Raw genomic sequence first — 57671 nt, 5'->3', positions numbered from 1 at the left:
TCGAGGACGCTCGGGTCGTCACCGCCGTAGAGGACGAGGTCGGAGATCTGGAGCCGGTTCGTGGGCACGAGACCGCCCGCGCGGCCCGCGACCTCCAGGACCATCGCCTGGGAGTGACCGGTGCCGAAGGCGTGGATCACACCGTCGGCGCGGATGCAGTCGGCGATCAGCTCGGCGGCGCGGCGCACGTCCTCGCGGGCGGACTCGGTGACGTGACGGAGGACGTCCAGGCTCTGTTCGGCGAAGCCCTGGGCGCTGACTGACTCGACGGACACGCGACACTCCCCACTGATGGATTGAACCACCATACAATCACCCATCAGTGAATCAATAAACCACAACGCGGTCCTGGTATTCAATCAGTGGTCCTAAGGGTGGCTGATACCTTCTTTCCATGCCTCCGACCGACGTCACCACCCTGATCCGCACCGAGCTGCCCCGGCTGGCCGGTTCCCTGCGGAAGGTCGGCGAGCTGATCCTGGAGGATCCGGCCGCCGTCACCCACTGCTCGGCCGCCGAGCTGGGCCGCCGCACCGGGACCTCGCAGGCCACGGTGACCCGGTTCTGCCGCGCCATCGGACTCGACTCCTATCAGCATCTGCTGATCGAACTGGCCCAGGAGCGCGGCCGCGGCGAGGTCTCCGACTGGGGTTCGGCCGAGATCGGCCCCGACATCTCGCCGGACGACAGCCTGGAGCGGGTCGTCCAGGTGGTGGGCAGCGCGGATCTGCGCGCGATCCAGCAGACCATCGAGCGCATCGACCTCGACGCCCTGGAGCGCGCCGCCCAGGCCCTGGCCAAGGCCCGCCGCATCGACGTGTACGGCGTCGGCGGCAGCGGCGCGGTCGCCCAGGAGACCGAGACCCGGCTGTTCCGCATCGGCTGCCAGGTCCGCGGCTGGACCGAGGTGCACGGCGCGGCCACCTCCGCGGCCCTGCTCACCCCCGCCGACGTGGTCATCGGCATCTCCCACTCCGGTGCCACCCGCGAGACCCTCGAGCCCTTCGAGATGGCCAAGGAGCGGGGCGCGACCACCATCGCCATTACCACCGACCCACGCTCCCCGCTGGCCAAGGCCGCCGACATCCGGCTCATCTCGTCGACCTCGGAGACCAGCTTCCGCACCGGCAGCATCGGCGGCCGGCACTCCGTCCTGATGATCGTCGACTGCCTCTACGTCCGCGTCGGCCAGGTGGCCTACCAGCGGGCCAGCGCCTCCCTCGCGCTCACCGAGCACATCAGCCCACAGCATGCGGTGAAGGCTCGCCGTACGCGTTGACCGTGGCCGATCTTGCATGGATGAACCACCGAGATAACTCAAAGATGGTTGTTTGAATCATCCTCTCAGTGCCAGGATGGGGCTCCCCCGAGTCATCTCGTAGGAGCCCCATGCGTGTCACCGCTGTTGAGTCGACCGAGTTGTTCGTCGGTACACCCGAGCGGCCGCTCCAGGTGGTGGCCGCCGGCATCGAGCACCTCCCGGGCCGCTCGGTCCACGTCACCGTCGAGGGACGCGGCGTCGGAGAGACGGTCGTCACCGTCGGCGAGAACGGCACCGTGCGCGCCGAGATACCCGTGACCGGCGACGGCGGGCCGATCACGGTCACCGCGACCGACGGCGACGAGAGCGCGCACGGCACCGGAGAGTTCACGGTCGCCGAGCCCGGCTGGACCATGTTCATGGTCAGCCACTTCCACTACGACCCCGTCTGGTGGAACACCCAGGGCGCCTACACCGAGACCTGGGACGTCGCCGACGACCCGGCCACCACCGGCCTGCCGGCCCGCACCTTCGACTCGCGCGGCCAGTCCGGGATGAGCCTGGTCCGCGCCCACAGCGACCTGGCCCGGCGCGACCCGGCGTACACCTTCGTGCTGGCCGAGGTCGACTACCTCAAGCCGTACTGGGACTCCTTCCCGGAGGAGCGCGGCTTCCTGCGCGAGCTGATCCGCACCGGCCGCGTCGAGATCATGGGCGGCACCTACAACGAGCCGAACACCAATCTCACCGGCGCCGAGGCGACCGTACGCAATGCGCTGTACGGCGACGGATACCAGCGCGCGATCCTCGGGGCGTCCCCGGAGACGGCCTGGCAGCTGGACGCGTTCGGGCACGACCCGCAGTTCCCGGGGCTGATGGCCGACGCCGGGGTGACGTCCAGCTCCTGGGCGCGCGGTCCCTTCCACCAGTGGGGCCCCACCCTGTCCGTCTTCGGCGAGGAGCCGCGGGACCCGACGCGGATGCAGTTCCCGGCGGAGTTCGACTGGATCGCACCCTCGGGGCGCGGGCTCCTCACCGCGTACATGGTCAACCACTACGGCGCCGGGTGGCGGATCGACAACGCGCCGACGCTGCCCGAGGCGGAGGTGGAGGCGTTCAAGCTCTTCCAGGGGCTCAAGAAGGTCGCCCTCACCCGCAACGTGCTGCTCCCCGTCGGCGGGGACTACGCGCCGCCGTGCCGCTGGGTGATGGACATCCACCGGGACTGGAACGCCCGTTACGTCTGGCCCCGGTTCATCAGCGCCGTCCCCCGGGACTTCTTCGCCGCCGTGCGCGCGGAGCTGGACGCCGAGGGCCGCAGGGCCTCGCCGCAGACCCGGGACATGAACCCGATCTACACCGGCAAGGACGTCTCCTACATCGACACCAAGCAGGCCCAGCGTCACGGCGAGACGCTCCTCGCCGACGCGGAGGCCTGGGCCACCCTCGCCTCCCTCGTCACCGGGCACGCCTATCCGGACGCGGCCCTCGACAAGGCCTGGCGGCACCTCGTCTACGGCGCCCACCACGACGCCATCACCGGCTCCGAGTCGGACCAGGTGTACATCGATCTCCTCACCGGCTGGCGGGAGTTGGCCGACCTCGCCGAGACCGTGCACGCCGATGCCACCAAGGCGCTGGCCGACCAGGTCGAGCCGGGCACCGGCCCGGACCTGGTGGTCTTCAACCCGGCGACCTGGGAACGCCAGGACGTGCTGACCGTCGACGACCCGGGTCTGGTGCCCGTCGGCGACGACTTCCAGCCGCTGCCGGCCGTGCGCGAGCAGGACGGCACCCTGCGGGTCGTCGTCCCGCAGGTGCCCGGCATGGGCCTCAAGACCCTGCCCCTGGCGGCCGGTTCCCTCCCCGGGTGGACCTCCGGCGAGGGGACGACGATCCGCAACGAGTTCTACGAGGTGACGGTCGACGCGGTGCGCGGCGGTGCCGTGAGCAGCCTGCGGGCGGTGGCCGAGGGTGGCAGGGAGCTCCTGCCCGCCGGGGAGATCGGCAACGAGCTCGTCGTCCAGGAGGAGTTCCCGAGGCACCCGCGCTTCGGCGAGGGCCCCTGGCACCTCACCCCGACCGGCACGACCGCCGCGCGCGGCCGTGACGTGACCGCCGACGTCGAGGTCGATCACTCCCCGGCCGGATCCCGGATCACCGTCCGCGCCGACCTCGGCGTCTTCAAGTACACCCAGCGGCTGACCCTCTGGGCGGGCGTCGACCGGCTCGACGTCTCCACGACGATCGACGGCTACGACGGCGCCGACCGCCTGATCCGGGTCCGCTGGCCCTCCGACGTGCGGGGCGGGCTGCCGGTGCACGAGGTCGCCGACGCGGTGGTCGGGCGCGGCTTCGGTTTCGTGGAGGTGGACAGCGAGCAGTTCCCATGGACGCTGGACAACCCGGCCAACACCTGGTTCGCCCTGGGATCCACGGCCCGGGTGCTCCTGCACGACGACTCCGGTGCGCCACTGGGCAGCCGGGCCATCGGTGTCGCGGAGCTGGTGTACGCCGACTGGGACGAGGCCGGTGAGCTGGGCACCCCGCTCGCGGCGGCCCTCGTCCGGGCGGGCGTCACCGCCACCTCGACCATCGCGGGCGGCCCCCGCTACGGAGACCTGGAGGTGGACTCCAACCTCCCCGACATCCGGATCACCGTCGGCGGCCCGGAGCGCAACTCCCTGGTCGCCGAGGCGCTCGCCATGGACCCGGCCGCCGACCGTGAGCTGCGCCGCCAGGTCGCCGAGCGGGGTGTGGCGGCCGTGTGGGTCGCACCGCGCGCCTCGCTGCGCGAGGAGTGGGTGCCGGGCGCCGACCTGCGCGACGTGGAACGCCTGCCGCTGCTGGTGATCGCGGGCGCGGACCCTTCGGGTGACGCCAAGGCGGTCGACGCGCTGATCGCCGACCTGGAGGACTTCACCGTCACGGCCACGGCGCCGGGCGGTGGCGAGGCCCTGCCACCGGGCGACGCATGGGACGGGCGCGGCTTCGCCGTCCTGAACCGCGGCACGCCGGGCTGTGTGGTCACCTCCTCCGGAGACCTCTACATGTCCCTGATGCGCTCCTGCACCGGCTGGCCGTCCGGCATCTGGGTCGACCCGCCCCGCCGCACGACCCCCGACGGGTCGGGATTCCAGCTCCAGCGCTGGTCGCACACCTTCGAGTACGCGGTCGTGGCGGGCGAGGGTGACTGGCGGGACCTCCGACTCCCCGCCCGCGGCCATGAGTTCAACCATCCGCTCACGGCCCGGGTGCGCGGTGCGGGCACGTCCCCGCTCCTGCCCAGGAAGACCTCCCTGCTGACGGTCGAGCCCGCCCGCGAGGTGCTCCTCGACGCCCTCAAGCCGCTGGGCTCCCCGCTGGCCCGGGGCGGCACGACACCGGCGGACCCGGGGCGCGGGGTCGTCGTCCGCGTGCACGAGGTGAACGGACGGCCGGTGCGGGCCCGGGTGCGCGGGCCGGTCGCCTGGACGGAGGGCGCCCGGGCGGACGTACTGGAAAGGCCCGGGGAGTCGCTGATCCCGGACGGCGAGGGAGCTCTGGAGGCGGAGCTGACCGGCTTCGAGGTGGCCACCGTCCTGGCCACGCCCCCACAGGCTCCCGAGCCGAAGGCCGACCCCGGTGTCGCCGCCCACGAGCCCGCCCAGCCCGTCCACACCCGCTACTGGCTGCACAACTCCGGGCCCGCCCCACGCGGCAACATGCCCGTCTCCGTCTACCTCTCCCCCACGGCTCTGACCGCCTCCGGCCCCGTCTCGGCGACGGTCCGGATCAGCTCGGAGCTCACCGACACCTCGACGAACGGCACGGTGGTCTTCGAGGCGCCGCCCGGCTGGTCCGCGGAGCCCGCCGAACTGCCGTACGCGCTCGGCCCCGGCGGCTTCTCGCTGGCCGAGGTGACGGTGACGCCGCCACCGGACGCCGAGCCCGGCCGCCACTGGCTGTCGGCCCGGTTGTCGTACGGCGGTCAGATCTACGAGGACGTCGTCGGCCTCGACGTGCCCGGCGGTCCGCCCGCCGGGCAGGGGCTGGTGTGCGAGCTGAACGCCGACCGGGTCACCCTGCGCAGGGGTGAGCGGGCTCAGGTTCCGGTGAGCCTGCACAACACCACACGGGGCCCGGTCGGCGGCCAGCTGTGGGCGGTGTCGTCGTGGGGCACGTGGCGGGGCGTGGGCCCCGGACTGCGGGGCTTCACGGTGCCGGGCGGGGAACAGATGGAGTGCGCGATCGAGCTGGACGGCTCGTCGATCCCACCGGGTTCGTACTGGCTGCTGGCGAAGGCGGCATGGAACGGCCACGTGGCCTACACCAAGGCGATCGCCCTGGAGGTGACCCCGTGACCCAGGAACACGCGGCACTGATAGACGGTGAGCCACTACCGACAGAACGGGTGAACGCCTTCCTTGCAGCGCCCCAAAGGGGCGCGGGGCTGTATCAATCTGCGGCTCCGCCGCGGGGCGCGACCAGCCACAACGGCCCCGCACCCGCCCGACGACAGACAGAGGCACCCTCTGTCGCGAGACAACGCCGCCGCTGGGCCACCCAAGTAGTCGTCACCGATGAACTCGCCCGCCGAGCCTGCGCCGACCGGGGCCTGAAAGTACCGGAAGAGGTGTCACCCGTCTCCGTCCTGGCCGTCGCCGAGACAGACGTCGCCGACCTCGGCAGCATCGTCGCCGCAGCGCTCGCCCACTCCCCCGCCGCCCGCACCCTCCTCACCGCCCTGGAAGCCGAACAGACGGTCCCGGAGACCGCCGTACGGGACTACTACGCCCGCAACCACGACCGCTTCCTGACCGCGGAGGCGTTGAGGCGAGGCGTCACCCCCTTCGACGGGGTCGCCCCGGAGGACCTCCTGCCGTACGACGAGGTCCGCGAAGGCATCACACGCGAGCTCCGCAAGGCAGCAGGCCGCAAGGCCTTCTTCGGCTGGCTGGACCAGGCACGTGCCGGTGTGACCTACGCCCATGGGCATGAACACCCCGGCGACCCCTCGCACCCGGACCACGAACACCGGCACTGATCTCGCACGGAACCTAAACGCAACACGGGAAACCATTGACCTCCGATGAATTCTGGTCCACCTTTTCATCAATCGGAGTCGGAGTTGGTTCATTGAACCAGCCGTGGAGGGGCATCACATGCGCGCAAAGAGACTGACCCGCACCCTGACCTGTTTCGCCGTTCTGTCGCTGACAGCCGCCGGCTGCGGCCTGTCCGGCGGGGGTTCCGACAGCGGTGACGCCACCGCCGGCGGCTGCAAGGTCGACAAGGGCAACGTCGGGTCGGGCAAGCTCACCGGCGAGGTCAAGGGCGACATCACCTTCCAGACCACCAACCTGAAGAAGGACTTCGGGGACTTCTTCAACGGAGTGATCAAGGACTTCGAGACGGCCCACCCCGGCACCAAGGTCAAGTGGATCGACGACCCGGGCGACTCGACGTTCGGCCAGCGCACGGTCGCCGACGCCCAGGCCTGCACCCTCCCGGACGTCCTCAACGTCGACTCCCCCACCGCGACCTCCCTCACCAAGGCCGGCTATCTGCTGAACGTGGGCGTCAAGGACCCCGACGCCGCCAAGCCCTTCGTCCCGGCCTTCTGGAAGTCCAGCCTCATGAAGGACCCCTCCGGCGCGTCGGTCCACACGGTCCTGCCCTGGTACACCGGCGGCATCGTCCTGACGTACAACACCGATCTGCTGAAGCAGGCCGGTATCGACCCGGCGAAGCCGCCGACGACCCTGTTCGGGCTGTTCGCGGACTACGAGAAGGTCGCCAAGGCGGGCGACGGCAAGTTCTACGCGACGATGGCCAACCCGGTGTGGCGGATCCCGTCCGACTGGGACCAGATGAACATCAAGACGCTCTCCGCCGACGGCAAGTCCGCCGTCTTCGCCGACGACCCGCGCACGGTCCAGTGGGTCGAGTGGATGACCAAGCTGTACAAGGAGGGCGCGATGCCGAAGGACTCGCTGTCCTCCAGCAACGACCCGTCCACGCTCTACAGCCAGGGCAAGGTCGCCTACGGCTCGACCAACCCGAGCTTCGTGCGCTTCGTGCAGCAGAACAGCCCCTCGGTCTACGACAAGACCGCGGTCGGCCAGCAGCCCTTCGACGCGCTCGGCCACACCACCGGCGCCCCGCAGTACATCGCGACCGCGGCGACCAGCAAGAACGCCCCCACGGCGCTGGCGTTCTCCGAGTTCCTCACCAACGCCGAGAACCAGACGGCCTGGTGCAAGGACCCGAAGGTGGTGATCTTCCCGACGACCTCGGCCTCACTGGACGACCCGTTCTTCCAGAAGGTCACCGGTGACGACCCGTTCGCGCAGGCCCGCAAGCTGGTCGCCGAGCAGCTGAAGACGGCCACCGCCTACCAGACCAACATCTCCTCGGCCATGCAGAACGCCATCGTCGCCCAGGTGCAGCTGGCCATGCAGGGCAAGAAGAGCGCGGCGGACGCGGTGAAGGACGCCCAGGCGAAGGCCAACGAGATGCTGAAGCAGAGCAGCTGATGGCGGCGACGCACACCACGAACCCGGTGTCCGTGCCCGGTGCGGAGGCGAAGGCCGCCGCGCCGGGCCCGGCCCCGTCCCGTGCCCGGCGGCTCGCCAGAGCCGTACTGCCGGGGCCCGCCCCGGGCGCCAACGGGGCGGCCATGTACCGACGTTGGTGGCTGCCCTGGCTGTGGACCGCGCCCGCGATCGCCTGCGCGGTGATCTTCGGGGTGTTCCCGTTCCTCAACACCATGCTGCTGTCGTTCACCAACGCCAAGCCGCTGGGCGGCGCGTACAGGTTCGTCGGGCTCGACAACTACACGCGGATGCTGGACGACTCGGACTTCTGGCTGGCGACCCGCAACAGCATCCTGTACGCGCTGATCGTCGTACCGCTGATGGTGCTGCTGCCGCTGCTGCTCGCCGTACTGGTGGAGAAGAACCTGCCGGGCATCGGCTTCTTCCGGTCGGCGTTCTACACACCGGTGCTGGCCTCCAGCGTGGTCGTCGGTCTGAGCTGGCAGTGGCTGCTGGCCGACGACGGACTGGTCAACACCTGGCTGCAGAAGGCCCACTTGATCAGGTCGGCGATCCCGTTCCTGTCGGACTCGTGGCTGATCCTGCTGTCCGCGATGGGCCTGACCCTGTGGAAGGGCCTCGGCTGGTACATGGTCTTCTACCTGGCCGCTCTTGGGAACGTCCCCAAGGAGCTCCACGAGGCCGCCGCCATGGACGGCGCCGGAGCGGCCCGCCGCTTCTGGCACATCACCGTGCCCGGCGTACGGCAGGCCATGATGCTCGTCGGCACCCTCACCGGCATCGGATCGCTCAGGGTCTTCACCGAGATCTACATGCTCGGCAGCGCCACCGGCGGTCCCGGCGGCGCCGACCGCACCCTGCCCTTCTACATCCGGGACGTCGGCCTGGACCCGATCACCGGCAACGCGGGGTACGGCTCGGCCGTCAGCGTGGCCCTGTTCCTGCTGACGCTGGGGCTGACCCTGCTGGCGCAGCGCCTGACGAAGGAGGACGAGGCATGACGACCGCTGTCGCACCCAAGCGCCGCCGCCTGATGCCGCGTTGGCGGGACTACGGCCGCCCCCGCGAACTCGTCGTCCGCTATCTGCTGCTCCTCCTGGTCCTCGGCCTCACCGTCGGCCCGCTGCTCTGGCAGCTCCTCGCCTCCCTGAAGAGCACCGGCGAGGACGTCTTCGGCGCGAACGCCACCCTGCTGCCCCACCACCCGACCCTGCGGGCCTACCGGACCATCTTCGACCAGGTGCCGGTGGGCACGTACATCAGGAACAGCCTGATCGTGGTCGCCCTGTCGGTCACCAGCCAGCTGGTCTTCTCCACCACCGCCGGCTACATGCTCTCCAAGCCCGGCTGGAAGGGCCGCAAGGCGGTCTGGGTGGTCCTGATCGCCTCGATGATGTTCCCCTTCGAGTCGATCATGGTGTCGCTGTTCCTGAGCATCCGGGACATGGGCCTGGTCGACCACCTGGCCGGCGTGTGGCTGCCCGGGTTCGTCGGCGCCATCAACGTCCTCCTCATGCGCGGCGCGTTCCTCGCGGTCCCGCGCGAGATCGAGGACTCGGCCATGCTCGACGGCGCGAACGAGTGGCAGCGCTTCAGGCACCTGTATCTGCCGTCCGCGTGGGGCGCGATCCTGGTGGTCGTCATCAACACCTTCATCAGCGCCTGGGACGACTTCCTGTGGCCGCTGATCGTGCTGCGCTCCGAGAGCAACATGACGCTGACGCTGGGACTTTCCCGCCTGCAGAACTCGTCGTTCGGCTACGACCAGCGGATGGTCATGGCCGGCTCGGTGATCTCCGTGATCCCGGTGCTGGTGCTGTTCGTGATCACCCAGCGGTGGTTCTACAAGGGTGTCTCGTCAGGGGCCGTCAAGCTGTGACCCCGCGCGCCGAGCGCCTCCCCGGCTGAGGCGGCGACCCTGATCTCGACCGTCCTGGAAGGGGCGAGCTGCTCGGGGTCCAGGGTCAGCGAGACCGTACGGCACTCACCCGGAGCCAGGCCGACACCCTCGAACGCGCACAGTTCGAGGGTGCGCGGCCAGGTGGGGGTGAGCAGGCGGCGCAGATAGACCTGGACCACCGAACGCCCGTACCGCTGACCGGTGTTGGTGACATCGACCTCGACCGTGAGGCCCGTGAGCCGTGGCGTGCCGTACGCGAAACTCGTGTACGACAGTCCGTGCCCGAAGGAGTACCGCGGCTCGGCGCTCTCGTCCACGTATCCGCCGTACTCGGTGTCCTTGTGGTTGTAATGGACGGGGAGTTGGGCCGCCGAGCGCGGGACGGAGACCGGCAGTCGGCCCGTCGGCTCCGTGAGTCCGAGCAGGACCCCGGCGATCGCCTCGCCGCCCCACGGGCCCGGATACCAGGCGGTGAGCAGCGCGTCGGCGGTGTCGGGGACGAGGTGCGGGCGGCCCTGGATCAGGACGACCGCCGTGGGCGTGCCGGTCGCGACGACGGCGTCCAGGAGCGCGTACTGGGCCCGGCCGAGCCGCAGTCCGGCCAGGTCGACGCCCTCGCCGCAGGTCATCTCGGACACGGCCTTGCGTGCGGCCCCGTTGGCGTCGAACACGGTCTCGGGGGTACGGGCGCTGCTGCCGCCCAGCACCAGGACGGCCAGGTCGGACGCGGCGGCCTGGGCGGTGGCCTCGGGGATCCCGGAGAGGCCGTCGCCGGTGAGGGCGCAGCCGGGGGCGTGGCGGATCTCCAGGCCGGGCGGGGCGAGGCGGCGCAGGGCGTCGAGGACGCTGCTGCCGGTGCCGGGGCGCTGCGGGGCGGTGTAGTCGCCCAACTGGTGTGCGGTGGTGGCGGCTTGAGGCCCGAGAACGGCGATCCGTGAGACGTGCGCGCCGATGGGCAGCACGCCGTCGTTGCGCAGGAGGGTCACAGCCGCCCGGGCGGCCTCCCTGCTGATCGCCTCACCGTCGGCGGGCGGTCGGGCCGTCGCGTCCTGCCCTTCGAAGAGGCCCAGCCGGAACTTGAGCCGCAGCACGCGGGCGACGGCGGTGTCGAGGGTCTTCTCGCTCACCAGACCACGCTCGACCGCCTCCTCCAGATGGGTGAAGCCCTCGTCCCAAAGGCTCAGATCCACACCGGAGTCGAGGGCGAGAGCACCCGCGGAGACCTTGTCCCCCGTGATCCGCGCCAGCCGGTCGACGGCCAGGCCGTCGGCCATGACGAGCCCGTCGAAGCCCCAGTCCTCGCGCAACAGCCCGGTGAGCAGGGCGCGGTTGCCGGAGCAGGGCATCCCGTCCACCTCGTTGTACGCGGCCATGACGGCGGCGGCGCCCGCGCGGACACCGGCCCGGGCGGCGGGGAGGTGGATCTCGTGGAGCTCGCGCAGTCCGAGCTCCGACTCTGCGGAGTTGCGGCCACCGACGGTGGCACCCTGGCCGGCGAAGTGCTTGAGGACGACGGGAGCCTTGCCGGCGGCGAAGACGTCGTCGTCCGGGGCACCCTGCATGCCCCGGACCAGCGCCTCCGTCAGCCGGGCGGCCAGGTACGGGTCCTCGCCGAAGCACTCCTCCGTACGGCCCCAGCGCGGATCGCGGACGATGTCCAGCGCCGAGACGAGGGCCACGTGGCCGCCGCGGGCACGGAGCTCGGCGGCGGCGTGCGCGGCGGCGCGCTCGTAGAGGCCGGGGTCCCAGGTGGCGCCGATCGCCAGGTTGACCGGGAGGACCGTGCCGTCGAGGGCCATGAGGCCGTGCGGGACCTCCTCGACGAAGAGTGCGGGGATGCCGAGCCGGCTCCGGCCCACGACATGCCGCTGGACCAGCTCGGCGAGGGCGGCTCCGTCCGCCGCGCCCGGTCCGCTCCCGTGGTCCACGCCGGACCAGGCGTCGGCGCGCTGGAGGCCGTACAGGGCACCGAGTCCCTCGAAACGGTCGGTCTCGGCGTACAGGGCCTCGGTGAGTTCGAAGCCGCCGTCGGAAGTCCGGCGGTAGGCGTCCCAGCCGTACATGCGCTGGTTGACCTGGCCGACCTTCTCGCGCAGGGTCATCCGGGACAGGAGATCGCGGACGCGGGCGTCGATGGGTGCGGTGGGGTCGCGGTAGAGGACATCGCTCATGACGGATGCGCCAGCCGTGCGAGGGCGACCGCGCCGGGACAGCCGTCGGCCACCCAGTCGAGGCTCAGGCCGTGGATATGGAGCCGTTCGGCCAGCGGGGTCGTGAGCGGACCCTGGGGACCGAGCAGGCCGCCTGTGGCGACGATCCGTTCGCCGGGGCGCGGTTCCAGCGCCCGTACGGTCTCCAGCAGGTGGTCCGCCGCCTCCCTCAGGATCGTCTCCGCCACGGTGTCCTTCTCGGCGGCCGCGTCGGCGACCAGCGGGGCGAAGCGGGCCAGCCGGATCGGCGGATCGGCCATGACGGCGGGCAGCAGATGGCGGCGGAAGTCCTCACGCCGGGCGGGTGACCAGCCGGGGATGCCGGTGGGGTGGGCGCCGGTACCGCTCGGCAGGGCGGTGCCGCCATGGTCGTACGAAGGGATTGAGCCCTTCGGGAGGACGTCGACCGGCAGACCGAGGGTGCGGCCGACCCAGCCGGCGAGGACGGTCGGACGCCCGCGGCCGTCGGCCATGCGCAGGGCCGCACGGACCGCGCTGCGGCCGATCCAGAAGCCGCTGCCCTCGTCGCCGAGGAGCCAGCCGTCACCGTCCACCGTGGTCGTGGCGTGACGGTCGGTGATGCGCATGGCGACCGCGCCCGTGCCCGCGACCAGGGCGAGCCCGTCGGAGGGGGTGCCGGGGGCGGCGGCGAAGGCGGCCTCGATGTCGCTGCAGACGCCCACCCGGCGGGCCGGGATGCCGAGGCGGCCCAGGGCCTCGGTGAGGGCCTTCCGGGCCCGGGAGGTGCCGGGGTCCTCCTCCGAGGCCGCCGTGGCGCCCGCGAAACCGCCGGTCACGGCCACCACCCGGGCGCGCGCACCCTCGGGCACCACCCGGGCCAGCGCCTCGGCGAGGTGGTCGGTGAGCTGCGGGACCGGCACGGTCATGGCGTTGCCCGGGCCGGCGGTGCTCTCGGCCAGCACGCGACCGTCCTCGGCGGCGGCGAGGACCGCGCGGGTGCGGGTGCCCCCGGCGTCGAGGCCGACGACCAATTCTTGGTTCAAATCATTACCCATCGACGACTATGGTGATTGATACATTCGCGCAGGACAAGGGCCCGGCCCGAGGAGGATCCCATTCCCACGCTCCGCTTCGGCGTCAACTACACGCCCCGCCACGGCTGGTTCCACGCCTGGCACGACTTCGATCCGGGCCGCGCCCGCGACGACCTGGCCCAGATAGCCGGGCTCGGCCTCGACCACGTCCGGGTCTTCCACCTCTGGCCGCTCCTCCAGCCCAACCGCACGCTGATCCGCACCGCCGCCGTGGACCAGCTGGCGCGGCTGGTCGACCTGGCGGCCGAGGCGGGCCTCGACGTCCTGGTGGACGGCGTACAGGGCCATCTGTCGAGCTTCGACTTCTACCCGGAGTGGACCCGCAGCTGGCACCACCGCAACGTCTTCACCGACCCGGAGGCGATCGACGCCCAGGCGGACCTGCTCCGCACCCTCGGCCGCGCCCTCACCGGCCGTCCGAACCTCATCGGCCTCCAGCTGGGCAACGAGCTCAACAACCTCATCGAGCACAACCCGGCGACGGTGGCCGAGGTCGACCACTACCTGGACACCCTGCTGGCCGCCGCCCGGGACGGCCTGGGCTCCCAGGGCCTGGTCACCCACTCCGCGTACGACGCGGCCTGGTACGGCGACGACCACCCGTTCACCCCGGAGGCCTCGGCCCGCAAGGGCGACCTCACCACGGTCCACCCCTGGGTCTTCTCCGGCGGCTGCGCGAGCCTCTACGGCCCCCGCTCCCCCCAGGTCCTGCATCTCGCCGAATACGGCACGGAACTGGCCAAGGCCTACGCCGCGGACCCGGCCCGCCCGGTCTGGGTCCAGGAAACCGGCGCCCCCGAACCCCACATCCCGGCCGCCGACGCCCCGCACTTCGCCCGCGAGACGATCCTGAACGCATCGGGTTGCGAGAACCTGTGGGGCGTGACGTGGTGGTGCTCCCACGACGTGGACCGCTCACTGGCGGACTTCCCGGAGTTGGAGTACACGCTGGGGTTGTTCGACGCGGAGGGGCGGCCCAAGCCGATCGCTGAGGCGCTGGCGACGACGATCGCCGAACTGCGGGCCGGATCACTGCCGGCTGAGCCACGCGAGACGGCCCTGGTCCTGGCCTGCACGCCGTCCACGCGATCGGCGTCGGGGCCGGGCGGGGCGTACTTCGAGGAGTGGATGAACCTGCGCCAGGAGGGTGTGCGCCCGGCGGTGATACGAGCCGACCGGGCGGAGGACGAGGCGTACCTCGCGGCAAGGGGAATCAAGGAGATCATCAACGCGCCCCTTTAGGGGCGCGGGGAACTGCGCGACCAGCCCCCACCGGCCCGCAGACACGTCACCGCGCCCCCACCAGAGCCTCTGCCACCGCCCGCAGATTGACCCTCCCCCGCCCGTAAGAACACAACGCACCCCCCTCCGACAGCCCCGTGGCAACCCGCACCACCCCCGGCCGCCGGGCCTCGATCACCTCCCGCATGCGGGCCTGCCAGGGATGCAGGCCCGCATCGCACGTGGCCACGACCAGGGGCGCACCCCCGGCCCTGGCCAGGATGTCCTCGACCGCACCTTCCAGATCGGCGGGCTCCCCGTTGACCGCCGTCCCCGTGGCCGTCGGATCAACAGCGAGCACCGCGGTCAGCAAATCCTCCCCACCCCAGTTCAACGCCGGATGCGGCACCGGAAACAGGTCCACGACATGCGCCCCGGACACGGGCCCCGGCGAAACCTGCCCCCGCAGGGCCCGCCGTGCCGCCTCGAGCCCCGCTCCCGCATCCCATACGGCCACCTCGCTCGCCGGTGTCGCATACCGTTCCACCAGCCGCTCCACCCGCCCCGCGGCCTCCCGAACCCGTTCCTCGCCCAGCACCCCGTCCCGCAGCGCCTCGAGCAGGGCGTCCCGGCACTCCAGCGTCACTCCCAGATCCGCCACGGCGACGATGACCTGGTCCGCTCCGGCGGCGAGGGCGATCCGCGCCCCCGCGGCCTCCCCGTACAGGTCCGCGATCGACTTCATCTCCAGCGCGTCGCTGACCAGCACCCCGTCGAAGTCGAGCTCGTGCCGCAGCAGATCCCCGAGGATGCGCCGACTGAGCGTGGCCGGCCGGTTGGGGTCCAGCGCCGGAAAGACGACATGCGCGCTCATCAGCATCGGCACGCCCGCGGCGATCGCGGCCCGGAAGGGGCCGAGGTCGAGTTCGTCGTACGGCCGCGGGTCGACGGCGAGTTCGTGGTGGCTGTCGGTGAGGGTGCCGCCGTGCCCGGGGAAGTGCTTGGCGCAGGAGGCGATGCCCCGCGCCTCGGTGGCTGCGATCCAGGCGCTCAGGTGCCGGGAGACCAGCTCGGGCTCGGTACCGAAGGCGCGGGTGCGCACGATCGGGTTGCCGGCCTGTCGCTGGATGTCGGCGACGGGGGCGTAGGAGGCGGTGATGCCCAGCGTGGCCAGATGTCCGGCAAGGGCGTCGGCGCAGCGGGCGGTGAGGTCCGGGTCGTCGACGACGCCGAGGGCGTAGGAGCCGGGGACCTCCGGGGCGCCCGCGCTGACCAGGTGGCCGATGCCGCCGCCCTCGTTGTCGATGGCGACCAGCAGGTCCGGCCTCAGCGCCCGCAGCGTGTCGGTGAGCCGGCGCACCTGTTCCGCGTCGCGCACGTTGCGGGTGAACAGGATGACTCCGCCGAGACCGCGGTCGATGAGCCGCTTCAGGGTGTCGGGGACGGCCGTGGTGCCCTCGAACCCGGCGACGAGACAGCGGTGTGCGGCCTCGTCGAGGTCGACGGGCAGGGCGGTGCGGGCAGGCTGGCGCTCGGTGTGGGTCACCCCCGGAATCCTCTGGCTCGTCCAGCCGAAAGTCAACACACCAATGGTTCGGTCATTCATCGCCCCGCGGGGCGGCCGTTCCTCGAGCCGTGTCCCAGCCCAGCCCGTCCGCGGAGGCGACGAGGTGGCCCGGGCCCGTCGGACCGGTGCCGTCCAGGGGGCCGCCGTAGAGCGCCTGCTCCTGGAGATCGTTGCCGGTCCGGAAGGTCTCGCCGACGACCCGCGTGGACAGCAGCGGGTTCACCCGGTCGTCAGTGGTCGCCAACCGGCCCACCGCGCCCTCCAGTTCGGCCGCCGCGGCACTCCAGTGGTCCCCGAGCCGGTCCGGGCCCAGCACCGCCGAGTCACCCGAGACCAGTCCGCCCGCCAGCTCGGCGAAGGCGGCCACCTCGGTGCTGTCGACCTTCGTGACCTTCTTCGCGGACCAGAAGTAGGACGCGTCGTTGCGCTCCATGTCGTAGAAGGCGATGAGGAACTCGTAGAACACCCCGTACTCACGCCGGTATCGCGCCTCGAACTCGGCGAAGCCGCGCTCCTCGGGCACACTGCCGTCGAGTGCCGAGTTGACCGCGCGGGCCGCCAGCAGGGCACCGTAGGTGGCCAGATGGACGCCGGACGACAGCACCGGGTCCACGAAGCAGGCGGCGTCACCGACGAGCGCCATGCCGGGCGTCCAGAAGGACGTCTTCCAGTACGACCAGTCCTTGCGCACCCGCACCTGGTCGTACGGCGGCTCGGTCGCGGCCGGCACTCCGTCGAGCAGTTCGGCGACCTCCGGGCAGGCCCGGATCATGTCCTGCCAGGCAGAGCGCGGATCCCGCTGGACGGCGGCGGTGTGCTCGGGCGAGATCACGGCGCCGACGCTGGTCAGGTCGTCGCGCAGCGGGATGTACCAGAGCCAGCCGGCGTCGAACGCGGCACAGAAGATGTTGCCCCTGTTCGGCTCGGGGAGCCGGCGTCCGCCCGCGAAGTACCCGAACACGGCGAGGTTGCGGAAGAAGTCCGAGTACACCCGCCTCCCGCCCACCCCGGAGTGCACCCGGCTGGTGTTGCCGGACGCGTCGATCACGTAACGGCCGTACGCGGTACGGGCGTTGCCGTCACCGTCGGTGTACTCGACCCCGCGCACCCGCTCGTCGTCGGCGACGACCCGGCGCACCGTGCTGCCCTCCCGCACCTCGGCGCCGACGCGGGCGGCGTTGCGCAGCAGGATCTCGTCGAACCGGGAGCGCTCCACCTGGAAGGCGGTCGCCGTGGGTTCGGGCAGCCGGGGCGTCATGGAGAAGGAGAACTGCCACGGCTTCGGGTCGCGCCCCCAGCGCAGGGTGCCGCCGCGCTTGAGGGTGAACCCGGCCTCGGCGACCTCCTCGGCGACACCGAGGATGCCGCACAGACCGTGCACGGTCGCCGGCAGCAGCGACTCGCCGATCTGGTACCTCGGGAAGGTCTCCCGCTCCAGCAGCAGCACCCGGTGCCCGCGCATCGCCACGGCGGCCGCGGCGGTCGAGCCGGCCGGCCCGCCACCGACGACGATCAGGTCGTACTCGGGGTCCATCGGGAACTCCACTTCTCGGTCTCGGGGTTACGCGGGTCGTGGGCCTACGCGGGCATCCAGGCGCGGATCGCCGCGGCCGTGGAGTCGGCGTCCTGGTGGACGACGGAATAGTGGTCGCCGGGGACGTCCGCGGTGTCGTGGGGCAGCGGCCAGTGCGGCAGCCAGTCCCCCTCGGGGTCGATCCTCCGCATCTCGGCGGTCGGGCGGCCGCGCAGCAGCAGCGTCGGCACGGGGGACGGCTCGGGGTGCCATCCCTCGAGAACGCGCGCATAGCCGCCGCCCGCGATCAGCAACGAGTCGTCGAACTCCGCGACGACGTCGGCCGGCAGGGCGGCACCGGCGGCCATCAGGGCGAGTGCGCGCGCGTCACCGCGCTGGAGCACGCCCGCGTGGGAGTCGATCAGGACGACACCGGCCGGCGGCTCTCCGGCGGTCGCCAGCCGGCGTGCCACCTCGTGCGCGATCACACCCCCTGCGCAGTAGCCGACCAGGACCACGGGGCCGCCCCGGGCGATCTCCCGCACCGCGTCGGCGTGCACTCGCGCCAGCGTCTCCATCGAGTCCGGCACCGCCCGGCCGGCCCCGAATCCGGGGTGCTCCAGCAGGTACACGTCCCGCTCGCCGGCGAACTGCCGGGCCAGTCCGGCAGGGACGCGCTGGAAGGGTGCGAGGTAGTCGGGGATGTAGGCGAGCGCGGCGGCACTTCCTCCGGTGCCGCTTCGGGCGAGCCGGACGGGCCCGACGGCATGCCGGGCGCGGTCGGCCGCGGTGAAGGACGGCAGGGCGTACGAGGCGACGTACCGCAGGGTCATCGCCTCCAGCGGGCCCTGCTCGCCCAGGACGCGGTGGTAGAGGGTGCTGAACCGGTAGGCGGACGGTGGTACTTGAGCCGTCGTCTCCGTCACCGGGGTGCCCTCCGGCTCCTTCGGCTCCTTTGGTTCCGGCAACGCACCCGCCTGCCCCAACGCGTCGAGGAGGTGCGCCGACAGCCCCTCCAGCGTCGGATGCTCGAGGACGACCGTCGATGCCAGCCGCACCCGCGTGAACGCGCTGAGCCGGTTGCGGAACTGAAGGGCCGTCAGCGAGTCGAAGCCGAGCTGTCCGAACTCCCGGTCGGCGGGGAACGCGTCCGCGTCCGGGAAACCGAGCACCGCGGCCAGTTCGGCGCGGAGCAGACCCGCCAGCACACGGGCGCGGTCGGCCTCGGGAGTCGCCGCGAGCCTCTTGCGCCAGGCACCGGGAGCCTGGTCGGTCGCCGGTGCCGCGGCGACCGGTGCCGGACGCGGCGGAAGCAGGTCGGCGAGCACCGGCGGCAGGGTCGAGCCGCTCGCCGTGGCGCGGGCGAACGGGACGGGCACCAGCACCGGTTCCGCCGTGCGCAGCGCGGAGTCCAGCAGTTCGACGCCCGTCTGCTCGGTGACCGCGGGCACCTCGCCCTCGGCCGGAAGGTTCGGCGCGACCCGGCCCGCCATGCCCTCGCCGTGCGCGGTGGTCCAAGGGCCCCACGCGAGGGACTGCGCGGGCAGCCCGCGGGCGGTCCGGTACTCGGCCAGCGCGTCGAGGAAGCCGTTGGCGGCCGCGTAGTTGGACTGTCCCGGCCGGCCCAGCACACCGGCGGCCGAGGAGTACAGCACGAACGCGGACAGTCCCAGGTCCTCGGTCGCCTCGTGCAGATGCCAGGCGGCGTCCGCCTTGGGCGCCAGCACCTCGGCCACCCGCTCCGGCGTCATGCCGTCCACCACGCCGTCGGCCACCACTCCGGCCAGATGGAACACGCCGGTCAGGGGTGGACTGCAGGACCCGACCAGTGCGTCGACGACCGCCCGGTCGCTCACGTCACAGGCCACCACCCTTACGGCCGCGGGCAGTTCGGCCGCCCAGTCGGGAGTACGGCCACTGCGGCTCGCCACCAGCAGGTGCCGTGCCCCGTGTTCGGCCACGAGGTACCGGGCGAGGCTCGCGGCGAGCGCACCCGTGCCGCCGGTGATCAGCACGGTGCCGTCGGGGTCGAGGGCGGGTGGCGGGGCGCTCGCAGGGCCTGCGGTGACCAGCCTGGGCACCAGGACCGTGCCGTCGTGCAGGGCGAGTTGGGGTTCGCCGGTGCGCAGGGCCGCGTCCAGTGCCGCGGGCGTGGCGGTGCCGCCGCGGAGGTCGACCTGCACGATCCGGCCGGGGTGCTCGGACTGGGCGCTGCGCAGGAACCCGGTCACCGCGGCCTGCGCCGGATCCGGGTCGTCCCCGGTGGCGTGGTGGGTGAGTACCAGCAGACGGCCCGGCCGGGGGCCGGCGACCCAGTCGCGTACGCGGGCGAGGACGGCCGTGACGAGGTCACGGGCCCGGCCCGGCATGTCCTCGCAGGACCCGGCCGACGGGTGTGCCGCATCGAGCAGTTCGTACGCGGTGTCGGCGTGTCCGGCTTCCGTGGCGGGCCGCCAGGCCACCTTGTACAGCTCGGTGGGCCGGACTTTCACCACCCGGGTGACCAGGGACTCGACGGTGGCCAGGGGCCGCCCGTCCATGCCGGTCAGCGTCACCCGTACCTCGTCGGGTCCGAGCCGCTCCAGACGCGCCCTCGCGGCGGTGGCGCCGGTCGCGTGCACGCTCACTCCGGTACAGGCGAGCGGAACCCGCGCCTCGCCCGGGCCCGCGGCCAGCAGCGCGGCGTGCAGGGCCGCGTCGAACAGCGCGGGATGCAGGGTGTACGAGCCGGCCTCCGCCGCCTCCTGCGGCTGAAGTGCCAGCTCCGCGAACGTCTCGGCGCCGCGCCGCCAGAGCCTGGTGACCGCGCGGAAGGCCCGGCCGTAGTGGTGGCCGTACGCGGCGGGCCGCGCATAGTCGACGGCGAGCTCCTCGGCGCCGGCGGGCGGCCAGGGCGTGTCCTGAGCGGCGGCGGGTGGTGTGCCTGCCACGGCGACCGACGCCTCGGCATGGCGGGTCCACGTCGTGCCCGTGCGTGCCCACACGGTGACCGGGCGGTTCCCCTCCTGATCCGGGGTGTCCGCGACCACCTGGATCGGCACCTGCTCCGACACGGGCAGCACCAGCGGCTCGTGGAGGACCAGCTCGGACAGCCGTGGCGAGCCCTCCGCCGTGCCTGCCCCGGCCGCCCGGAACGCCAGCTCGGCGAAGACCGTCGCGGGCACCAGCACCCGGTCGCCGATCACATGGTCCGCGAGCCAGGGCTGCCGCGTGGTGGACAGCACACCGCTGTAGCGGGTCCGGGGCCCGTCGGCGTCCGGCTGCGCCGGTCCGACCAGCTTCCGGTCGTCACCGCTGTCGTCGCCCCGCACGTCGAGCCAGTAGCGCTGCCGCTGGAAGGGGTACGTCGGCAACGGCCGCCGCCGGGCGCCGGTCCCGGCGTACACGGACCGCCAGTCCACCGGCACACCGTGGACGTGCAGCTCCGCCAGGGCCACGGCCGTCTCGGCAGCGGACGTGAACAGGGCCCCGGAGTCCGGCTCGACGCACTCCTCGGCCGCCGCGCTCAGCGCAGCCGACGGTCCGGCCTCCACGTACGCCGTCACCCCCGCCCCCGCCAGCCACCGCACCGCGTCGGCGAACCGCACGGTCTCGCGTGCCTGGCGTACCCAGTACTCGGCGGTCCGGATCGCGTCCGGCTCCGGGCGGCCGGTCAGCGTCGACACCACCGGCAGGGAAGGCCGGTGGTAGGTGACCGACTCGGCGACCTCCCGGAACTCCTCCAGCATCGGGTCGAGCAGCGGCGAGTGGAAGGCGTGGCTGACCTTCAACCTGGTCGCCGTCCGCCCGAGTCGAGCCGCCAGGGCGGACACCGCCTCCTCTTCGCCGGACAGCACCACGGACTCGGGGCCGTTGACCGCCGCGACGGCGACCCGGGCACCAGGCACCTCGTCGAGCCGTTTCACCACGTCCGTCAGGGGCGCCCGTACGGCGAACATCGCTCCGCCTGTGGGGAGTGCGGCCATCAGCCGGCCCCGCGCGGCCACCAGCCGTACCGCGTCGGACCGCGAGAGGACGCCCGCGATGTGGGCGGCGGCCAGTTCGCCGATCGAGTGGCCGACCAGGAAGTTGGGCCGTACCCCGCAGTCGGCGAGGAGGGTGTGCAGCGCGACCTCGTAGGCGAACAGGGCGGGCTGGGCGTAGTCGGTGCGGTGCAGGAGATCGCTGTCGGGGTCGTCGATCACCTCGCGCAGGGGTAGGCCCAGCAACGGGGTGAAGGCGTCGCACAGTTCGGTGAACGCCTTGGCGAACGCGGGGAAGGCGGCGGCCAGTTCCCTGCCCATACCGGTCCGCTGGGCGCCCTGGCCCGCACAGAGCAGCGCCACCTTGGAGGTGCCGCGCACGGTGCCCTTGCGCAGTGCGGGGCTGTCGGCGCCGTCGGCCAACTCCCGGAGCCCGGCGAGGAGTCCGTCGGCGTCGGCGGCCAGCACGGCGGCGCGGCGCGGGAGCGGAGTCCGGGTGGTGGCGAGCGAGTACGCGACATCCAGGGCGGCCGCGTCACCCTGCACGTCGGCGAGAGCAGCCGCCAACTCCCTCGCGTGGGCCCGGAGTCCGGCCTCGTCGCTGCCGCTGACGAGCCAGGGGGCGGCGGTGCGCGGGCCGCTGGAGCCGACGTTCCGGGGTTCCTCCTCGGCTTCCTCCGGCTCCTCGATGATCACGTGCGCGTTGGTCCCGCCGATCCCGAACGAGGAGACCGCCGCCCGGCGCGGCCGGTCACGCTGCGGCCAGGGCCGGGCCCGGTCCAGCAGCCGTACCGCCCCGTCGGACCAGTCGACGTGCGGCGACGGCTGCCCCGCGTACAGCGACCTGGGCAGTTCGCCGTGGCGCATCGCCTCGATCATCTTGATGACGCCGGCCACCCCGGCCGCGGCCTGGGTGTGCCCGAAGTTCGACTTGACCGAGCCCAGCCAGACGGGGTCGTCCGGTTCCCGGTCCCGGCCGTAGGTGGCCAGCAGGGCGCCCGCCTCGATGGGGTCGCCGAGCGCGGTCCCGGTGCCGTGGCCCTCGACGGCGTCGACGTCGGCCGTGCGGAGTCCGGCGTCGGCCAACGCCAGCCGGATCAGCTCCCGTTGAGCCTCGCCGTTCGGGGCTGTGAGGCCGTTGGACGCGCCGTCCTGGTTGACGGCGGAGCCCCGCAGCACCGCCAGAACCGGGTGGCCGTTGCGCCGGGCGTCGGACAGCTTCTCCAGCAGCACCAGGCCGACCCCCTCGGCCCACGCGGTGCCGTCCGCGCCGTCCGCGAAGGACCGGCAGCGGCCGTCCGCCGACAGCCCGCGCTGCCGGCTGAACACCACGAACGGCTTGGGACTGGCCAGGACGGTCACCCCGCCGGCCAGCGCGAGGGTGCACTCGCCCGCGCGCAGCGCCGCGGCGGCCAGGTCCATGGCGACGAGGGAGGACGAGCAGGCCGTGTCGACGGTCAGGGCCGGGCCGCGCAGGCCCAGCACGTAGGAGATCCGTCCGGAGGCCACGCTGCCCGCCGAACCGGCACCGAGGTGCGCCTCCAGCGGGTGCTGCGACGCCCCGCCGCCGTATCCGCCGTGCATCAGACCGACGTAGACGCCGGTGGCGCTGCCGCGCAGCGAGGGCGCGGGGATGCCCGCACGCTCCAGCGTCTCCCAGGCGACCTCCAGCAGCAGCCGGTGCTGCGGGTCCGTGGCGGTGGCCTCGCGCGGCGAGATACCGAAGAACAGCGGGTCGAAGTCGGCCGCGTCGGTGAGGAAACCGCCGCGTCGGGTGTACGTCGTCCCGAGCCGGTCGGGGTCGGGGTGGTACAGGGCGTCGACGTCCCAGCCCCGGTCGGCCGGGAACTCGCCGGTGGCGTCCACGCCGTCGGACACCAGCCGCCAGAGATCCTCGGGCGAGCGCACCCCGCCCGGGTAACGGCAGCCGACGGCCACGATCGCGATCGGCTCCGCGGCGGGGCCGCGGCGCGGCTGTGCCGTCTCGCGGGAGCCGCCGTGGAGGCGCTCGTCCAGGTGGGCGGCGAGCGCGGCGGGGGTGGGGTGGTCCCAGACCAGGGTGGCGGGCAGCCGCAGTCCGGTGCGGAGGCTGAGCCGGTGCCACAGGTTCATCGCGCCCATGGAGGTGAGACCAAGGTCGGCGAAGGCGGTGTGGGGGTCGATCGCCGCCGCGTCGGTGACGGGCGCCTCACGGCCGCCGGCGGCCGGGGCGAGCGCGGGCGTACCACCGGCCACCGACCCGTCGGAAGCGACCGGCTCGCCGACGGCCTCCGCCCCACCGATCGCCGCCGTCTCCGCGCACACCAGCTCGGTCAGTGCCGCCCGCCGCTCCGCCGGGGTGCGGTCGGCGAGGCCCGCGAGGGTCTCCTCGGCCGGGCGTGCGGCGAGGCCTTCTCTGAGGACGGCCCGCCGCGGCTTGCCGGCCGCGGTGCGCGGGATGGCCGGGGTGAACAGGACATCGTCGGGCACCTTGTGCGCGGAGAGCACCTCGGCGCACGCCCGCAGCAGGGCACCCGTGTCGAGGCCCCGCTCCCCCGGTACGACGAACGCGACCGGGACCTCTCCGAGCAGCGGGTGCGGCCGCGCCACCACGGCCGCGTCCAGCACTCCGGGCAGCCCGCGCAGCACCTGCTCGACCTCGACGGGGTCGACGTTCTCGCCACCGCGGACGATCCGGTCGTTCACGCGTCCCGTGACGGTCAGAGCTCCGTGCTCACCGAACCGCCCCAGGTCACCGGTGCGGTACCAGCCCTCCCCGGCCACCGCGTCCCCGTCGTGGTAGCCGAGCATGACGCCGGGCCCGCGCACCCAGATCTCGCCCTCGGCGCCGACGGCCTCCTCCCCGGTCCCGGGGTCGGCGAGCCGCACCTCCATGCCCGGCAGCACCGCCCCGCTGCTCCCCCGCACCCGCGGCCCCGCCAGTGACTCCATGGCGATCTTGCCGCAGGTCTCGGTGCTGCCGTATCCGTCGAGCAGGGGCGCCCCGAGCCGCCCCTCGACCCGCTCCCGCAGCTCCGGCTCGCTCGGCGCCCCGGCGGTGACGCACACCCGCAGCGAGGGCACTTCGCCGAGTCCGGCGTCGAGCAACTGCTGGTAGGTGAGGGGCACTCCGCCCAGAACCGTCGGAGCGAACTCGTCGATGAGCCGTAACAGCGCGGCCGGTTCCCGCACCGCGGTGATCCGCGCGCTGCCGCCCGCCACGGTCGTGCCGAGCACGCAGAGCGAGTGGGCGTAGGTGTGCGCGAGCGGCAGCGGCCACAGCAGCCGGTCGTCCGCCGCCAGCCCCAGCCGGGGCACATAGCAGGCGACCGGCGACCAGAGCGCGGACCGCTGACTGGCGACGGCGGCCCGGGGAGTGCCCGAGGTGCCGGAGGTGTAGAGCAGCCAGGCGGGCTCGTCCAGACCGAGATCGTCGCGCGGTTCGGGTGAACGGCCGCCCGCCACCAGGTCGTCGAAGTGCACGACCCCCTCCGGCACCGGCCCCTCGCCGGTCACCACCAGTCGCGGCGACCGCTCCCCGACCACACTGGCGATCCGGGCCAACTGCCGCCGGTCGACGACCAGTACCTCCGGATCACAGTCCGCGAGCAGCGCCGCTAATTCGGCGTGGGTCCCGCGCGGGCTCAACGGCACCCCGACAGCGGCGGCTCGGACCGTCGCGAGCAGCCCCTCGACCAGCTCCACGCTGTTGTCGAGACAGAACGCCACCCTGGCCCCGCGCCCGACGTCCAGCGCACCCGCCAACCGCCTGGTGCGGAGCTCCAGTTCGGCCCAGCTCACCGCCCGGCGGTCGTCGGCGAACGCGAGCTTCCCGCCGTATCGCGAGGAGTTCTCGACCAGCAACTCCACCACGGGCCGGACCTCGGCCACTCCCCCGACGCGCATCGGGCCTCCTTCTGGATCACCGAGTCCGCACCGTATCCCGCCCGCGCGCCCGGCACCGCATCACAAAGAGGGCCCATGTGGCCGGAGTTGATCGGTCGGCGTCCGGAGGAAACGTGACCGGGACCCCTCCGTCAGCCCTCGTCCGCCGTCAACCGCAACGAGATGCTGTTGATGCAGTACCGCTGGTCGGTGGGCGTCGGATACCCCTCACCCTCGAACACGTGTCCGAGATGCGAGCCGCAGCGGGCGCAGCGGACCTCGGTGCGGACCATGCCGTGGGAGCGGTCCGCGATCAGTTCGACCGCGTCGGTGTCCTTCGGGTCGTAGAAGGACGGCCAGCCGCAGTGGGACTCGAACTTCGTGGTGGAGGTGAAGAGTTCGGCCCCGCAGGCGCGACAGGAGTACACGCCCGTGGTCTTGCTGTTGGTGTATTCACCGGTGAAGGCGGGCTCCGTCCCGGCCTGACGGAGTACGGCGTACTCGGCCGGGGTCAGCTCCGCACGCCACTGCTCGTCCGGCTTTTCGACGTCGTACGACATGAAGCTCAGCCCCTTACTTCGCGAGACGGTCCAGGATCAGCGGGCCCAGGTCCGTCACGTCACCCGCGCCCATGGTGAGAACGAGATCACCGGCCTTCGCCATTCCCGCGACCACCGACGCCACGTCCGCCTTGTCGTGGACGGGCGTCACGTCAGCGCCCGCGGCCCGCGCCGCGTCGATGATCAGCTCGCTCGTCACCCCGGGGATCGGGTCCTCGCGGGCCGGGTAGATGTCGAGGACCAGCGAGCCGTCCGCCGCCGCGAGCGCCTCGCCCATCTCCTTGCCGAGCTCCTGCGTCCGCGAGAACAGATGGGGCTGGAAGACGACCAGGATGCGGGCGTCACCGGCCGCCGCCCGCATGGCCTCCAGGTCCGCCGTCATCTCGGTGGGGTGGTGGGCGTAGGAGTCGATGACCTGCACTCCGGCCGCCTCGCCCTTGAGCTGCAGGCGCCGCTTGACGCCCGTGTACGCGGCCAGGGCGGGAGCCAGTTCGGCGGCCGGGACACCCAGCGCGACGCCCGCCGCGAGCGCGGCCACCGCGTTGTGTGCGTAGTGGCGGCCGGGCACGGACACGGTGAAGGTGAGCGGCGAGCCGTCCAGCTCCACGGTGACCTCGCTCTTCAGCCCCTGCGGAACGACCGACAGCACGCGCACCTCGGCGTCCTCGGCGTCGCCGTAGGTCACCACCCTCACGTCACACGCGGTGACGCGCCGGGTCAGCTCCCGCGCGCCCGCGTGATCCGCCGAGATCACCAGCGTGCCGCCCTCGGTGACGCGGTCGACGAACGTCTCGAAGGAGGCGTAGATCTCGTCCATCGACGCGTAGTTGGCGTGGTGGTCGAGCTCGACGTTGAGGACGATCGCGACCTCGGGGGCGTACTTGTGGAAGCTGCGGTCGGATTCGTCCGCCTCGGCGACGAAGATCTCGCCCTCGCCGTGCAGGGCGTTCGAGCCGGGGGCGTCCAGGTCGCCGCCGATCGCGTACGACGGCTTCAGGCCCAGTGCGCTCAGCGAGACGGCCAGCATCGACGTGGTCGTGGTCTTGCCGTGGGTACCGGCGACCGCGATCGGCCGCAGGCCGTCCATCAGCGAGGCGAGGGCGTCGGACCGGTGCACCACGGGGATGCCGAGCTCGGCCGCCCGCGCCAGCTCCGGGTTGTCGGCCCGGATCGCCGACGACACGACCACGCAGGTGGCGTCGGACGCCAGGTGCTCCGCCGCGTGCCCGATGTGCACGGTCGCGCCCAGCGCCCGCAGCGCCTCGGCGGTCGGGGAGTCCTTGGCGTCACTGCCGGCCACCTTCGCCCCACGCTGCGCGAGGATCTTCGCGATACCCGACATCCCGGCCCCACCGATCCCGATGAAGTGCGGTCGGTCCATGGCGGTAGGAAGGCCGGGGGCCATGTGGTGTCTCCCTGTGCATACGGCTACGGCGAAGGCCCCAGCTTATTGCCTGCGGCGAGCGCGGCCGGCCCCTACTCCTTGCTGTGCGAGAACAGCTTCAGCACCGGCACGCCCACCTTGTGCCGCGCTCTCGACGCCCAGTCCCGGTGGAAGAACTCCTCCACGTAGTGGGGATCGGTCAGCACGATCACCTCGTCGGCCCCGGTCTCCTCCACCATCGCCCTGAGCGCGTCCAGCGGATGGTCCTCGATCAGCTGTCCGTCCGCCTCGCTCCCGGTAACCCGCAGCGCCTGGAGAGACACCTCCAGCGCCCGCTGCCCGAAGGGCTTCGCGGCCTGACCCTCGGGGGTCTCCCGCTCCCGTACGGCCTCGTCCAGCTCGCCCAGCGCCACGTCGTCGATGGCCCGCAGCAGGCGGTCGGCCTGATCCCCCCGCGGCTGGAGCAGCACATGGAACGCGACCGACTCGTCACCGTGCAAGGTGGTGACGAACTCCACGTCGGCGGACGTCAGGGCCTTCTCGATCATCAAAACGCTTGTGAACACCGGGCGTCCCCTTCTCCTACGCTCTGCGGAAACCATCCTGCCCCGTGGTCGCACGGTACTGCCGGATTGAGTGTGCCCGCCGGAAGCAAGCGGAACGACAGATTCCATCGATGTCGACGTCAGCGGTACCGCTCGTACCCGCATCCGCGCGGTCAAGCCCTGCGGTACCTGCTGTAGAGGAACCCGTCCTCCTCCAGCAGGGAGTCCAGTGCGAACCGGGCCGGCACCGCCACCGACGGCCCCCCGGCGATCCGCTGCGCGTCCCCCGCGGTGAGCATCGGGGACAGGGTCAGACAGAGCTCGTCGAGCACTCCGGCGGCCACCAGCTGGCCGAGCAGCCGGGGGCCGCCCTCGGTCAGCAGCCGGGTGTGTCCCAGCTCGGCGAGCGCCCGTACCGCCCGCGCGGGGTCCACGCCGACACCGTCCCCGGCGATCACCACGCGCGCGCCCGCCTTCTCGGCCGCGGCGATCCGGTCCGGGGCGGCCGCTGCGCCCGTGAGGATCAGCGTGGGCACCAGGGGCGAGGTGTACAGCGGGAGGGAGAAGTCCAGGTCCAGGCTCGCGGTGACCACCGCGATCGCCGGGACCGGGCCCTGTCCGGCCGCCTCGCGCAGCTCCGCGAACTCGTCCCGCATGCGCGCGGGCCGGTACCCCTCCTGGCGGACCGTTTCCGCACCGGCGATCACCACGTCCGCCAGTGCTCTCAGCGTTCCGAAGATCCGCATGTCGGTCGCGGTGGAGATGGGCTGCGAACGGCCGTCGTGCTGGGCGGCCCCGTCGATCGTGGACACCATGTTGGCGCGCAGCCACACCTCCGGGGTCCCGGGGCCGGGCCCTGGCTCGGGATACGCGTACGCGGCGGCCAGCTCGGCGAGGCCCCACTCGTGGTCGGCCCCCTCCGGGCTCCGGGTCGCTGTCTCGTCGGTCACAGGGAACAGGCGTCGCATGTCGTGCAGTGTGGCACGGCCCTTAGCATGGTGAACCGTGTCTACTTCCCCCGCCGCGTCCGGGTTCGGCTCCATGGCCGACACCGCCCCGCTCTCCCTGTGCGACCGTGAGCCGCACGTCCCCGCGGACCGGCTGGTCGCCGAGATGGTGCCGCCGCCGCGGTTCGACTCGGTGCGTTTCGACACGTACATCCCGGACCCGAACCAGCCCAGCCAGACCGAGGCCGTCCGGGTCCTCGCGAATTTCGCGGCGGGCCTCTCCGGCGCACACGCGGTCGGCGGCGGCAACCGCGGCTTCCTCGGTTTCGGAAAGTTCGGGAAGGCCAAGGCGGCCAAGACCCCGGCAGGCCCGCGCGGCGTCTATCTCGACGGCGGCTATGGCGTCGGCAAGACCCACCTGCTGGCCTCGCTCTGGCACGCCACCCCGGCCGAGCCCTCCCTCAAGGCCTTCGGCACCTTCGTCGAGCTGACCAACCTGGTCGGCGCCCTCGGCTTCCAGAAAACGGTCCAGACGCTCTCCGGCCACCGCCTCCTGTGCATCGACGAGTTCGAACTGGACGACCCGGGCGACACCGTCCTGGTCTCCACCCTGCTCGGCAAGCTGGTCGACGCGGGCGTGGCGCTCGCCGCCACCTCCAACACCCTGCCGGGCAAGCTCGGCGAGGGCCGGTTCGCGGCCGCCGACTTCCTGCGCGAGATACAGGGCCTCGCCTCACGCTTCCACCCCCTGCGCATCGACGGCGAGGACTACCGCCACCGCGGGCTGCCCGAGGCGCCGGCGCCCTTCGCCGACGAGGAGGTCACCAAGGCGGCTTACGCCACCGAAGGCGCCTCGCTCGACGACTTCCCGAGCCTGTTGGCGCATCTCGCCAAGGTCCACCCGAGCCGGTACGGCGCCCTGACCGACGGTCTGAAGGCGGTGTGCCTCACGGACGTCCAGCCGGTGCCGGACCAGTCGACGGCGCTTCGGCTCGTGGTGCTCGCGGACCGCCTCTACGACCGCGAGGTGCCGGTGCTGGCCTCCGGGCTGCCCTTCGACCAACTGTTCAGCGAGGAGATGCTGAACGGCGGCTACCGCAAGAAGTACTTCCGCGCGATATCCCGGCTCACCGCGCTGGCGCGCGACGCGAAGGGTCTGGTCGAGGGCGCCTGAGGGCCCTTCTAACGCATCGATTTCACAAGATCAAGAGCCGGTTCGCGCCACGACCCGCCACGCTTCAGCCTCTCTTCAGCTGGAAACGTTAAGTTAACCCTGCAAACAACTTTGCCGGGCTAAGGTGTTTCTTGACCGATCATTGACCAATGCTTGGTCTGGACTAGAAGCGTGAACTGCCGAGAGGGGGGCGCATGTTCCGAGGTGCGACGGTACGGACCGTACTGGCGGTCCTCACCGCCGTCCTTCTCGCGCTCCCCTTCTTCGCATCCACCGAGGGATTCGCAACCGCGCACACCGTCCGTCAGGCCAAGGCCAAAGCTCAGCCCGGAATCAAGCTCTCCGGCAAGGCGGCGCGCGCCGAAGCCTCCGGTAAACGCCACTGCAACCACGCCGGGGACCCGACCGGTCCCCTGCGCACCCGCGACCGGCACCGCTCCGTCGACTTCGCCCCCCAGGGGCCCGAGCGACCGCTGTCGGCTCAGGAGCCGGCGGCCGCGCCCGAGCGGGTGGCAACCGGCGAATTCCCCCTGTCGAGACCCTCGACAGCCCACGCTCCAGCGGCACTTCAAGTGTTCCGCTGCTGACGGCAGAGCAGTTCCCCCCATCTGTTCCCCCACCTGTCATGTAAACCGACGCGCCCTTCGGCGCGCCAGGTAAGCCCGACGCGCCCCCAATTGCGCGCCAGGAGGAGTCACCACATGCAGCCCCTCATCGACAACGCCCGTACGTTCGGACAGCGCCCTGAGGAGTTCGCCAAGCTGGCCGAAGGCCAGTCCCCCCAGGTTCTGTTCATCACCTGCTCGGATTCCAGGGTCGTTCCGGCCCTGATCACGGGCGCCCGCCCGGGCGAGCTCTTCGAGCTGCGCACCGCGGGCAACATCGTCCCCCCGTACGCCTCCGAGCACCCCACCAGCGAGGCGGCCACCATCGAGTACGCCGTGGAGGTGCTGGGCGTCCGCGACATCGTGGTCTGCGGACACTCGCACTGCGGTGCCGTCGGCGCCCTGGTGCGCGGCGACGACCTGGACGCCGTACCGGCCGTGCGCGACTGGCTCCATCACGCCACCCCGCGTCCCGCGGGCGCGGCCGAGGACCCGGCCGTCGCCGAGGGCGTGCAGAGCCACGTCCTGGCCCAGGTACTGCGCCTGCGGTCGTACCCCTTCATCGACAAGAAGCTGGCGGAAGAACAACTGACCCTGCACGCCTGGTACTACGAGGTGCACACGGGCGCGGTACGCGTCCACCGCACCGAGTCCGACGCGTTCGAGGGCCTGTGATCGCCATGATGACCAAATTCCCTCACTTGCGGCAGGACTTCGCCGCCTCCCTGGTCGTCTTCCTGGTCGCGCTCCCGCTCTGCGTGGGTGTGGCCGTCGCCTCCGGCGTGCCGGCCGAACTCGGCCTGGTCACCGGCATCGTCGGCGGTCTGGTCACCGGATTCATGCGGGGCAGCAGCCTCCAGGTCTCCGGCCCGGCCGCCGGTCTGACCGTCCTCGTCTTCGAGGCGGTCAACGAGTTCGGGCTGCCCGCCCTCGGTGTGATCGTGCTGTCCGCGGGAGTGCTCCAGCTCGCCATGGGCGCCCTGAAGCTGGGGCGCTGGTTCCGGGCGATATCCGTCTCGGTCGTCGAGGGCATGCTGGCCGGAATCGGCCTCGTGCTCATCGCCGGCCAGCTCTACTCGGCGGCCGGCCTGAAGGCGCCCACCTCCGGCATCGACAAGATCCTGGGGCTGCCCGGTGCCGCGCTCGACGCGCTCGGCAGCACCACGGCCCTTGCCTCGCTCGCCGTCGGCGCGGGCACCGTGGCGGTCATGGTGCTGTGGAAGAAGCTGCCCAAGAAGGCGCAGACCGTGCCGGGCGCGCTCGCCGCGGTCCTGCTGGCCACGCTGGTCACCCAGGTCTTCGGCCTGTCGATCGCCACCGTCGAGGTGAACGGCCTGCTGGCGTCCATCCAGCCGCCCGGCACCGAGGCGTTCGGCGAGCTGGCCAACCCGGCGATCTTCGGCACCATCCTCGCCTTCACCCTGATCGCCTCCGCCGAGAGCCTGTTCAGCGCCGCCGCGGTGGACCGGCTGCACGACGGTCCGCGCACCGAGTACGACAAGGAGCTCATGGCCCAGGGCGCGGGCAACGCGGTCTGCGGCGCGCTCGGTGCCCTGCCCATGACCGCGGTCATCGTGCGCAGCTCGGCCAACGTCCAGGCGGGCGCGAAGACCAAGGCATCCCGGGTCATGCACGGCGTGTGGCTGCTGCTGTTCGCGGCCCTGCTGCCCTCGACGCTGGCGCTGATCCCGCTGCCCGCGCTCGCCGGCATCCTGGTCCACGCGGGCTTCAAGCTGATCCCCTTCCGGGAGATCGTGTCGCTGTGGCGGGGCCACCGCGGTGAGGCGCTGATCCTGGTGGTCACGGCCGTCTCGATCGTCGCGGTGAACATGTTCGAGGGCGTGCTGATCGGCCTGGCCCTGTCGGTCGTCAAGACCGCCTGGGAGGCCTCGCACCTCAAGCTGGAGATCGTGGACAAGGGCGCGGGCCCCATCCAGGCCCATCTGTCGGGCAACGCGACCTTCCTGCGGCTGCCGAAGATCCTCGACAGCCTGGAGTCGCTGCCCCAGGACCGGCCCGTGGAGCTGGACCTCTCCGGTCTGCACCACCTGGACCACGCCTGCCGTACGGCGCTGGAGAACTGGGCCGAGCGCCACAGCGCGGTCGGCACCGAACCGGTCCGGGTCACCGAGCCCGAGCCGGTGAAGGCCACCGCTCCGTAGCACTCCCCGCCTGGTCCGGGGCCGATCGTGGCCCCGGACCAGGCACCGGGCATATCGTTACAGGAGCAGACATACGGACCTCTGGACGAGGAGGTCGGAATGCTCCAGGAACTGTTGACGGCGGCCGTGGCGGCCGGTGCCGCGGGGTGCGTCTACCTCACGGCGGCGGCCCGGGTCGTCAAGCAGTACGAGCGTGGGGTGGTCTTCCGTCTCGGGCGGCTCGCGGGTAACGTGCGCGAGCCCGGGTTCACGGTGGTCGTGCCGATGGTGGACCGGCTGCACAAGGTGAACATGCAGATCGTCACGATGCCGGTGCCGGCCCAGGAGGGCATCACCCGGGACAACGTGACGGTGCGCGTGGACGCGGTCGTCTACTTCCGGGTCGTCGACGCCGCGAACGCCCTGGTCAAGGTCGAGGACTACAAGTTCGCCGTCTCCCAGATGGCCCAGACCTCGCTCCGTTCGATCATCGGCAAGAGCGAGCTGGACGACCTGCTGTCCAACCGCGAGAAACTCAACGAGGGCCTGGAGCTGATGATCGACAGCCCCGCCGTCGGCTGGGGCGTGCAGGTGGACCGTGTCGAGATCAAGGACGTGTCGCTGCCGGACGCGATGAAGCGGTCGATGGCCCGGCAGGCCGAGGCCGACCGTGAGCGCCGGGCCCGGATCATCAACGCCGACGCCGAACTCCAGGCCTCGAAGAAGCTGGCGGAAGCCGCCAAGGAGATGTCCGAGCAGCCCGCCGCACTCCAACTCAGGCTGCTGCAGACGGTCGTGGCGGTGGCCGCCGAGAAGAACTCGACGCTCGTCCTGCCCTTCCCGGTGGAGCTGCTGCGCTTCCTGGAGAGGGCCCAGGAGCACCCGACCGGCACGTGACGGGCAGGGACACGCTACGCGCGTGGTTCCCGCGGGCCGACCCAGGTGATAGACACAGCGAAGTCACAGTCCTGTCCGCCAGCAGGAAGGTTGCTCCGCCATGTCCGCAACACGACGTCAGGTCCTGGCCCGCTCCGGCGGCTTGGGCGTGGGCATCGCCTTCAGCGGCGCCCTCTCCGAACTCTTCGCCGGCACCGCCGCCGCCCAGTCCCTCGGCCACACCGCCTACGGCCCCCTCGTCCCCGACCCGAAGGGCCTGCTGGACCTGCCGAAGGGCTTCCGCTACAAGGTCCTGTCCCGTGAGGGCGACCAGCTCCGCTCCGGCGAGGGCAAGGTCCCCTCCAACCACGACGGCATGACCGCCCTGCCCGGCAGACACGGTCGCGTCCACCTGGTCCGCAACCACGAGAACCGCCCCACCGCGGCCATCGCCGTCCCCACCGTCAAAGGCCTCACCTACGACCCGGCGGGCAAGGGCGGCTGTACGGCCCTCACGCTGGACTCCCGCAACAACGTGCTGTCGGAGCGGGTCGCCATCGCCGGCACCGCAGTCAACTGCGCGGGCGGTCCCACCCCTTGGGGCACCTGGCTGACCTGCGAGGAGACCGAGGACAAGGCCGGCACCAACGGCTACACCAAGGACCACGGCTTCATCTTCGAGGTCGACCCGGTCGACCCGCACCGCTCCGGGGCCGTCCCCCTCACCGCGATGGGCCGCTTCCAGCACGAGGCCATCGCGATCGACCCGAAACGCGGCATCGTCTACGAGACCGAGGACGCCTTCCTCAAGCCTTTCGGCCTCTTCTACCGCTTCCTGCCCAACCGGCCCGAGGGCGGCCTCGGTTCACTGCGCGCGGGCGGCCGGCTCCAGGCGATGCGGGTGCCCGGAGTGCCGGACCTGTCCGTGGTGCAGGAGACGGGCGCCTGCTTCGAGGGCGTCGAGTGGGTCGACGTACCGGACCCGCTGGCCACCGAAACGCCCGTCCGGCTCCAGGACTTCGGCCCGAAGGGCATCACCCATGCCCAGAAGCTGGAGGGCTGCTACTGGGGCGGGAAGAGCGTCTACTTCGTCTCGTCGTTCGCGCACAGCGCCGAGGGTTCGGCCGCCGACCACTTCGGGCAGATCTGGCGCTACGACCCCTCGGCGCGCCGGCTCACCCTGGTGATCGTCTTCGGCCCGGACACCGACGTCCAACTGCCCGGCGAGTCCCCGGACAACATCTGCCTCGCGCCCAGCGGCGGACTGATGGTGTGCGAGGACGGCAACGGCGCCCAGCACGTCTTCGGCGTGACGCGGCACGGCGAGGTGTACGCCATGGCCCGCGGCCGGCAGAACATCGGCACGCCCGAGGCTCCGGAGTGGGGCGAGTTCGCGGGCGTCACCTTCTCCCCCGACGGGCAGACGATGTACGTCAACTGCTACACGCCCGGGACGACCTTCGCGGTGACGGGCCCCTGGCGCCGGTAGCCGCCCAGCACGACGGCTGGCGCGCCCCGGTCCCTCGGCGCAGGATCGAGGGGGCCGGACCCGGACCGGAAGGGGTGTGCCATGTCGAAGAGCGACTTGCAGGGCCGTATGACGAAGAAGGGCTCCACGGCCGGCGACGGCCTCGCCCTGCGTGAGCTGCTGCGGGTACCCGGCGGCAAGCCGATGGACCTCGCCTCCTACGACACCCGGAAGACCCCGGCCGGCCCCCGTGACAAGCCGGCGGGCCTGGCCGCGATGACCGATCTGGCCACCCCGCTCGCCGACCTGCAGGAACGCCTGTGGGCGGCGAGCACGGCGGGCGACCGGCGCCGGGTCCTGCTGGTGCTGCAGGGCATGGACACCAGCGGCAAGGGCGGCACGGTCAAGCACGTCATCGGTCTGTTCAACCCGTCCGGCTGCCGCATCCACGCCTTCAAGGCACCCACGCCCAAGGAACGGGCGCACCCCTTCCTCTGGCGCATCAAGAAGGCCCTCCCGCAAGCCGGTGAGCTGGGCATCTTCGACCGCTCGCACTATGAGGACGTCCTCGTCGCCCGCGTCCGCGCCCTCGCCCCGGCCGCCGAGATCGAGCGCCGCTACGACGAGATCAACCGCTTCGAGAGGTCCCTCGCCGGCAATGGCGTCACCGTGATCAAGTGCTTCCTGCACATCTCGTACGACCAACAGCGCGACCGCCTGCTCAAGCGCATCGACCGCCCGGACAAGCACTGGAAGTTCCACGTCTCGGACATCGACGACCGCGCCCTGTGGCCCGCCTACCAGCAGGCGTACGAGCTGGCACTGGAACGCTGCTCGACCCCGCACGCCCCGTGGTACCTGATCCCCGCCGACCGCAAGTGGTACCGCAACTGGGCGATCAGCCGACTCCTTCTCGAACACCTGTCGGGACTGGACCCGCGCTATCCGAAGGCGGACTTCGACGTGGAGGAAGCACGCAGGCGCCTGCTCGAAAAGTGACTCCCGGGGTACTCGGGGCGCATGACCGAGAACCGGCACGTCAAGGGCTCGTACTGGCTGGAGACGGCACCCGGTGGGCCCCGGCCGCCGCTGACCGAGGACCTCGACGTCGACGTAGCCGTGATCGGCGCCGGCATCGCCGGGCTGAGCACGGCATGGGAACTGACGCGGGCCGGGCGCCGAGTGGCGGTCCTGGAGGCCGGGCAGGTGGCCGCGGGGGTCACCGGGCACACCACCGCCAAGCTGACCGCCCTGCACACACTGATCTACGACAAGCTGCGCCGCACCCGCGGCCCCGAGGGCGCCCGGCTGTACGCCCGCTCGCAGAGCGAGGCGATCGAGCGGGCCGCCGGGATCGCGGACGAACTGGGCGTCGACTGCGACTGGGAGCAGCGCAGTGCCTACACCTACGTCACTGACGCGAGCCGCGTCGACGAGCTGCGGGCCGAGGCGGCGGCCGCGCGGGAGGCGGGGCTGCCCGCTTCGTTCGTGACGGAGACCGGGCTGCCGTTCCCCGTGGCGGGCGCGGTGCGGGTGACCGGGCAGGCGCAGTTCCATCCGCGCAAGTACCTGCTGGCCCTGGCCGAGGACCTCGTCGCCTCCGGCGCGGCGGTCCACGAGCACACGGCCGTCCTGGGCCTCGAAGAGGGCGAGCCGTGCCGCCTGACGACCGACACGCGGGCGACGGTGACGGCCCGGGACGTCGTGGTCGCCACCCATTACCCGATCTTCGACCGTGCCCTCCTGTTCACCCGGCTCTCCCCGCGCCGCGAGCTGGTCGTCGCCGGGACGATCGACCGGGAACGGGATCCGGACGGCATGTACATCACGCCGGAGGAGGGCACCCGCTCGGTCCGTACGGCTCCCTGGGACGCCGACCGGCGCCTGCTCATCGTCACCGGGGAGCACTTCACGCCCGGCACTGGCGACACCCGGAGCCGTTTCGACCACCTGGGTGCCTGGGCTTCCCGGCACTTCCCCGACGTGGACCTCACCCACGCCTGGGCCACCCAGGACAACGACCCCACGGACACCGTGCCGCTCGTCGGCCCCCTGCACCCGGGTGCCAGGCACACCTACGTCGCCACCGGCTTCGGCGGCTGGGGCCTGAGCGGCGGAATCATGGCGGGAACCCTGCTCACGGCCCAGATCACCGGCGAGAAGTGCGCGTGGAGCGACCTGTACGACCCGCGCCGCCTGCGCTCGGCGGTCCGCGAGGCCCCGTCCTTCCTCAAGACCCAGGCAAAGGTGGCCGGCCACTTCGTCGGCGACCGGCTGCGTCCCTCACCCCCGCTGGAGTCCCTCCCGCCCGGCGAGGGCGCGGTCGTCCGGGTGAACGGCGACCGTCTCGCGGTGTACCGGGACGACGAAGGCGCCCTGCACGCCGTCTCCCCGCGCTGCACCCACCTCGGCTGCCTGGTCTCCTTCAACGGTGCCGAGGACGCCTGGGAATGCCCCTGCCACGGCTCCCGCTTCGACACGAACGGCAAGGTGATCCAGGGCCCGGCGACCAAGCCGCTGGAACGGCGGGACATCTGAGCGGGTGACGTTGCGGCCGGGGTGAGAGGGAAATAGTACAGTTCACCCTATTTTCGTACGGTGATCACTCTTGTACGACGAGTCACCGCCGCCTGCGTCCTCAGCGCCGCCCTCGCCTCCTGCGCCGCCACCCCGCAGCCCGTCCGCCCGGCCCCCTCCGCGACCACCACCGCTCCTTCCGCGCCCCCGACTCTCGCCCCCGGCCCCGGCGGTCTGACGCCCGTCTTCAAGAACGGGTCCCGTACCCACGGCAGGACCGTCGCGCTCACCTTCGACGCCGACATGACGGCGGACCAGGGGGCGCGGGCGGCAGCAGGCGAGCACTTCGACAATCCTGGGCTGATCGCGGCCCTGCGGGCACTGAAGGTGCCGACCACCGTGTTCATGACCGGACGGTGGGCCGAGCAGTATCCGGAGCAGGCCCGTTCCCTCGGGCGGGACCCGCTCTTCGAGGTCGCCAACCACTCCTACAGCCACTACGCCTTCACCGGCGACTGTTACGGGCTGCCGACGGTCTCCGGTGACCGGATGCGGGCGGATGTGGAGCGGGCGTACGCGGCGTTCCGGAGGGCGGGGGTGCCGGATGCGCGGCCGTACTTCCGTTTTCCCGGCGGGTGCTACGACCGGCGGGCACTGAAGGCGCTGACCCCGGTCGGTGTGACCGCCGTCCAGTGGGACGTGGTGAGCGGGGACGCGTTCGCGACGGACGCGGAGGCGGTGACCCGACAGGTGCTGGAGGGGGTGCGGCCGGGATCGGTCGTGGTCATGCACTGCACGCGCAGTGCCGCGCCGACGACGGAGCGGGTGGTGCGGACGGTCGTGCCACAGCTGCGTGAGCGGGGGTTCCGGTTCGTGAAGGTGTCGGAGCTGATCGGGTCCTAGGCTGGAGGTATGAGCGAGGACTACTGCACGATCGGCAACGTGCCGAAGCCTCCGGTCGCCGACGGGCCGCCGTTTGCGGAGTGCGTGCTGTGCCGGAAGCCGACGGAGTATCCGGAGTCGTACAAGGGGATCACCCTGTGCCCGGTCTGCGAGTGGCAGGAGGCTCAGCGGACGGCCTGCTCCGGGTGACCTTAAGGTTGTCCGGGTGAGCCACGACGTGACCCCCTCGACCGACAGCCCCTTCCGCTCCGAGCCGACCGCACGCGACCAGGCACCCCAGTTCGTGCTGCCCCTGGTCGTGCGTATCGAGAAGACGGCTCCGCCTGCTCGCACCGACGCTCTCGAGACCGCCGCCCGCGCCGTTCTCGTCATGCTCAGCGACGAGCGTTCCGTCGGTGACGGGGAGTGGGCCGAGGCCGTGCGGGACTGGCAGGACGCCCGGATCAGGAAGGTCGTACGGCGGGCGCGGGGCGCCGAGTGGCGGCGGGCCGAGGGGTTGCCCGGGATCACCGTGACGGGGAAGTCGGCGGAGGTACGGGTGTTCCCGCCGGTGCCGCTCGACGGCTGGCCGAAGGATCTGGCCAGGCTCCAGGTCTCCGGCACCGACCTCGACGACCCCGAACCGCCGGTGGCCGCGGACGGGACGGCGCCCGTGCTGTGGCTCAATCCGGACCTCGACATGTCGGCCGGCAAGGCGATGGCCCAGGCCGGTCACGGCGCCCAACTGGCCTGGTGGGAACTGTCGGACGAGGAGCGGGCCGCCTGGCGGGACGCCGGGTTCCCGCTCGCCGTACGGGCCGCGGACCCCGCGCGGTGGGGTGAACTCACCTCCGGCGGACTGCCGTTGGTCCGCGACGCCGGTTTCACCGAGATCGCACCGGGCTCCTGCACGGTCGTCGCGGACCATCCGGCGCTGCGGTGACCCGGGTCGACGGACGCGTCGAGCGGGGCAACCGCACCCGGCGGACAGTGCTGCGGCGGGCCGTCGACATCGCCTCGGTCGAGGGGCTGGAGGCCTTGTCCGTGGGGCGGCTGGCCGGGGAGCTGGAGCTGAGCAAGAGCGGGGTGTTCGCCCTGTTCGGATCCAAGCAGGAGCTGCAGCTGGCGACCGTGCGAGCGGCCTCGCGGATCTTCGTCGCCGAGGTGCTGGAGCCGGTCTCCGAGGCGGCCGAGGGGGTCGAACGGCTGCGGGGGCTGTGCGAGGGCTGGCTCCGTTATTCGGAGCAGCGGGTCTTCCCCGGCGGTTGTTTCTTCTACGGCGTGATGGCCGAGTTCGACGCCCGCGAGGGGCCGGTCCACGACGCGCTCGTCGAGGCCCAGCGTGTCTGGCTCGCCGAGTTGGAGAGGTGCGCCGAGCGGGCGCGGGCCGCGGGTGAGCTGAGCGCGGACACCGATCCGGCGCAACTCGCCTTCGAGGTCGTGGCGTTGATGGAGACGGCGAACGCGATGTCGCTGCTGCACCGTGAGGCCACGCCCTACGCCAGGGCCCGGCGGGGCATCGCGTCACGGCTGCGAACCTGACGCCTGAAGCACTCCGGGATCTCCGGGATTCGAGGCCCGAAAACTAGTAGCACGATCGTTCGTTTAGTTTTAGGGTCGGGGCATGGGTACTCCTCGACGACGCATCCTTCGTTCCCGCTGGAAGTCCGGTCCCGCCATTCCGCTCGACGACTTCGTGCTCGTCGGTGTCACCGACTTCACCGCCCACGGCTACGGGCAGTCCGTCGCCGTCGCGCTGGCCGGGATGCGGTTGCGCCGCACCTGGCCGTCGACACCCGGCGCGGTGGGGATGTGGCTGTTCGCGGATCCTCTCCGCCGACGCTCCGGGTCCGTGTCCGTGTGGGCCGACGAACGAGGGCTGAAGGAGTTCACCGGGCGCCCCGACCACATGCGGATCGTGCGTGCGCATCGCGGACGCGGTGAACTGCGGTCGGTCCGGCGGGAGTTCGAGGAGTTCGACCCCGATGCCGTGTGGGCGTACGCCCTGGACCTGATCACCGAGGAGCGCTGATGGATGTCGTCGAGCTGGACCGGATCGCCGTACAGGAGGCTTCGCGGGCCGTGGAGTCGGCCCCGGACGGCGACGACGGGGTCTGGGAGCGGGAGACCCCCTGCGCGGGGTGGAACCTGCGGCGGCTGGTGGCGCACATGACCGCCCAGCACCACGGGTTCGCGGCCGCCGCCCGGGGCGAGGGCGGCGACCCGGGTTACTGGCGGGAGCAGGAGAAGGCGGGCAAGCCCGCTCATGCGCATCGGGCGGCTGCGGACGCGGTGCTCGGAGCGTTCGCCGAACCGGGCGTTCTCGAGCGGGAGTTCGTGCTGCCGGAGCTGGGCGGAGGGTTTCCCGGCCGCACGGCGATCGCCTTTCACTTCGTCGACTACGTGGTGCACGCGTGGGACGTCGCGGCCACGCTCGGTGTGCGACTCCACCTGACGGACGAGGTGCTCACCGCGGCCCTGGCCGTGGCCCGACGCGTCCCGACGGACCCCACCGTCCGCGGCCCGGGCTTCGCGTTCGCGCCCGCGCTGAAGGTGGCGGACGGGGCCGGGCCGCTGGAGGACACCCTGCGACTGCTGGGCCGGGACCCGCAGGCGTGGGCCCGGACCGGCTGGTGATGTCGTCGGACGTGGGCCGGGTTCGCGCCCGCGCTGAAGGTCGTGGAGGAGCAACTGCGACTGCTGGCCAGGACCCGCAGACGCGGCCCGGAACCGGCAGGTGACGACGCCGTCCATGGGCCGGGGTTCACGCCCGCGCTAAAAGTCGCCGAGGGGGCCCGGCCGCTGGAGGAGACGCCGCAGCTGCCGGGCTGGGACCCGCAGGCGTGGGCCGGGACCGGCTGGTGATGTCGTCGGACGTGGGCCGGGTTCGCGCCCGCGCTGAAGGTCGTGGAGGAGCAACTGCGACTGCTGGCCAGGACCCGCAGACGTGGCCGCCCGGAACCGGCAGGTGACTTCGCCGTCCATGGGCCGGGGTTCACGCCCGCGCTGAAGGCGCGGACAAAGCCCGGCCGCTGGAGGAGACGCCGCAGCTGCCGGGCTGGGACCCGCAGGCGTGGCCCCGGACCAGACGGCCACCCGCGGCCTTGGCCGTGACCGCGCTGAAGGTCGCGGAGGAGACGCTGCGACTGCTGGGGCGGAAGCGGCAGGTTACGTCGGCGGTCGTGCCGGGGCCGAACCTCAAATGTTGCTCTGAAGGTCCCCCGGGCACGGTTCGGGCCCGGGGCCCGGGGCCATACCTCCGTCACGCCGAGCGGACGGCGACCGGAGCGGATGCGGGAGAGGCCGAGGAGGGGACGGACCATGGAGCGACTGGGGACGGGTATCGGATGGCGGCCGGAGATCGCGGACGCGGTGGAGCGCATGCCGGGCATCGACTGGGTCGAGGCCGTGGCCGAGAACCTGTGCCCCGGGCACCTCCCCGAGTCGCTGCGGCGGCTGCGCGAGCGCGGGGTGACCGTGGTGCCGCACGGCGTCTCGCTCGGCCTCGGCGGCGCCGACCGGCCCGACGCGGGACGGCTCCTCGCTCTCGCCGAGCGGGCCGAGGCGCTGGGCTCGCCGCTGGTCACCGAGCACATCGCGTTCGTCCGCGCGGGCGGCCCGCTGACCGCCTCCCCACGCCTGGAGGCCGGGCACCTGCTGCCCGTCCCGCGCACCCGGGACGCCCTGGACGTCCTCTGCGAGAACATCCGCATCGCGCAGGACGCGCTGCCGGTGCCGCTCGCCGTGGAGAACATCGCCGCGCTGATCTCGTGGCCGGGCGAGGAGATGACCGAGGGGCAGTTCCTGTACGACCTCGCGGACCGGACAGGGGTACGGCTGCTGATCGACGTGGCCAACCTGCACACCAACCACGTCAACCGCGGCGAGGACCCGGCCGAGGCACTCGCCGGGCTTCCTCTGGAGGCCATCGCGTACGTCCATGTCGCGGGCGGGTTCGAGCGGGACGGGGTGTGGCACGACAGCCACGCCCACCCGGTGCCGCGGCCCGTTCTCGACATCCTCACCGACCTCGCGTCCCGCATCTCGCCGCCGGGGGTGCTTCTGGAGCGGGACGAGAACTTCCCCGAACCGGGAGAGCTGGAGCGGGAGTTGGGTGCCATCCGGGAGGCGGTGGAGAAGGGCGGCGGCGCACGGGCCGACGGTGCGTGGCGCGCTGCCGCCCCCGTGGAGCCCTCGAGCGTCTCGACCGACCCCGCCCGCCAGCGGCTCGCCCTCGCCCAGACCGCGCTGCTGTCCGCGCTCGTGGCGGGGACTCCGGTGCCGGAGGGGTTCGACCGGGTGCGGCTCGGAGTGCAGGCGCGGGCGCTCGCGGGGAAGCGGGCGGATGTGGTGGCGAAGGTCGCGCCCGAACTGCCGGTGATCCTCGGGGCGGGCTATCGGCCGGCGTTCCTGGCGTATGCGCAGGGGGCGCCGATGACGGACGGGTATCGGCGGGACGCGCTGAGCTTCGCCGAACAGCTTCTGCTGAGCGGGAAGTTGGCGGACGCGAGGGCGCGACGGGAACTGCGGGAGTGGTGGCTGGAGCGGTCGGGGCCCACGCCGAGGTCCCGGAGGCCGGCGGTGCGGCTGGCTCGGGCCACGCGGAGGGTGTTGCTGCGGCACTGAGGGTGCGGGTGCCCGGGGTGGGTGTCGCTCACCCGCGTCGGCGGGATGCCGCTGCCGGCTGCGGGTTGCGCGGGCCTGGCGGCCGACAGCGACTGCACCCCGCCCAAGAGCGCACCCCACCCCAGGGCGCGGGGCTGCATCGATGTGCGGCCCCGCCGCGGGCCCCCCACCGGCCCGCAGTCGACACACAACCTCCACGGACTCGGCAGTAATATGTCAATCCCGCACCTGAATCCCACTAGCGTGCGGTGCCGCAACAGGAGGCACCATGCGACCGCTACCGCCCGTCAAGGGGCGAGGCATCTTCTCCGGCACCGGGGTCATCATCGCCGGGCTGACGGCGACCCTCGTGGCCCTGCTCATCCCGATCTGGTCCTATGCCGACCGCTCCGGCACGGGACTGAGCGTGCTCAACGCCGGGACCGTGACAACGCCGTACGGGCCGCTCTCGGCACTGGACCGGGAGTTCGTCACGAAGGTGCGGCTGGCGGGGCTGTGGGAGCTGCCCGCGGGTCAGCAGGCGGAGCAGAAGGGTACGACGCAGGCCGTACGGACGGCGGGGCAGCACCTGGTCGAGGGGCACACGTTCCTCGACGCACGCGTGCGTGACGTGGCGTCGAAGCTCGGACTCGCCCTGCCCAACGAGCCCAGCGATCAGCAGAAACAGTGGCTCGACACCCTGAACCAGGCCCAGGGCGTCGACTACGACCGCCAGTTCGCCAACATCCTGCGTCTCGCACACGGCAGGGTGTTCTCGGTTGTCGCGGAGGTTCGCGCGAGCACCCAGAACTCCCTGGTCCGCGCGCTGGCCGACGACGCCAACACCACCGTGCTGGACCACATCAAGATCCTGGAGGCCACCGGGTACGTCGACTTCGGCGCCCTGGCCCGGGACATGGCCACCGGCAGCACGCCCCCGATCTCCAACTCCCCGGCCCCGCCCGGCCCGACGACCGACCCGGGCGCGGTCGTTCCGGTCACCCCGTCGCCGTACGCCACGACCTTCACTCTGCCCCCGGCCGCCTCCAGCCCGCCCCCGGTCCCCGTCCCGTCGTAGTCCGCTTCCGGACAAACGGAACGTCACACACCGACAACACTCCGTCCGGATTGTGAACAGCCCATGGCGCCGCCGGGAGCCTTGGCATAGAAACGCGGCATGTTCTGGGTTCTCCTACTGCTGCTGGCCTGGGCCGCCGCCGGCACCGCGTGTACGCGGCTGTGCCTGGCCGCCGTACACGCGGCGGCCGCCGACGCGGATGCCCGGAGACACGATCTGACGCTGTACGAGGCCGCGTTCCTGTCGGGCGGCCCGCGGCGGGTCGCCGATCTGACGCTCGTCTCCATGGCCCGGCAGCGACGGCTGCTGCTGGCCCACACCGGCTGGGCGACCGTCGTCGATCCGCGGGGACGGGACGAGATGGAGCGGACGGTCATCGGGGCCATCGGCCCCGAGGGGCAGTCCCGGATCGCGCCGGTGCGCGCGGACGCGGCCTCGGCGGACGCGGTGCGCAGCATCGCCGACCGGCTCGTGGACGCGGGCCTCGCCGTGCCCGACGGCGCCCGGTCCGGCATCGCGGCGGCGGTCCGCCAGGTGCGGCTGGCCTCGGTGGCCGTCGTCGCGCTGGGCGCGATCGCCCTGCTCGTGCCCGCACCGTCGGAGATGCCGCGGCACCTGGTCGCCCTCTGGTTCGCGCTGCCGCTCGCACTGTCCCTGAGCTGTCTGGCCGTCGCGCGGATGGAGGTCCATCCGTACTCACGCTGGGCGTCCCCGGCCGGCCAGCGACTGCTCGGCGCCCTGACCCGGCGCACCGGCGGCACGGACGAGCGGACGTATCTCACCTCCGTCGCCGTACGCGGCATCAGCGCGGTCGGCGAACCGGATCTGCGTGCGGCCTTCGCCCACCGTGAGCAGCACCGCGGACGTCCTCGTGAGGAGCGGCGAGGAGAACGGCCCGGCGGACACGGCGAGGAGCACCGCCGGCCGCACGGGCGCGACTGAGCTCACCCGGGGGCGCACGGAGGCATTGGGGCCGACACCGGCGGGGCGGTGCTTGCCTTCCCTCACGGTCGAACGAAACATCCTTTTTGTCGCTGCCGCGCACCGAAGGGATACCGATGAGAGCCCCCGCCCTCTACACGGCCGCCGGGTCATTGCTTCTGACCACGCTCGCCGCCGCACCGGCCGGGGGCGCTCCGGCCGCCCCGGGCGCGGCGGAACTCCACGGCACCGCAATCGCCGCCGCGCGCGCCGGGACGGCGGGAGTCCGCTTCGGCGCCTGCCCCGCGGTGGAGGACCTGCCCGACGATGTCCGGTGCGGCACGGTGTCCGTCCCGCTCGACTACGCGCGCCCCGACGGCCGACAGATCAAACTGACCGTCAGCCGGGTGCGGGCCACCCACAAGGACCCGCACAACAGCAAGCGCAGGGTGCCCCGGCAGGGCGCCCTGGTCTACAACCCCGGCGGTCCCGGCGGCTCCGGCATGTACTTCCCGCTGGTCGGCGCGCTCCCCGAGTGGAAGGGGCTCGCGGCGGCGTACGACCTCGTGGGCTACGCACCGCGCGGGGTGGGGCGTTCGGCGCCGCTGTCCTGCACGGACCCGAAGCAGTACCTCAAGGCGCCCACGCAGACACCGGTGCACCCCTCGCTGTCGTACAAGAAGGAACGCATCGCGCAGGCGAAGGCGTACGCGCGCGGGTGTGCGAAGCGGGCGGGCGCGGCTCTCCGCTACTACACCTCCCTGAACAACGCCCGGGACCTGGACGTGCTGCGGGCCGCGCTGGGCGAGCGGAAGCTGACGTTCGTGGGGGCCTCGTACGGGACCTACTTCGGCGCGCTGTACGCGGCGCTGTTCCCCTCGCATGTACGGCGGATGGTCTTCGACGCGGCGGTGAACCCGGACCCGGAGCAGGTCTGGTACCGCAACAACCTGGACCAGTCGGCCGCGTTCGAGGAACGCTGGGCGGACTTCCGGGAGTGGATCGCCGGCCACGACGACGTGTACGGGCTCGGGAACACGGCCGAGGAGGTGCTGCGCAGCTACGAGAAGGCGGCGGCCCGGCTGGCCGCCGAGCCGGCCGGGGGGAAGGTCGGGCCCGGGGAGCTGCGGGGGGCGTTCCTGTCGGCCGGGTACTACGACGACTTCTGGCCGCATCGGGCGCAGGCCCTGTCGGCGTATCTCAAGGGTGATCCGGGGCCGCTGATCCAGCAGGCCGGGCCGCATCAGGAGGCGGCGAAGGAGGCGGAGAACTCCAACGCCGTCTATACGGCCGTCGAGTGCAACGACGCGCCCTGGCCGACGGACTGGAAGGTGTGGGACCGGGACAACACACGGCTGGCGCGGGTGGCGCCGTTCGAGACGTGGGACAACGTGTGGATGAACCTGCCCTGCGCGTACTGGCTCGCGCCGCGGCAGCGGGTCCTCGATGTGCGGACCGGGCCCGGTGAGCTGCCGCCGACGCTGATCCTGGCGGCCGAGAGGGACGCGGCGGCTCCGTACGCCGGCGCCCTGGAGCTGCACCGGCGACTGTCCGGCTCGGTACTTGTGACCGAGCGGGACGCGGGCACGCACGGCATCGCGGGCGGCCCGAACCCCTGCGTCAACGGATACCTGGACGCCTACCTGCTGGAGGGCCGCCTCCCGGTGCGGCGCGCCGCATGCGCCCCGCACCCCGAGCCCACGCCGAAGCCGAAGACGAAGACGAAGACGAAGGGCAGCTCTCGGAAGGCGGCCGTCGGACCCGCTCGCTGATCAGGCGAGGCCGGACACGAGCTCACCGATCTCCTTGCGGCGGCCCGTGTAGAACGGGACCTCCTCGCGGACGTGCATCCTCGCCTCGGAGGCGCGCAGGTGGCGCATGAGGTCGACGATGCGGTAGAGCTCGTCGGCCTCGAACGCCAGGATCCACTCGTAGTCGCCGAGGGAGAAGGAGGCGACCGTGTTGGCGCGGACGTCCGGGTAGCCGCGGGCCATCTTGCCGTGGTCGGCGAGCATGCGGCGGCGGTCCTCGTCGGGGAGGAGGTACCAGTCGTACGACCGCACGAACGGGTAGACACTCACGTAGTCGCGGGCGTTCTCGTCCGCCAGGAACGCCGGGATGTGCGAGCGGTTGAACTCGGCGGGGCGGTGCAGCGCCATGTTCGACCAGACCGGCTCCAGCGCGCGGCCCAGCCTGGTGCGGCGGAAGAGGTTGTACGCCTCCTGGAGCTGGTCGCTGGTCTCCGCGTGCCACCAGATCATGACGTCGGCGTCGGCGCGCAGCCCGGACACGTCGTAGGTGCCGCGGATCGTGACGTCCTTGGCGGCGAGCTGGTCGAACAGCTCCTGGACCTCGTCGGCGTAACCTGTGCGGTCCTCGGGGAGCACGTCCTTCAGCTTGAAGACGGACCAGAGCGTGTAACGGATGACCTCGTTGAGGTCCTTGGCCAGCTTGCCCTTGTTCGGGACCCTGCCGGACTCGGGGGTGGGGGCGTCGTTGCTCATGGGCCCTATTCTCCCGCTCCGCCGTGCAGACTCTGCACCGGGTTGGCGGTGAGCTCCCGTACGGCGGTCAGGTCGCCCTGGATCTGGTCCACCGCCGCGTAGGCGCTCGCGATGCAGGCCGGGATGCCGACGCCGTCGTACTGCGCGCCGCACACCGCGAGGCCGGGAAGCTTGGCGACGTGCTCGCGGATGCGGGCCACGCGCGCGTGGTGGCCGACGGGGTACTGGGGCAGGCCTTCGGTCCAGCGGGTGACGCGGGTTTCGAGGGGGGTGGCGGCCAGCCCGGTGGCCTCGCGCAGGTCATGGCGGGAGACGTCCACCAGGGCGGTGTCGTCGCGCTCGAGGATCTTCGTCTCGCCATAGCGGCCGACGGAGGTGCGCAGCACCACGACGTCCGGGTTCTCGTCGGCGATCCAGCCCCACTTCTGGGAGGCGAAGGTGGACGCCTTGATGGTGCGGCCGTCGACCGGCGGGACCAGGAATCCGCTGCCCGCGGGCAGGGCGGTGTCGGAGCGGCGGTAGGCGAGGGTGACCAGGGCCATGGAGGCGTACTCCACGGTGTCGAGCTGGGTGGCGGCCTCGGGTGCCTCGGCGCGCAGGAGGCCGGCGGCGGCCGGGGCGGGGGCGGCGACGATCACGGCGTCGGCGTGCAGGACGCGGTCCGCGGCCACGACCCTCCAGCCACCGGACGGCTCGCGGCGCAGCTCGGTCACCGGGGCGCCGGTGACGATCTCGCCGCCGCGCGCGCGGACCGAGTCGGCGACGGCGAGCGGGAGGGTGCCCACGCCGCCCTCGATGCCCATGAACACGGGCCCGGTCTGCTGGTTGGCCGCCATCCTCGCCTGGATCTCGCGGACGCCCTCGGTGAGCGAGGTGTGGGTCCGGGCGACCTGGAAGAGCTGCGGGACCGCCGAGCGCATCGAGATGCGGTACGCGTCGCCCGCGTAGACCCCGCCGAGGAGGGGTTCGATGAGGCGGTCGACGACCTCGCGGCCCAGGCGCGCCGCCACGTACGCACCGACCGCCACGTCGTCGCCGACCTCCGTGCGGGGGAGCTCCGCGTCCTGGTCGATGCGGGCGAGGCCCTCCTCGGACAGCACTCCGGCCAGGGCCTCGGCGGTGCCGGGGACGCCCATGACGTGGCCCCTGGGCATGGGGCGCAGCGCGCCGCGGGTCCAGATCGAGGCGGTCGCGGTGCCGGGCGGCTGGAGGCGGTCGGCGAGGCCCACCTCGCGCGCGAGAGCCACCGCCTCCGGCCTGCGGGCCAGCATGGACTCGGCGCCGAGGTCGACGCGCGCGCCCGCGATGTCGCCGGGCAGCAGCTTGCCGCCCACCCGGTCGGACGCCTCCAGCACGGTGACGCGCGCACCGCGCTGCGACAGCCGGTGCGCCGCGGCCAGCCCCGCGATGCCGGCCCCGATGACGACGACCCGTGATCCGCTCATGGCCCCAGCCTCTCAGACCCCACCGACAGTCCGACGGCGGCCCGGTGTCCTTCACGAGTCCCGACCGTGACCGCATCGGAACCACCGAAGTCCAACGTTCGCGCCCACTCCGGCGTCGAAGGAGCGTCAGTTGTTCACGACCCTCGGGGGGACGCCCGCATGCGCACATCACGATCACGACGTTCCGTACGGCCCGCCCGGGCCCTGGCCGGCCTCCTGCTCGCCGCGGGCCTCGCCCTGACCGGGTGCAGCGCAGGCGCCGACAGCAGCGACGGCGGCAGCGCCCTGTCCGACGACAAGGCGGCGCAGAGTCAGGCGGAGGGCGCGGCCGGCGACGCCGACGGCGCGGGCGGCAAACAGGCCTCCCAGGCGCCCGCTCCCGCCGCGAACCACATCATCCGCACCGCCACGCTGACCGTGCAGGTCAAGAACGTGCCGAAGGCGCTCGCCGCGGCTCGCACCACCACCGAGAACGCGGGCGGATTCGTCGGCAAGGAGTCCACCTCGCGCGACGAGGAGGGCCGGGAGCAGACGGAGGTGGTGCTGCGGATACCCGTCGAGAAGTACGACGAGGTCCTCGCCGATCTGGAGGGCGCGGGCAAGCTCCTGGAGCGCACGGCGAACGCGCAGGACGTCACCGACCAGGTCGTCGACGTGGAGAGCCGGATCGCGACGCAGCGCGCGAGTGTGGCGCGGATCCGGGAGCTGATGGACAAGGCGACCAAGCTGAGCGACGTGGTGACCCTGGAGGGTGAACTGAGCACCCGTCAGGCCGACCTGGAGTCGCTGCTCGCCCGCCAGGCCTCCCTGAAGGACCGCACGAGCCTGGCCACCATCACTCTGTCCCTGTCCGAGTCACCCGTCGTCAAGGCCGAGAAGGACGACGACCCCGGCGTCGTCGACGCGCTCGCGGGCGGCTGGGACGCGTTTGTGACCATGCTGCGCTGGGTCGTGGTGGCGGTGGCGGCAGTGCTGCCGTTCCTGGCGGGGATCGCACTGATCGTGCTGGTGTGGCTGCGGCTGATCCGGCCCCGGCTGCCTCGCCGGACCGCGTCGGCGGCCGCCTCGACCGCTCTGGGCCCGCTGCCCATGGCACGTCCGGTCCCGGAACCGGGACGGGAACAGGAGCGGGGCGAGCAGGACTGAAATGCCGCGCCCTCGTAGCGTGTTCGCATGAACATGAGCCGTACGCGGGACACGAGGGAACGTCTGGTCGTGATCGGCGGCGACGCCGCGGGGATGTCCGCGGCGTCACAGGCACGCCGGTTGAAGGGCCCCGACGAACTGGAGATCGTGGCGTTCGAGCGGGGCCACTTCACCTCCTACTCGGCCTGCGGCATCCCGTACTGGGTGGGCGGGGAGGTCACCGGGCCGGACCAGTTGATCGCCCGTACGCCCGAGGAGCACCGGGCCCGTGACATCGATCTGCGCATCCGCACCGAGGTCATGGAGATCGACGTCGACCGACAGCGGGTACGCGCGCGTGACCTCGAGTCGGGGGCCGAGTCCTGGACGTCGTACGACAAACTCGTGATCGCGACCGGCGCCCGCCCGATCCGCCCGGACATGCCGGGAGCCGACGCCCCCGGTGTGCACGGCGTGCAGACGCTCGACGACGGCCAGGCGCTCATCGACACGCTGGCACACACGCGTGGCCGCACGGCGGTGGTGGTGGGCGCCGGGTACATCGGTGTGGAGATGGCCGAGGCACTGATCAACCGCGGCTACGAGGTGACGGTGGTCAACCGGGGCAGCGAGCCCATGTCGACGCTCGACCCGGACATGGGCCGGCTGGTGCACGAGGCCATGGAGGGTCTGGGCATCACCATGGTCGACGACGCCGCGGTGACCAAGGTGCTCACGGGCGAGGACGGCCGGGTGCGGGCGGTGGCCACGGAGAACGCCGAGTACCCGGCGGACGTGGTGGTGCTCGGCATCGGCGTACGCCCGGAGACGACGCTCGCGAAGGCGGCCGGTCTGCCGCTGGGCAGCCACGGCGGTCTCCTTACGGACCTCGCGATGCGGGTGCGCGGCCACGAGAACATCTGGGCGGGCGGCGACTGCGTCGAGGTTCTCGACCTGGTCTCGGGGCAGGAGCGGCACATCGCGCTGGGCACCCACGCCAACAAGCACGGCCAGGTCATCGGCACGGGCGTCGGCGGCGGCTACGCCACCTTCCCCGGGGTCGTCGGCACGGCCGTCAGCAAGGTCTGCGACCTGGAGATCGCCCGCACCGGCCTGCGCGAGAAGGACGCGCGTCGGGTGGGCCTGCAGTTCGTGTCGGTCACGATCGAGTCCACCAGCCGGGCCGGGTACTACCCGGGCGCCTCCCCCATGACGGTGAAGATGCTCGCCGAGCGCCGCACGGGGCGGCTGCTCGGCGTGCAGATCGTCGGGAGAGAGGGCGCGGGCAAGAGGGTCGACATCGCCGCGGTGGCCCTGACGGCGGGGATGACGGTGGAGCAGATGACGGCCCTGGACCTGGGGTACGCGCCGCCGTTCAGCCCGGTGTGGGATCCGGTGCTGGTGGCGGCCAGGAAGGCCGCCGCGAAGGTGCGGGCCTCCTGACGGCTACGCCGTTCCGTTGATCCGTTCGATGGCCTGGCGGGCCTGGTCGGCCGGCGGCCTGGGCGGCAGCGCCGAGACGGAGGCGCTGGTGTTGGAGGGCATCGCGGCCGGCTGCTCACCCGCCGGTTTGGCGTGCGAGGCGGGCCGCGTGGTCCTGAGCCGGTTGCTCACCGCCTCGTCGAGCGTCACCGGCCGCTGCATCTGCGAGGCCAGCCGCCCGGCCTCCTGACCGAGCCTGGCCACGTCCTCCCACGGCAGCCGCAGCACCAGGGAGATCTCGGCCTCGCCGTCGGGAAGAGCGTGCATCGGAGGAGTAATTCGGTCGTTCATCGGTGGTTCCTCACGTAGTCCCCGCGGCCCGCCTTCCCCGTGCCGCGGGCGGTTGAGGAGACATACGCACGCGTGCGCGCGGGTGTTCACCGATGCGCCACCGATTCGCGGGGCCCATCGCGGGCACTACTTCCTTGTGGTCATCCCCGTCCATGACGTGAACCCTGTGCGCCGCACCCCCGTGGTGACGTACGCGCTCATCGCCGCGAACGTCCTCGTGTTCCTTTTCACGCCCGGCCTGTCCGGCTCCGTGGCGGGCGACAGCAGCCTGGCCCAGCTGTGCCATCTCCAGGCGTTTCTGGACCACTACGCGGCGGTTCCACAGGAGTTGATCCACCATCAGATGCCGCAGCTGGTCCCCACGGGCGACGTCGGCACGAGCGCGCAGGGCTCGGCGGGCTGTGTGGTGGCCCCGCCGGACTACGACAAGTCCCCGCCGCTGTCGGTCCTCACGGCGATGTTCCTGCACGGCGGCTGGCTGCACCTGCTGGGCAACATGCTGTTCCTGCTGATCTTCGGCAACAACGTCGAGGACCGTATGGGGCATGTGCGCTTCGCGCTGTTCTACGTCGTCTGCGGCTACGCGGCGTCGTACGGCTTCGCGCTCCTCAACGACGACTCGGGCGACCCGCTGATCGGTGCGTCGGGGGCCATCGCCGGGGTCCTCGGCGCCTATCTGGTGCTGTACCCGAAGGCCAGGGTGTGGGTCCTGGTGCCCTTCCTGGTCTTCCTGCCGCTCAGACTGCCGGCCTGGCTGGTGCTGGGCTTCTGGTTCGTGCTGCAGGCGGTGTACTCCTCCGGCGAGGGCGTCTCCGCCGCCGGCACGGTGGCGTACGCGGCGCACGTCGTGGGCTTCCTCGCCGGGATGCTGCTGGCCTGGCCGCTCAAGCCGGGCACTCCCCCACCGCCGGAACCGCGCGGCCTGCTGTTCGGCAGGAAGGCGCGGCCCCGGCACACCTGGTGAGTCAGCGGGCGGTCTGCGTGTGGACGTACTCCACGAGGCGGGTCAGGGCGTCCGGGTCGGTGGACGGCATGACACCGTGGCCGAGGTTGAAGACGTGGCCCTCCAGGCCCTCGGCCGAGTCCAGGACCTCGCGGGTCTTGGCCTCGACCGCATCCGTGGAGGCGAACAGGACCGTCGGGTCGAGGTTGCCCTGGAGCGCCTTGCCGGGGCCGACACGGCGGGCGGCCTCGTCGAGCGGGACGCGCCAGTCGACGCCGACGACGTCCGCGCCGGCCTCGCCCATGAGCTTCAGCAGTTCGCCGCAGCCGACGCCGAAGTGGATGCGGGGGACGCCGTACCCCTCGACCGCCTTGAAGACCTTCGCCGAGGCGGGCAGGACCGAGCGGCGGTAGTCGACGGGGGCGAGGGCGCCGGCCCACGAGTCGAAGAGCTGGACCGCGGAGGCGCCGGCCTCGATCTGGACCTTCAGGAAGACGGCGGTGATCTCGGCGAGGCGGTCGAGCAGGTCGGCCCACAGCTGGGGGTCGCCGTACATCATCGCCTTGGCGTTCTCGTACGTGCGGGACGGGCCGCCCTCGACGAGGTAACTCGCGAGGGTGAAAGGTGCGCCCGCGAAACCGATGAGGGGGGTCGGGCCGAGCTCGCGGGTCAGCAGGCCGATGGCCTCGGTGACGTATGAGACGTCCTCGGGGGTGAGGTCACGCAGTTGAGCCAGGTCGGCGCGGGTGCGGATCGGCTTCTCGACGACCGGGCCGACGCCGGGCCTGATGTCGAGGTCGACGCCGATGGCCTTCAGCGGGACGACGATGTCGCTGTAGTAGATCGCCGCGTCCACGTTGTGGCGGCGGACCGGCTGGAGGGTGATCTCGGTGACCAGCTCGGGCCGCATGCAGGACTCGAGCATCGGGATGCCCTCACGGACCTTGCGGTACTCCGGCAGCGAGCGCCCGGCCTGCCGCATGAACCACACGGGGGTATGCGGGACGGGTTCACGGCGGCACGCCTTGAGGAAGGCGGAGTCGTAGGCGGCTGACGGCGGCGTCTCAGGTGCACTCACGTCGGAAAGTCTCGCACGGTGCGCTGAGTGCCGAGTGCGCGGTGTCTGTGTGGGCATGGAGCCAAGTCCGGGTGTCTAGGGCGGCACCACGCCGCCCTTCCCTTTAACCTTCCCGCATGGCTGCGGCTCAAGGACGACTGTCGGACGGCGCTGGTGGGATGGACGACGCGAAGGAAGGGGACCGGGATGGCGGCGGCGGTGCTCCGCCGGCTTTCCAGGCCGCGGTTCAGGCCTTGCGCGGCAGTCGGCTGCGGCCGCAGATCGAGATCGAGACGACGCGGGCCCCACAGCGGCTCGCCCCGCACGCGTACGCGCTGGAGGCCACCGTCGTCGACGGCGACCAGGACCTCGCCGACGGGCGGCTCGTGCTGCTGCACGACCCCGCCGGACACGACGCCTGGCGGGGCACCTTCCGGCTGGTGACGCTCGTGCGCGCGGAGCTGGAGGCGGAGATGGCCGCCGACCCGCTGCTGCCCGAGGTGTGCTGGTCGTGGCTGACGGGCGCGCTCTCGGGGCGCGGGCTGTCGTACGGCGAACCGAGCGGCACCGTCACGCGCGCGAGCTCGCACTACTTCGGCGGTCTGTCCGAGCGCCCCGCGACCTCGCAGATCGAGATCCGGGCCTCCTGGACGCCCCGTGAGGGCCTGGGCGGGGTGCCGGACACGGCGGGGCACCTCGCCTCCTGGTGCGACCTGCTGGCCCAGGTCGCGGGTCTGCCGCCGGCCGGTCCGGGTGACGCGTCGATCGTGACGTTGCCACAGCGGCGGGACCCTCAGGCGCGCTGACCACCCACACGGAGCATCAATTTGTCGATACGGCCACTTTCAGTCAGGAGTGAGCCATCGAACGAACCGATATGTTCACCGAACGATCGACCGTACGTCCGAATTGCACTAATTGTTACTCACTAGATCGTGATCATTCTCTAAAGGACGCCGGGTTCGGTGCCGAAGACGTCTGTGACCTTCCAAGCCGTCCCGCACCCCAGGAGGCCCGGTGTCCGTTCTCCTCGAGCAGCCCGCAAGCCTGGTCGCCTACCGCCCGAACAAGCCCACCGCCATGGTGGTCGTGGCCGACCCGCGTGTCAGATCCACCGTCACCCGTCATCTCTGGGCGCTCGGTGTGCGCGATGTCATTGAAGCCTCGTCCGTGGCGGAGGCCCGTCCCCGAATCGGCAGCCCCAGAGACATCTGCGTCGCCGAAGTCCACCTTCCCGACGGCTCCGGCCTCACCCTGCTGTCCGAGACCCGCGCCGCGGGCTGGCCCAACGGCCTCGCCCTCTCCGCGGCCGACGACATCGGCGCCGTGCGCAACGCCCTCGCGGGCGGCGTCAAGGGCTACGTCGTCACCGGCACCCGCACCAACGTCGGGCTCCCCACCCGGCCTGGCGCCGCCCCCATCGGCTCCGCCGCCGCCCGTATGCACCGCCGCCCCCCGGGTGCCCCGAGTCACCCGGGTGGCTACCGCGAGCTCTCCGGCCGCGAGGTCGAAGTACTGCGGCTGGTCGCCGAAGGGCAGTCGAACAAGGCGATCGGTGTCTCGATGGGCCTGTCCGCACTGACCGTCAAGAGCCACCTCGCCCGGATCGCCCGCAAGCTCGGCACGGGAGACCGGGCCGGCATGGTGGCGGTGGCTCTCCGTACCGGCATCATCCACTGAGGCCCTTTCGAGCCTCGCTGTTCACGGACGTGAACCAGAGCTTTCACCGGGCTGACTGGTTTACGACCCCAAGGCGCCTGCCGACGGAACGTTCCGTCGGCAGGCGCTGTCCATACACAGATACCCTTGACATGTGACCGACGCCCAAGAGACCGCAGCAGACGTTTCACTGCGAACCACCGGAGGCGGCCCTCCGGACGATGGCGGATCTTCTGCAGTGGAGGCGCCGATCCCTCTGCTGGAGCCGCGCGAGGGCATTCCGCCCGTGATCGCCGACGAGGATTCGCTCGCCGAGGTGATCGCCGCGTTCGCCGCGGGCTCCGGCCCCGTCGCCGTCGACGCCGAGCGGGCGTCCGGCTACCGCTACGGACAGCGCGCGTATCTCGTGCAGCTGCGCCGCGCGGGTGCGGGGACCGCGCTGATCGACCCCGTGGCCTGTCCCGATCTCTCGGGTCTCGGCGAGGCCCTCTCCGGTGTGGAGTGGGTGCTGCACGCCGCCACGCAGGATCTTCCGTGTCTCCGCGAGATAGGCATGGTGCCCTCGCGCCTGTTCGACACCGAGCTGGCCGGGCGGATCGCCGGGTTCCCCCGGGTCGGGCTCGGCGCGATGGTCGAAGGGGTGCTGGGCTTCGTACTGGAGAAGGGGCACTCGGCCGTCGACTGGTCGACCCGTCCGCTGCCCGAGCCGTGGCTGCGGTACGCCGCCCTCGACGTGGAGCTTCTCGTCGACCTGCGCGACGCGCTGGAGAAGGAGCTCGACCGGCAGGGGAAGCTGGAGTGGGCGCTTCAGGAGTTCGACGCGATCGCTTCGGCTCCGCCGGCCGAGCCGCGCAAGGATCCCTGGCGTCGGACCTCCGGGATGCACAAGGTACGGCGGCGCCGGCAGCTGGCCGTCGTGCGGGAACTGTGGGAGGCGCGGGACCGGATCGCCCAGCGGCGTGACGTGTCGCCGGGCAAGGTGCTGTCCGATGCGGCGATCGTCGAGGCGGCGCTCTCCCTGCCGGTCAATGTGCAAGCGCTGGCCGCGTTGAACGGGTTCGGGCACCGGATGGGACGGCGGCAGCTGGAGCAGTGGCAGGCCGCGGTGGATCGGGCCAAGGCCCTTGCCGAGGTACAGCTGCCGCAGCCCGGGCAGCCGCTCACCGGGCCTCCGCCGCCGCGGGCCTGGGCCGACAAGGATCCCGCGGCGGCCGCGAGGTTGTCCGCCGCGCGGGCTGCGGTGTCCGCGTTGGCCGAGTCGCTGAACATGCCTCAGGAGAACCTGATCACTCCGGACACGGTGCGGCGGGTCTGCTGGGAGCCGCCGGCCGTGGTGAGTGCGCAGTCGGTGGGGGCGGCGTTGGCCGGTCACGGGGCTCGGGCCTGGCAGGTCGAGCAGGTGACTCCTGTGCTGGTGGCCGCGCTTTCCGCCTAGCACCGCCCCGCGCCCCTGGCAGGTCATCTGGTCGCTCCGCGCGTGAAGCCGTTGTAGATGAAGCGCTGCAACGACAGGAAAACGATCAGTGTCGGCAGGATCACCAGGACCGCTCCTGCCGAAATGACCTCCCAGTGGGCCGCGTAGGGGCCTCGGAAGCGGAACAGCGACGTCGAGATCACGCCAAGATCTTCCGAGGGCATGTACAGGAAGGGGATGTAGAAGTCGTTGTAGACGGTGATGCCCTTCACGATCACCACGGTCGCGGTCGCCGGCTTCAGCAGCGGGAAGATGATCTTTCGGTAGATCGTGAAGGCGTTCGCGCCGTCCAGGCGGGCCGATTCGTCCAAGGAGACCGGGATCGAGCGGACGAACTGCAGGAAGATGTAGATCGAGACGATGTCCGTGCCCATGTAGAGGGCGATCGGGGCCCAGAGGCTGTCGAACATGCCGAAGCTGTTGACGATCTGGAACGTGGCCACCTGGGTGGTGACGCCGGGGACCAGGGCGGCCGTCAGGAAGAGCGCCACCACCAGCTTCTTGAAGCGGAAGGTGAACCGGTCGATGGCGTAGGCCGTCATCGAGCCGATGAGGACCGTGCCGCCGATCGAGATCAGCAGGATGATCGCCGTGTTGGTGAAGGCGGAGAGCATCTCGCCGTCCTGGAACGCCGTCACGTAGTTGTGGAAGTTCAGCAGGTCGTGCGGCAGCTCGAGGGCCCCGCTCGTGTTGGCCATCTCCTTCTCCGACTTGAGGGAGGTGAGGAGGACGACCACGAGCGGCAGCAGGACGACCAGGGTCGCGGCGATCAGCGAAAAGTAGACAAGGGCGCGGGCGACCGTACGGCGTGTCATACGAGGTCCACCTTGTCGTCGGGGACCAGGCGCCGCTGCACCCAGGTCACCAGCAGGATGATCAGCAGGAGGACGACGGCG

Annotated in this window: 48 protein-coding genes (2 of these 48 running past the window's edge); 32 read left to right on the top strand and 16 right to left on the bottom strand. The window is 72.0% G+C overall.

What is annotated here, in order from left to right:
- Positions 1 to 275, bottom strand: partial view of an SIS domain-containing protein gene (locus tag RNB18_RS19945; protein ID WP_311715426.1) — the start only. 490 nt of this gene lie to the left of the window's left edge; 275 of the gene's 765 nt are visible here — the first part of the coding sequence; it begins with the start codon at positions 273 to 275; the stop codon falls past the left edge of the window.
- Between the two features lie 119 nt (positions 276 to 394).
- Between RNB18_RS19945 and RNB18_RS19940 the strand changes: the two genes are divergently transcribed.
- From RNB18_RS19940 to RNB18_RS19915, 6 genes are all read left to right on the top strand, one after another.
- The gene (locus tag RNB18_RS19940; RefSeq protein ID WP_311715425.1) at positions 395 to 1279 is read left to right on the top strand and encodes a MurR/RpiR family transcriptional regulator; all 885 of its coding nucleotides are present in this window, start codon (positions 395 to 397) and stop codon (positions 1277 to 1279) included.
- 110 nt (positions 1280 to 1389) lie between these two features.
- A complete protein-coding gene (locus tag RNB18_RS19935) occupies positions 1390 to 5604 on the top strand; it encodes a glycoside hydrolase family 38 N-terminal domain-containing protein (protein WP_311715424.1) in 4215 nt (1404 codons plus the stop codon).
- Positions 5550 to 6287: a peptidyl-prolyl cis-trans isomerase gene (locus tag RNB18_RS19930; RefSeq protein WP_311715423.1), complete on the top strand. Its 738-nt coding sequence runs from the start codon at positions 5550 to 5552 to the stop codon at positions 6285 to 6287. Before RNB18_RS19935 ends, RNB18_RS19930 begins: the two co-directional genes overlap by 55 nt.
- A gap of 118 nt (positions 6288 to 6405) precedes the next feature.
- Positions 6406 to 7779: an extracellular solute-binding protein gene (locus RNB18_RS19925; protein ID WP_311715422.1), complete on the top strand. Its 1374-nt coding sequence runs from the start codon at positions 6406 to 6408 to the stop codon at positions 7777 to 7779.
- On the top strand, positions 7779 to 8801 hold the full coding sequence (locus tag RNB18_RS19920; RefSeq protein WP_311715421.1) for a carbohydrate ABC transporter permease: 1023 nt from the start codon (positions 7779 to 7781) through the stop codon (positions 8799 to 8801). Before RNB18_RS19925 ends, RNB18_RS19920 begins: the two co-directional genes overlap by 1 nt.
- Positions 8798 to 9679, top strand: a complete 882-nt coding sequence (locus RNB18_RS19915; RefSeq protein WP_280861904.1) for a carbohydrate ABC transporter permease — start codon at positions 8798 to 8800, stop codon at positions 9677 to 9679. The genes RNB18_RS19920 and RNB18_RS19915 overlap by 4 nt, the downstream gene beginning before the upstream one ends.
- Here RNB18_RS19915 and RNB18_RS19910 read toward each other — a convergent pair.
- Together RNB18_RS19910 and RNB18_RS19905 are read right to left on the bottom strand one after the other, a co-directional pair.
- Positions 9643 to 11871: a glycoside hydrolase family 3 N-terminal domain-containing protein gene (locus RNB18_RS19910; protein ID WP_311715420.1), complete on the bottom strand. Its 2229-nt coding sequence runs from the start codon at positions 11869 to 11871 to the stop codon at positions 9643 to 9645. The genes RNB18_RS19915 and RNB18_RS19910 overlap by 37 nt on opposite strands.
- Positions 11868 to 12926 (bottom strand): N-acetylglucosamine kinase, encoded by a 1059-nt coding sequence (locus RNB18_RS19905; protein ID WP_311715419.1) that lies wholly within the window; start codon positions 12924 to 12926, stop codon positions 11868 to 11870. Before RNB18_RS19905 ends, RNB18_RS19910 begins: the two co-directional genes overlap by 4 nt.
- A gap of 15 nt (positions 12927 to 12941) precedes the next feature.
- Here RNB18_RS19905 and RNB18_RS19900 point away from each other — a divergent pair, with 15 nt between their 5' ends.
- The gene (locus RNB18_RS19900) at positions 12942 to 14207 is read left to right on the top strand and encodes a glycoside hydrolase 5 family protein (RefSeq protein ID WP_311715418.1); all 1266 of its coding nucleotides are present in this window, start codon (positions 12942 to 12944) and stop codon (positions 14205 to 14207) included.
- A 46-nt stretch (positions 14208 to 14253) separates the two neighbouring features.
- Here RNB18_RS19900 and RNB18_RS19895 read toward each other — a convergent pair whose 3' ends face one another.
- The 7 genes from RNB18_RS19895 to RNB18_RS19865 all read right to left on the bottom strand — a co-directional run bounded on the left by RNB18_RS19895 (position 14254) and on the right by RNB18_RS19865 (position 28549).
- Positions 14254 to 15732 (bottom strand): glycoside hydrolase family 3 protein, encoded by a 1479-nt coding sequence (locus tag RNB18_RS19895; protein ID WP_311715417.1) that lies wholly within the window; start codon positions 15730 to 15732, stop codon positions 14254 to 14256.
- A gap of 52 nt (positions 15733 to 15784) precedes the next feature.
- On the bottom strand, positions 15785 to 17287 hold the full coding sequence (locus tag RNB18_RS19890; protein ID WP_311715416.1) for a tryptophan 7-halogenase: 1503 nt from the start codon (positions 17285 to 17287) through the stop codon (positions 15785 to 15787).
- A gap of 44 nt (positions 17288 to 17331) precedes the next feature.
- The gene (locus tag RNB18_RS19885; protein WP_311715415.1) at positions 17332 to 25113 is read right to left on the bottom strand and encodes a type I polyketide synthase; all 7782 of its coding nucleotides are present in this window, start codon (positions 25111 to 25113) and stop codon (positions 17332 to 17334) included.
- A gap of 131 nt (positions 25114 to 25244) precedes the next feature.
- Complete coding sequence (gene msrB / locus RNB18_RS19880) at positions 25245 to 25652, bottom strand: peptide-methionine (R)-S-oxide reductase MsrB (protein ID WP_057611153.1); 408 nt, start codon at positions 25650 to 25652, stop codon at positions 25245 to 25247.
- 13 nt (positions 25653 to 25665) lie between these two features.
- Complete coding sequence (gene murC / locus RNB18_RS19875) at positions 25666 to 27057, bottom strand: UDP-N-acetylmuramate--L-alanine ligase (RefSeq protein ID WP_311715414.1); 1392 nt, start codon at positions 27055 to 27057, stop codon at positions 25666 to 25668.
- Positions 27058 to 27128: 71 nt separating this feature from the next.
- Positions 27129 to 27602, bottom strand: a complete 474-nt coding sequence (locus RNB18_RS19870) for an indole-3-glycerol phosphate synthase (protein WP_311715413.1) — start codon at positions 27600 to 27602, stop codon at positions 27129 to 27131.
- 152 nt (positions 27603 to 27754) lie between these two features.
- The gene (locus RNB18_RS19865) at positions 27755 to 28549 is read right to left on the bottom strand and encodes a pyrimidine reductase family protein (RefSeq protein ID WP_311715412.1); all 795 of its coding nucleotides are present in this window, start codon (positions 28547 to 28549) and stop codon (positions 27755 to 27757) included.
- Between the two features lie 73 nt (positions 28550 to 28622).
- On the opposite strand from RNB18_RS19865, the gene zapE reads away from it, so the two are divergent.
- The 19 genes from zapE to RNB18_RS19770 all read left to right on the top strand — a co-directional run bounded on the left by zapE (position 28623) and on the right by RNB18_RS19770 (position 46567).
- On the top strand, positions 28623 to 29702 hold the full coding sequence (gene zapE, locus RNB18_RS19860) for a cell division protein ZapE (protein WP_311715629.1): 1080 nt from the start codon (positions 28623 to 28625) through the stop codon (positions 29700 to 29702).
- 194 nt (positions 29703 to 29896) lie between these two features.
- On the top strand, positions 29897 to 30289 hold the full coding sequence (locus RNB18_RS19855; RefSeq protein WP_311715411.1) for a hypothetical protein: 393 nt from the start codon (positions 29897 to 29899) through the stop codon (positions 30287 to 30289).
- Positions 30290 to 30403: 114 nt separating this feature from the next.
- On the top strand, positions 30404 to 30982 hold the full coding sequence (locus RNB18_RS19850; RefSeq protein ID WP_057611157.1) for a carbonic anhydrase: 579 nt from the start codon (positions 30404 to 30406) through the stop codon (positions 30980 to 30982).
- A gap of 5 nt (positions 30983 to 30987) precedes the next feature.
- Positions 30988 to 32469, top strand: a complete 1482-nt coding sequence (locus RNB18_RS19845; RefSeq protein WP_311715410.1) for a SulP family inorganic anion transporter — start codon at positions 30988 to 30990, stop codon at positions 32467 to 32469.
- A 99-nt stretch (positions 32470 to 32568) separates the two neighbouring features.
- Entirely contained in the window at positions 32569 to 33345 is a 777-nt protein-coding gene (locus tag RNB18_RS19840) for a slipin family protein (RefSeq protein WP_311715409.1), read from the top strand.
- Positions 33346 to 33445: 100 nt separating this feature from the next.
- Positions 33446 to 34813, top strand: coding sequence for a PhoX family protein (locus tag RNB18_RS19835; RefSeq protein ID WP_311715408.1), 1368 nt, complete (start codon positions 33446 to 33448; stop codon positions 34811 to 34813).
- Positions 34814 to 34921: 108 nt separating this feature from the next.
- Positions 34922 to 35791: a PPK2 family polyphosphate kinase gene (locus RNB18_RS19830; RefSeq protein ID WP_311715628.1), complete on the top strand. Its 870-nt coding sequence runs from the start codon at positions 34922 to 34924 to the stop codon at positions 35789 to 35791.
- 21 nt (positions 35792 to 35812) lie between these two features.
- A complete protein-coding gene (locus RNB18_RS19825) occupies positions 35813 to 37330 on the top strand; it encodes an FAD-dependent oxidoreductase (protein WP_311715407.1) in 1518 nt (505 codons plus the stop codon).
- Between the two features lie 60 nt (positions 37331 to 37390).
- Positions 37391 to 38212 (top strand): polysaccharide deacetylase family protein, encoded by an 822-nt coding sequence (locus RNB18_RS19820; protein WP_311715406.1) that lies wholly within the window; start codon positions 37391 to 37393, stop codon positions 38210 to 38212.
- A 9-nt stretch (positions 38213 to 38221) separates the two neighbouring features.
- Complete coding sequence (locus RNB18_RS19815; protein WP_311715405.1) at positions 38222 to 38401, top strand: hypothetical protein; 180 nt, start codon at positions 38222 to 38224, stop codon at positions 38399 to 38401.
- A gap of 16 nt (positions 38402 to 38417) precedes the next feature.
- A complete protein-coding gene (locus RNB18_RS19810; RefSeq protein ID WP_311715404.1) occupies positions 38418 to 39134 on the top strand; it encodes a peptidyl-tRNA hydrolase in 717 nt (238 codons plus the stop codon).
- Positions 39131 to 39733, top strand: a complete 603-nt coding sequence (locus tag RNB18_RS19805) for a TetR/AcrR family transcriptional regulator (protein WP_311715403.1) — start codon at positions 39131 to 39133, stop codon at positions 39731 to 39733. Before RNB18_RS19810 ends, RNB18_RS19805 begins: the two co-directional genes overlap by 4 nt.
- An 82-nt stretch (positions 39734 to 39815) precedes the next feature.
- On the top strand, positions 39816 to 40223 hold the full coding sequence (locus RNB18_RS19800; RefSeq protein ID WP_311715402.1) for a hypothetical protein: 408 nt from the start codon (positions 39816 to 39818) through the stop codon (positions 40221 to 40223).
- Positions 40223 to 40828 carry a TIGR03086 family metal-binding protein gene (locus RNB18_RS19795; protein ID WP_311715401.1) on the top strand — a complete coding sequence of 202 codons (606 nt, stop codon included), beginning with the start codon at positions 40223 to 40225 and terminating at the stop codon, positions 40826 to 40828. Before RNB18_RS19800 ends, RNB18_RS19795 begins: the two co-directional genes overlap by 1 nt.
- Positions 40829 to 40870: 42 nt before the next feature.
- Entirely contained in the window at positions 40871 to 41056 is a 186-nt protein-coding gene (locus RNB18_RS19790; RefSeq protein WP_311715400.1) for a hypothetical protein, read from the top strand.
- 456 nt (positions 41057 to 41512) lie between these two features.
- Complete coding sequence (locus RNB18_RS19785) at positions 41513 to 42817, top strand: DUF692 domain-containing protein (RefSeq protein WP_311715399.1); 1305 nt, start codon at positions 41513 to 41515, stop codon at positions 42815 to 42817.
- Positions 42818 to 43085: 268 nt separating this feature from the next.
- A complete protein-coding gene (locus tag RNB18_RS19780; RefSeq protein WP_311715398.1) occupies positions 43086 to 43874 on the top strand; it encodes a DUF4142 domain-containing protein in 789 nt (262 codons plus the stop codon).
- A 99-nt stretch (positions 43875 to 43973) separates the two neighbouring features.
- The gene (locus RNB18_RS19775) at positions 43974 to 44816 is read left to right on the top strand and encodes a TIGR04222 domain-containing membrane protein (protein ID WP_311715397.1); all 843 of its coding nucleotides are present in this window, start codon (positions 43974 to 43976) and stop codon (positions 44814 to 44816) included.
- 116 nt (positions 44817 to 44932) lie between these two features.
- Positions 44933 to 46567: an alpha/beta hydrolase gene (locus RNB18_RS19770; RefSeq protein WP_311715396.1), complete on the top strand. Its 1635-nt coding sequence runs from the start codon at positions 44933 to 44935 to the stop codon at positions 46565 to 46567.
- On the opposite strand, the gene hemQ is transcribed toward RNB18_RS19770, so the two are convergent.
- Together hemQ and hemG are read right to left on the bottom strand one after the other, a co-directional pair.
- Complete coding sequence (gene hemQ / locus RNB18_RS19765) at positions 46568 to 47299, bottom strand: hydrogen peroxide-dependent heme synthase (RefSeq protein WP_311715395.1); 732 nt, start codon at positions 47297 to 47299, stop codon at positions 46568 to 46570.
- A 5-nt stretch (positions 47300 to 47304) separates the two neighbouring features.
- A complete protein-coding gene (gene hemG, locus RNB18_RS19760) occupies positions 47305 to 48744 on the bottom strand; it encodes a protoporphyrinogen oxidase (protein ID WP_311715394.1) in 1440 nt (479 codons plus the stop codon).
- Between the two features lie 159 nt (positions 48745 to 48903).
- On the opposite strand from hemG, the gene RNB18_RS19755 reads away from it, so the two are divergent.
- On the top strand, positions 48904 to 49890 hold the full coding sequence (locus RNB18_RS19755; protein WP_311715393.1) for a DUF4349 domain-containing protein: 987 nt from the start codon (positions 48904 to 48906) through the stop codon (positions 49888 to 49890).
- A gap of 27 nt (positions 49891 to 49917) precedes the next feature.
- Entirely contained in the window at positions 49918 to 51312 is a 1395-nt protein-coding gene (locus tag RNB18_RS19750; RefSeq protein ID WP_311715392.1) for an FAD-dependent oxidoreductase, read from the top strand.
- 3 nt (positions 51313 to 51315) lie between these two features.
- Here the strand turns inward: RNB18_RS19750 and RNB18_RS19745 are convergent, their stop codons facing one another.
- On the bottom strand, positions 51316 to 51642 hold the full coding sequence (locus tag RNB18_RS19745) for a hypothetical protein (protein WP_311715391.1): 327 nt from the start codon (positions 51640 to 51642) through the stop codon (positions 51316 to 51318).
- 136 nt (positions 51643 to 51778) lie between these two features.
- Here RNB18_RS19745 and RNB18_RS19740 point away from each other — a divergent pair, with 136 nt between their 5' ends.
- Positions 51779 to 52606, top strand: coding sequence for a rhomboid family intramembrane serine protease (locus RNB18_RS19740; RefSeq protein ID WP_311715390.1), 828 nt, complete (start codon positions 51779 to 51781; stop codon positions 52604 to 52606).
- A 1-nt stretch (position 52607) separates the two neighbouring features.
- On the opposite strand, the gene hemE is transcribed toward RNB18_RS19740, so the two are convergent.
- Positions 52608 to 53663 carry a uroporphyrinogen decarboxylase gene (hemE, locus tag RNB18_RS19735; RefSeq protein ID WP_311715389.1) on the bottom strand — a complete coding sequence of 352 codons (1056 nt, stop codon included), beginning with the start codon at positions 53661 to 53663 and terminating at the stop codon, positions 52608 to 52610.
- Positions 53664 to 53779: 116 nt separating this feature from the next.
- On the opposite strand from hemE, the gene RNB18_RS19730 reads away from it, so the two are divergent.
- From RNB18_RS19730 to RNB18_RS19720, 3 genes are all read left to right on the top strand, one after another.
- Entirely contained in the window at positions 53780 to 54448 is a 669-nt protein-coding gene (locus RNB18_RS19730) for a DUF3000 domain-containing protein (protein WP_311715388.1), read from the top strand.
- A 211-nt stretch (positions 54449 to 54659) separates the two neighbouring features.
- Positions 54660 to 55322 carry a helix-turn-helix transcriptional regulator gene (locus RNB18_RS19725; RefSeq protein ID WP_057611178.1) on the top strand — a complete coding sequence of 221 codons (663 nt, stop codon included), beginning with the start codon at positions 54660 to 54662 and terminating at the stop codon, positions 55320 to 55322.
- Positions 55323 to 55455: 133 nt separating this feature from the next.
- On the top strand, positions 55456 to 56736 hold the full coding sequence (locus tag RNB18_RS19720) for a ribonuclease D (protein WP_311715387.1): 1281 nt from the start codon (positions 55456 to 55458) through the stop codon (positions 56734 to 56736).
- A gap of 23 nt (positions 56737 to 56759) precedes the next feature.
- Here the strand turns inward: RNB18_RS19720 and RNB18_RS19715 are convergent, their stop codons facing one another.
- Positions 56760 to 57590 carry a carbohydrate ABC transporter permease gene (locus RNB18_RS19715; RefSeq protein ID WP_311715386.1) on the bottom strand — a complete coding sequence of 277 codons (831 nt, stop codon included), beginning with the start codon at positions 57588 to 57590 and terminating at the stop codon, positions 56760 to 56762.
- Positions 57587 to 57671, bottom strand: partial view of a carbohydrate ABC transporter permease gene (locus RNB18_RS19710; RefSeq protein ID WP_311715385.1) — the 3' end only. 857 nt of this gene lie beyond the right edge of the window; the window shows 85 of its 942 coding nt (coding positions 858-942); the start codon falls outside the window, past its right edge — the gene reads right to left on this strand; the stop codon is at positions 57587 to 57589. Before RNB18_RS19710 ends, RNB18_RS19715 begins: the two co-directional genes overlap by 4 nt.

The sequence above is a fragment of the Streptomyces doebereineriae genome (genome assembly GCF_031845645.1).
Lineage (GTDB): Bacteria > Actinomycetota > Actinomycetes > Streptomycetales > Streptomycetaceae > Streptomyces > Streptomyces canus.
Note: the sequence above shows the minus strand (reverse complement) of the source record. Positions and strands in the feature narration are given on the sequence as shown.

Bases quoted from the DNA above. Each gene is read 5' to 3' on its own strand.
- RNB18_RS19800 (WP_311715402.1), top strand. From the start codon at position 39,816: ATGGGTACTCCTCGACGACGCATCCTTCGTTCCCGCTGGAAGTCCGGT.
- RNB18_RS19730 (WP_311715388.1), top strand. From the start codon at position 53,780: ATGGCTGCGGCTCAAGGACGACTGTCGGACGGCGCTGGTGGGATGGAC.
- RNB18_RS19930 (WP_311715423.1), top strand. From the start codon at position 5,550: ATGGAACGGCCACGTGGCCTACACCAAGGCGATCGCCCTGGAGGTGAC.
- RNB18_RS19835 (WP_311715408.1), top strand. From the start codon at position 33,446: ATGTCCGCAACACGACGTCAGGTCCTGGCCCGCTCCGGCGGCTTGGGC.
- RNB18_RS19890 (WP_311715416.1), bottom strand. From the start codon at position 17,287: ATGGACCCCGAGTACGACCTGATCGTCGTCGGTGGCGGGCCGGCCGGC.
- msrB (WP_057611153.1), bottom strand. From the start codon at position 25,652: ATGTCGTACGACGTCGAAAAGCCGGACGAGCAGTGGCGTGCGGAGCTG.
- RNB18_RS19910 (WP_311715420.1), bottom strand. From the start codon at position 11,871: ATGAGCGATGTCCTCTACCGCGACCCCACCGCACCCATCGACGCCCGC.
- hemQ (WP_311715395.1), bottom strand. From the start codon at position 47,299: ATGAGCAACGACGCCCCCACCCCCGAGTCCGGCAGGGTCCCGAACAAG.
- murC (WP_311715414.1), bottom strand. From the start codon at position 27,057: ATGGCCCCCGGCCTTCCTACCGCCATGGACCGACCGCACTTCATCGGG.
- RNB18_RS19850 (WP_057611157.1), top strand. From the start codon at position 30,404: ATGCAGCCCCTCATCGACAACGCCCGTACGTTCGGACAGCGCCCTGAG.
- RNB18_RS19885 (WP_311715415.1), bottom strand. From the start codon at position 25,113: ATGCGCGTCGGGGGAGTGGCCGAGGTCCGGCCCGTGGTGGAGTTGCTG.
- RNB18_RS19935 (WP_311715424.1), top strand. From the start codon at position 1,390: ATGCGTGTCACCGCTGTTGAGTCGACCGAGTTGTTCGTCGGTACACCC.
- RNB18_RS19785 (WP_311715399.1), top strand. From the start codon at position 41,513: ATGGAGCGACTGGGGACGGGTATCGGATGGCGGCCGGAGATCGCGGAC.
- RNB18_RS19840 (WP_311715409.1), top strand. From the start codon at position 32,569: ATGCTCCAGGAACTGTTGACGGCGGCCGTGGCGGCCGGTGCCGCGGGG.
- RNB18_RS19940 (WP_311715425.1), top strand. From the start codon at position 395: ATGCCTCCGACCGACGTCACCACCCTGATCCGCACCGAGCTGCCCCGG.
- RNB18_RS19855 (WP_311715411.1), top strand. From the start codon at position 29,897: ATGTTCCGAGGTGCGACGGTACGGACCGTACTGGCGGTCCTCACCGCC.
- RNB18_RS19755 (WP_311715393.1), top strand. From the start codon at position 48,904: ATGCGCACATCACGATCACGACGTTCCGTACGGCCCGCCCGGGCCCTG.
- RNB18_RS19745 (WP_311715391.1), bottom strand. From the start codon at position 51,642: ATGAACGACCGAATTACTCCTCCGATGCACGCTCTTCCCGACGGCGAG.
- RNB18_RS19780 (WP_311715398.1), top strand. From the start codon at position 43,086: ATGCGACCGCTACCGCCCGTCAAGGGGCGAGGCATCTTCTCCGGCACC.
- RNB18_RS19905 (WP_311715419.1), bottom strand. From the start codon at position 12,926: ATGGGTAATGATTTGAACCAAGAATTGGTCGTCGGCCTCGACGCCGGG.
- RNB18_RS19845 (WP_311715410.1), top strand. From the start codon at position 30,988: ATGATGACCAAATTCCCTCACTTGCGGCAGGACTTCGCCGCCTCCCTG.
- RNB18_RS19750 (WP_311715392.1), top strand. From the start codon at position 49,918: ATGAACATGAGCCGTACGCGGGACACGAGGGAACGTCTGGTCGTGATC.
- RNB18_RS19920 (WP_311715421.1), top strand. From the start codon at position 7,779: ATGGCGGCGACGCACACCACGAACCCGGTGTCCGTGCCCGGTGCGGAG.
- RNB18_RS19925 (WP_311715422.1), top strand. From the start codon at position 6,406: ATGCGCGCAAAGAGACTGACCCGCACCCTGACCTGTTTCGCCGTTCTG.
- RNB18_RS19715 (WP_311715386.1), bottom strand. From the start codon at position 57,590: ATGACACGCCGTACGGTCGCCCGCGCCCTTGTCTACTTTTCGCTGATC.
- RNB18_RS19770 (WP_311715396.1), top strand. From the start codon at position 44,933: ATGAGAGCCCCCGCCCTCTACACGGCCGCCGGGTCATTGCTTCTGACC.
- RNB18_RS19775 (WP_311715397.1), top strand. From the start codon at position 43,974: ATGTTCTGGGTTCTCCTACTGCTGCTGGCCTGGGCCGCCGCCGGCACC.
- RNB18_RS19825 (WP_311715407.1), top strand. From the start codon at position 35,813: ATGACCGAGAACCGGCACGTCAAGGGCTCGTACTGGCTGGAGACGGCA.
- RNB18_RS19915 (WP_280861904.1), top strand. From the start codon at position 8,798: ATGACGACCGCTGTCGCACCCAAGCGCCGCCGCCTGATGCCGCGTTGG.
- hemG (WP_311715394.1), bottom strand. From the start codon at position 48,744: ATGAGCGGATCACGGGTCGTCGTCATCGGGGCCGGCATCGCGGGGCTG.
- RNB18_RS19795 (WP_311715401.1), top strand. From the start codon at position 40,223: ATGGATGTCGTCGAGCTGGACCGGATCGCCGTACAGGAGGCTTCGCGG.
- RNB18_RS19865 (WP_311715412.1), bottom strand. From the start codon at position 28,549: ATGCGACGCCTGTTCCCTGTGACCGACGAGACAGCGACCCGGAGCCCG.
- RNB18_RS19830 (WP_311715628.1), top strand. From the start codon at position 34,922: ATGACGAAGAAGGGCTCCACGGCCGGCGACGGCCTCGCCCTGCGTGAG.
- RNB18_RS19815 (WP_311715405.1), top strand. From the start codon at position 38,222: ATGAGCGAGGACTACTGCACGATCGGCAACGTGCCGAAGCCTCCGGTC.
- zapE (WP_311715629.1), top strand. From the start codon at position 28,623: ATGGCCGACACCGCCCCGCTCTCCCTGTGCGACCGTGAGCCGCACGTC.